56 protein-coding genes and 3 pseudogenes (1 of these 59 cut by a window edge) are annotated in these 55,624 nt (G+C 61.9%); 36 read left to right on the top strand and 23 right to left on the bottom strand.

What is annotated here, in order from left to right; all coding sequences use genetic code 11:
- Positions 1-234 precede the first annotated feature (234 nt).
- The 13 genes from AQUI_RS0116445 to AQUI_RS0116380 all read left to right on the top strand — a co-directional run bounded on the left by AQUI_RS0116445 (position 235) and on the right by AQUI_RS0116380 (position 13,512).
- The gene (locus tag AQUI_RS0116445) at positions 235-1,299 is read left to right on the top strand and encodes a glycosyltransferase family 2 protein (RefSeq protein WP_027258486.1); all 1,065 of its coding nucleotides are present in this window, start codon (positions 235-237) and stop codon (positions 1,297-1,299) included.
- Positions 1,300-1,449: 150 nt separating this feature from the next.
- Positions 1,450-2,406: a hypothetical protein gene (locus AQUI_RS0116440; protein WP_027258485.1), complete on the top strand. Its 957-nt coding sequence runs from the start codon at positions 1,450-1,452 to the stop codon at positions 2,404-2,406.
- 53 nt (positions 2,407-2,459) lie between these two features.
- Positions 2,460-3,500, top strand: a complete 1,041-nt coding sequence (pyrC, locus tag AQUI_RS0116435) for a dihydroorotase (RefSeq protein ID WP_027258484.1) — start codon at positions 2,460-2,462, stop codon at positions 3,498-3,500.
- A gap of 132 nt (positions 3,501-3,632) precedes the next feature.
- Complete coding sequence (locus AQUI_RS29360) at positions 3,633-4,991, top strand: calcium-binding protein (protein ID WP_051371920.1); 1,359 nt, start codon at positions 3,633-3,635, stop codon at positions 4,989-4,991.
- A 490-nt stretch (positions 4,992-5,481) separates the two neighbouring features.
- Positions 5,482-6,474: a calcium-binding protein gene (locus AQUI_RS29355; protein WP_051371919.1), complete on the top strand. Its 993-nt coding sequence runs from the start codon at positions 5,482-5,484 to the stop codon at positions 6,472-6,474.
- Positions 6,475-6,601: 127 nt separating this feature from the next.
- On the top strand, positions 6,602-7,282 hold the full coding sequence (locus AQUI_RS0116415; RefSeq protein ID WP_027258482.1) for an orotate phosphoribosyltransferase: 681 nt from the start codon (positions 6,602-6,604) through the stop codon (positions 7,280-7,282).
- Between the two features lie 255 nt (positions 7,283-7,537).
- Positions 7,538-9,058: a replicative DNA helicase gene (locus AQUI_RS0116410; protein WP_027258481.1), complete on the top strand. Its 1,521-nt coding sequence runs from the start codon at positions 7,538-7,540 to the stop codon at positions 9,056-9,058.
- Positions 9,059-9,252: 194 nt separating this feature from the next.
- Positions 9,253-10,290, top strand: a complete 1,038-nt coding sequence (alr, locus tag AQUI_RS0116405) for an alanine racemase (RefSeq protein ID WP_027258480.1) — start codon at positions 9,253-9,255, stop codon at positions 10,288-10,290.
- Positions 10,287-11,069 (top strand): MlaE family ABC transporter permease, encoded by a 783-nt coding sequence (locus AQUI_RS0116400; RefSeq protein WP_027258479.1) that lies wholly within the window; start codon positions 10,287-10,289, stop codon positions 11,067-11,069. The genes alr and AQUI_RS0116400 overlap by 4 nt, the downstream gene beginning before the upstream one ends.
- Positions 11,066-11,812: an ABC transporter ATP-binding protein gene (locus AQUI_RS0116395; protein WP_027258478.1), complete on the top strand. Its 747-nt coding sequence runs from the start codon at positions 11,066-11,068 to the stop codon at positions 11,810-11,812. The genes AQUI_RS0116400 and AQUI_RS0116395 overlap by 4 nt, the downstream gene beginning before the upstream one ends.
- Positions 11,813-11,814: 2 nt before the next feature.
- Positions 11,815-12,132, top strand: coding sequence for a hypothetical protein (locus AQUI_RS0116390; protein ID WP_027258477.1), 318 nt, complete (start codon positions 11,815-11,817; stop codon positions 12,130-12,132).
- Between the two features lies 1 nt (position 12,133).
- Positions 12,134-12,586 carry a paraquat-inducible protein A gene (locus AQUI_RS0116385; protein WP_027258476.1) on the top strand — a complete coding sequence of 151 codons (453 nt, stop codon included), beginning with the start codon at positions 12,134-12,136 and terminating at the stop codon, positions 12,584-12,586.
- A gap of 143 nt (positions 12,587-12,729) precedes the next feature.
- A complete protein-coding gene (locus AQUI_RS0116380) occupies positions 12,730-13,512 on the top strand; it encodes a hypothetical protein (RefSeq protein ID WP_027258475.1) in 783 nt (260 codons plus the stop codon).
- 238 nt (positions 13,513-13,750) lie between these two features.
- Here the strand turns inward: AQUI_RS0116380 and AQUI_RS30125 are convergent.
- From AQUI_RS30125 to AQUI_RS0116340, 7 genes and pseudogenes are all read right to left on the bottom strand, one after another.
- Positions 13,751-14,513, bottom strand: a pseudogene (locus tag AQUI_RS30125) (IS66 family transposase); the annotation flags it as partial.
- A 92-nt stretch (positions 14,514-14,605) separates the two neighbouring features.
- Entirely contained in the window at positions 14,606-14,893 is a 288-nt protein-coding gene (gene tnpB / locus AQUI_RS0116365; protein WP_156916854.1) for an IS66 family insertion sequence element accessory protein TnpB, read from the bottom strand.
- Between the two features lie 204 nt (positions 14,894-15,097).
- Entirely contained in the window at positions 15,098-15,865 is a 768-nt protein-coding gene (locus tag AQUI_RS28210) for a tyrosine-type recombinase/integrase (RefSeq protein ID WP_245596933.1), read from the bottom strand.
- A gap of 30 nt (positions 15,866-15,895) precedes the next feature.
- On the bottom strand, positions 15,896-16,777 hold the full coding sequence (locus AQUI_RS28205) for a tyrosine-type recombinase/integrase (RefSeq protein WP_035920041.1): 882 nt from the start codon (positions 16,775-16,777) through the stop codon (positions 15,896-15,898).
- Entirely contained in the window at positions 16,771-16,998 is a 228-nt protein-coding gene (locus AQUI_RS32265) for a tyrosine-type recombinase/integrase (RefSeq protein ID WP_211236021.1), read from the bottom strand. Before AQUI_RS32265 ends, AQUI_RS28205 begins: the two co-directional genes overlap by 7 nt.
- Entirely contained in the window at positions 16,983-17,999 is a 1,017-nt protein-coding gene (locus tag AQUI_RS28200; protein WP_211236001.1) for a tyrosine-type recombinase/integrase, read from the bottom strand. Before AQUI_RS28200 ends, AQUI_RS32265 begins: the two co-directional genes overlap by 16 nt.
- 203 nt (positions 18,000-18,202) lie before the next feature.
- Entirely contained in the window at positions 18,203-18,682 is a 480-nt protein-coding gene (locus AQUI_RS0116340) for a transposase (protein WP_156916853.1), read from the bottom strand.
- Between the two features lie 2 nt (positions 18,683-18,684).
- On the opposite strand from AQUI_RS0116340, the pseudogene AQUI_RS28195 reads away from it, so the two are divergent.
- The 13 genes and pseudogenes from AQUI_RS28195 to AQUI_RS0116270 all read left to right on the top strand — a co-directional run bounded on the left by AQUI_RS28195 (position 18,685) and on the right by AQUI_RS0116270 (position 32,248).
- Positions 18,685-19,712: pseudogene (locus AQUI_RS28195) on the top strand (IS110 family RNA-guided transposase).
- Positions 19,713-20,134: 422 nt separating this feature from the next.
- The gene (gene radA, locus AQUI_RS0116330) at positions 20,135-21,496 is read left to right on the top strand and encodes a DNA repair protein RadA (protein ID WP_027258468.1); all 1,362 of its coding nucleotides are present in this window, start codon (positions 20,135-20,137) and stop codon (positions 21,494-21,496) included.
- A 42-nt stretch (positions 21,497-21,538) separates the two neighbouring features.
- Positions 21,539-22,093: a CvpA family protein gene (locus AQUI_RS0116325; RefSeq protein ID WP_027258467.1), complete on the top strand. Its 555-nt coding sequence runs from the start codon at positions 21,539-21,541 to the stop codon at positions 22,091-22,093.
- Positions 22,094-22,478: 385 nt separating this feature from the next.
- Positions 22,479-23,165: a Hint domain-containing protein gene (locus AQUI_RS0116320; RefSeq protein WP_027258466.1), complete on the top strand. Its 687-nt coding sequence runs from the start codon at positions 22,479-22,481 to the stop codon at positions 23,163-23,165.
- A gap of 275 nt (positions 23,166-23,440) precedes the next feature.
- Entirely contained in the window at positions 23,441-24,841 is a 1,401-nt protein-coding gene (locus AQUI_RS0116315; protein ID WP_027258465.1) for a selenium-binding protein SBP56-related protein, read from the top strand.
- Positions 24,842-24,922: 81 nt separating this feature from the next.
- Positions 24,923-25,501: a hypothetical protein gene (locus AQUI_RS0116310; protein ID WP_245596932.1), complete on the top strand. Its 579-nt coding sequence runs from the start codon at positions 24,923-24,925 to the stop codon at positions 25,499-25,501.
- 370 nt (positions 25,502-25,871) lie between these two features.
- Positions 25,872-27,392, top strand: a complete 1,521-nt coding sequence (gene purF / locus AQUI_RS0116300; RefSeq protein WP_027258462.1) for an amidophosphoribosyltransferase — start codon at positions 25,872-25,874, stop codon at positions 27,390-27,392.
- A 157-nt stretch (positions 27,393-27,549) separates the two neighbouring features.
- Positions 27,550-28,092, top strand: coding sequence for a DUF2199 domain-containing protein (locus tag AQUI_RS0116295; protein WP_035920040.1), 543 nt, complete (start codon positions 27,550-27,552; stop codon positions 28,090-28,092).
- Positions 28,093-28,216: 124 nt separating this feature from the next.
- Positions 28,217-28,477, top strand: coding sequence for a hypothetical protein (locus AQUI_RS0116290; protein WP_027258460.1), 261 nt, complete (start codon positions 28,217-28,219; stop codon positions 28,475-28,477).
- A gap of 118 nt (positions 28,478-28,595) precedes the next feature.
- A complete protein-coding gene (locus AQUI_RS0116285; protein WP_027258459.1) occupies positions 28,596-29,243 on the top strand; it encodes an SDR family NAD(P)-dependent oxidoreductase in 648 nt (215 codons plus the stop codon).
- Positions 29,244-29,471: 228 nt separating this feature from the next.
- On the top strand, positions 29,472-30,254 hold the full coding sequence (surE, locus tag AQUI_RS0116280) for a 5'/3'-nucleotidase SurE (RefSeq protein WP_027258458.1): 783 nt from the start codon (positions 29,472-29,474) through the stop codon (positions 30,252-30,254).
- Positions 30,251-30,898, top strand: coding sequence for a protein-L-isoaspartate(D-aspartate) O-methyltransferase (locus tag AQUI_RS0116275; protein ID WP_027258457.1), 648 nt, complete (start codon positions 30,251-30,253; stop codon positions 30,896-30,898). The genes surE and AQUI_RS0116275 overlap by 4 nt, the downstream gene beginning before the upstream one ends.
- 102 nt (positions 30,899-31,000) lie before the next feature.
- Complete coding sequence (locus tag AQUI_RS0116270; protein ID WP_027258456.1) at positions 31,001-32,248, top strand: peptidoglycan DD-metalloendopeptidase family protein; 1,248 nt, start codon at positions 31,001-31,003, stop codon at positions 32,246-32,248.
- An 86-nt stretch (positions 32,249-32,334) separates the two neighbouring features.
- On the opposite strand, the gene AQUI_RS0116265 is transcribed toward AQUI_RS0116270, so the two are convergent.
- The 3 genes from AQUI_RS0116265 to AQUI_RS0116255 all read right to left on the bottom strand — a co-directional run bounded on the left by AQUI_RS0116265 (position 32,335) and on the right by AQUI_RS0116255 (position 34,107).
- Complete coding sequence (locus tag AQUI_RS0116265) at positions 32,335-33,177, bottom strand: ATP-binding protein (RefSeq protein WP_027258455.1); 843 nt, start codon at positions 33,175-33,177, stop codon at positions 32,335-32,337.
- Positions 33,178-33,273: 96 nt separating this feature from the next.
- On the bottom strand, positions 33,274-33,579 hold the full coding sequence (locus AQUI_RS0116260) for a hypothetical protein (protein ID WP_245596931.1): 306 nt from the start codon (positions 33,577-33,579) through the stop codon (positions 33,274-33,276).
- A 159-nt stretch (positions 33,580-33,738) separates the two neighbouring features.
- Positions 33,739-34,107 carry an antibiotic biosynthesis monooxygenase family protein gene (locus tag AQUI_RS0116255; protein ID WP_027258453.1) on the bottom strand — a complete coding sequence of 123 codons (369 nt, stop codon included), beginning with the start codon at positions 34,105-34,107 and terminating at the stop codon, positions 33,739-33,741.
- A gap of 72 nt (positions 34,108-34,179) precedes the next feature.
- Between AQUI_RS0116255 and AQUI_RS0116250 the strand changes: the two genes are divergently transcribed.
- Positions 34,180-34,611 carry a MarR family winged helix-turn-helix transcriptional regulator gene (locus AQUI_RS0116250; RefSeq protein ID WP_027258452.1) on the top strand — a complete coding sequence of 144 codons (432 nt, stop codon included), beginning with the start codon at positions 34,180-34,182 and terminating at the stop codon, positions 34,609-34,611.
- A 121-nt stretch (positions 34,612-34,732) separates the two neighbouring features.
- On the opposite strand, the gene tatC is transcribed toward AQUI_RS0116250, so the two are convergent.
- Genes tatC through AQUI_RS0116235 form a run of 3 tightly spaced genes read right to left on the bottom strand, consistent with a single transcriptional unit; the run spans position 34,733 to position 36,345 of the window.
- On the bottom strand, positions 34,733-35,635 hold the full coding sequence (gene tatC / locus AQUI_RS0116245) for a twin-arginine translocase subunit TatC (RefSeq protein ID WP_027258451.1): 903 nt from the start codon (positions 35,633-35,635) through the stop codon (positions 34,733-34,735).
- Entirely contained in the window at positions 35,632-36,111 is a 480-nt protein-coding gene (gene tatB / locus AQUI_RS0116240; protein WP_027258450.1) for a Sec-independent protein translocase protein TatB, read from the bottom strand. The genes tatC and tatB overlap by 4 nt, the downstream gene beginning before the upstream one ends.
- A 6-nt stretch (positions 36,112-36,117) precedes the next feature.
- Positions 36,118-36,345 carry a twin-arginine translocase TatA/TatE family subunit gene (locus tag AQUI_RS0116235; RefSeq protein ID WP_027258449.1) on the bottom strand — a complete coding sequence of 76 codons (228 nt, stop codon included), beginning with the start codon at positions 36,343-36,345 and terminating at the stop codon, positions 36,118-36,120.
- Between the two features lie 225 nt (positions 36,346-36,570).
- Between AQUI_RS0116235 and AQUI_RS0116230 the strand changes: the two genes are divergently transcribed.
- Positions 36,571-36,879 carry a hypothetical protein gene (locus AQUI_RS0116230; protein ID WP_027258448.1) on the top strand — a complete coding sequence of 103 codons (309 nt, stop codon included), beginning with the start codon at positions 36,571-36,573 and terminating at the stop codon, positions 36,877-36,879.
- 80 nt (positions 36,880-36,959) lie between these two features.
- Positions 36,960-37,634 (top strand): helix-turn-helix transcriptional regulator, encoded by a 675-nt coding sequence (locus tag AQUI_RS0116225; protein WP_027258447.1) that lies wholly within the window; start codon positions 36,960-36,962, stop codon positions 37,632-37,634.
- 67 nt (positions 37,635-37,701) lie between these two features.
- On the opposite strand, the gene AQUI_RS0116220 is transcribed toward AQUI_RS0116225, so the two are convergent.
- From AQUI_RS0116220 to AQUI_RS0116200, 5 genes are all read right to left on the bottom strand, one after another.
- Positions 37,702-38,553 carry a GNAT family N-acetyltransferase gene (locus tag AQUI_RS0116220; RefSeq protein WP_027258446.1) on the bottom strand — a complete coding sequence of 284 codons (852 nt, stop codon included), beginning with the start codon at positions 38,551-38,553 and terminating at the stop codon, positions 37,702-37,704.
- A gap of 42 nt (positions 38,554-38,595) precedes the next feature.
- Complete coding sequence (locus AQUI_RS0116215) at positions 38,596-39,702, bottom strand: ABC transporter ATP-binding protein (protein WP_027258445.1); 1,107 nt, start codon at positions 39,700-39,702, stop codon at positions 38,596-38,598.
- Between the two features lie 78 nt (positions 39,703-39,780).
- Complete coding sequence (locus AQUI_RS0116210; RefSeq protein WP_027258444.1) at positions 39,781-40,830, bottom strand: methyltransferase domain-containing protein; 1,050 nt, start codon at positions 40,828-40,830, stop codon at positions 39,781-39,783.
- Between the two features lie 239 nt (positions 40,831-41,069).
- Entirely contained in the window at positions 41,070-42,191 is a 1,122-nt protein-coding gene (locus AQUI_RS0116205; protein WP_027258443.1) for a hypothetical protein, read from the bottom strand.
- 10 nt (positions 42,192-42,201) lie between these two features.
- The gene (locus AQUI_RS0116200) at positions 42,202-42,981 is read right to left on the bottom strand and encodes an SDR family oxidoreductase (protein WP_027258442.1); all 780 of its coding nucleotides are present in this window, start codon (positions 42,979-42,981) and stop codon (positions 42,202-42,204) included.
- A gap of 216 nt (positions 42,982-43,197) precedes the next feature.
- Here AQUI_RS0116200 and AQUI_RS0116195 point away from each other — a divergent pair, with 216 nt between their 5' ends.
- Both AQUI_RS0116195 and AQUI_RS32525 read left to right on the top strand, forming a co-directional pair.
- Complete coding sequence (locus AQUI_RS0116195) at positions 43,198-44,199, top strand: Hint domain-containing protein (RefSeq protein ID WP_027258441.1); 1,002 nt, start codon at positions 43,198-43,200, stop codon at positions 44,197-44,199.
- Between the two features lie 90 nt (positions 44,200-44,289).
- A pseudogene (locus AQUI_RS32525) lies at positions 44,290-44,685 on the top strand (transposase); the annotation flags it as partial.
- A gap of 260 nt (positions 44,686-44,945) precedes the next feature.
- Here the strand turns inward: AQUI_RS32525 and AQUI_RS0116185 are convergent.
- Positions 44,946-46,553, bottom strand: a complete 1,608-nt coding sequence (locus tag AQUI_RS0116185) for an ATP-binding protein (protein ID WP_027258440.1) — start codon at positions 46,551-46,553, stop codon at positions 44,946-44,948.
- 197 nt (positions 46,554-46,750) lie between these two features.
- Here AQUI_RS0116185 and AQUI_RS0116180 point away from each other — a divergent pair, with 197 nt between their 5' ends.
- The 5 genes from AQUI_RS0116180 to AQUI_RS0116160 all read left to right on the top strand — a co-directional run bounded on the left by AQUI_RS0116180 (position 46,751) and on the right by AQUI_RS0116160 (position 52,048).
- Positions 46,751-48,358 carry a peptide chain release factor 3 gene (locus AQUI_RS0116180; RefSeq protein WP_027258439.1) on the top strand — a complete coding sequence of 536 codons (1,608 nt, stop codon included), beginning with the start codon at positions 46,751-46,753 and terminating at the stop codon, positions 48,356-48,358.
- Positions 48,359-48,400: 42 nt separating this feature from the next.
- Positions 48,401-49,156: a hypothetical protein gene (locus tag AQUI_RS0116175; RefSeq protein WP_027258438.1), complete on the top strand. Its 756-nt coding sequence runs from the start codon at positions 48,401-48,403 to the stop codon at positions 49,154-49,156.
- Positions 49,146-50,090 (top strand): glycosyltransferase family 2 protein, encoded by a 945-nt coding sequence (locus AQUI_RS0116170; RefSeq protein WP_027258437.1) that lies wholly within the window; start codon positions 49,146-49,148, stop codon positions 50,088-50,090. The genes AQUI_RS0116175 and AQUI_RS0116170 overlap by 11 nt, the downstream gene beginning before the upstream one ends.
- Positions 50,091-50,272: 182 nt before the next feature.
- The gene (locus AQUI_RS0116165) at positions 50,273-51,655 is read left to right on the top strand and encodes a DEAD/DEAH box helicase (protein WP_027258436.1); all 1,383 of its coding nucleotides are present in this window, start codon (positions 50,273-50,275) and stop codon (positions 51,653-51,655) included.
- A gap of 213 nt (positions 51,656-51,868) precedes the next feature.
- Positions 51,869-52,048 (top strand): RSP_7527 family protein, encoded by a 180-nt coding sequence (locus AQUI_RS0116160; protein ID WP_027258435.1) that lies wholly within the window; start codon positions 51,869-51,871, stop codon positions 52,046-52,048.
- Positions 52,049-52,249: 201 nt separating this feature from the next.
- On the opposite strand, the gene AQUI_RS0116155 is transcribed toward AQUI_RS0116160, so the two are convergent.
- From AQUI_RS0116155 to nuoN, 4 genes are all read right to left on the bottom strand, one after another.
- Positions 52,250-53,917: a ribonuclease J gene (locus AQUI_RS0116155; RefSeq protein ID WP_027258434.1), complete on the bottom strand. Its 1,668-nt coding sequence runs from the start codon at positions 53,915-53,917 to the stop codon at positions 52,250-52,252.
- Complete coding sequence (locus AQUI_RS0116150; protein ID WP_027258433.1) at positions 53,914-54,696, bottom strand: type III pantothenate kinase; 783 nt, start codon at positions 54,694-54,696, stop codon at positions 53,914-53,916. Before AQUI_RS0116150 ends, AQUI_RS0116155 begins: the two co-directional genes overlap by 4 nt.
- A 12-nt stretch (positions 54,697-54,708) precedes the next feature.
- Positions 54,709-55,455 carry a biotin--[acetyl-CoA-carboxylase] ligase gene (locus AQUI_RS0116145; RefSeq protein ID WP_027258432.1) on the bottom strand — a complete coding sequence of 249 codons (747 nt, stop codon included), beginning with the start codon at positions 55,453-55,455 and terminating at the stop codon, positions 54,709-54,711.
- 68 nt (positions 55,456-55,523) lie between these two features.
- On the bottom strand, positions 55,524-55,624 hold the end of the coding sequence (gene nuoN, locus AQUI_RS0116140; RefSeq protein WP_027258431.1) for an NADH-quinone oxidoreductase subunit NuoN. 1,339 nt of this gene lie beyond the right edge of the window; 101 of the gene's 1,440 nt are visible here — the last part of the coding sequence; its start codon lies beyond the right edge, outside the window; its stop codon occupies positions 55,524-55,526.

Below are 55,624 nucleotides of genomic sequence, written 5' to 3'. Positions count from 1 at the left end.
TCCCGGCCAACAGGCCATGCGGCGCGGCATCGGTCAAGCCGTGTGCTGCTGCGACGCTGCGGCTGACGGGGCGGCTGCGGCTGACGGCAGCGGTTGTATAACCGGACCTGCCGGGTAAAACTGCCGCCAGCAACCCGCAACCTGCGGGGACAGAGAGACAGAGAAGCCAGCCATGCACAGCGCGTCATACACTCAGCCTAAGCTGCGCCATCCTGCCCGGGCGGGCGCATAGGCATGCGGGTTCTGGCAATCCTTTGCGTGCGCAATGAGGGTGCATTTCTGCTTGAGTGGCTGGCCCATCACCGGGCTGCGGGTTTCACCGATTTCCTGGTATTTTCAAACAATTGCCAGGACGGCACCGATCAGATGCTGGACCGCCTGCAGGAGATGGGGCAGCTGACCCACCAGCGCAACGAGGGACCCTATGACAAGGGCGGCATTCAGTTCACCGCGCTGAAGCAAGCCGACAGGCATCCGCTGATGAAACAGGCCGATTGGGTGCTGGTGCTGGATATCGACGAATTTGTCTGCATCAAGACCGGCGATGGCACCGTGGCGGATCTGCTGGCGGCGCTGCCGGAGGCGGATGCGGTGACGCTGACCTGGCGGCTGTTCGGCAATGCCGGCATCGTGCGGTTCGAAGATGCGCCGGTGACCGAACAGTTCACCCGCTGCGCGCCGGAGGTCATTCACTGGCCGTGGCGGGCGGTGATGTTCAAGACGCTGTACCGCAATGACGGCACCTACCGTAAATGCGGTGTTCACCGGCCCCGCGACATCCGCAGCACGGCGCAGCTGGACAGTTTCCGCTGGTATGACTGCGAAGGCCGCGAACTGGGCAAGGCATTCAAGACCAAACGGCTGTTTTCCAATTACGGCCAGCCCAACGGGAGGCTGGCGCAGCTGAATCACTACCCGCTGGGAGCGATGGAGAGCTATGTGCTGAAGGCTGACCGCGGAAGGGTCAACCGGCAGGCGGAGCTGGGTATGGATTACTGGGTTGAACGGAATTACTGCAGCGCCGAGGATACCTCCATTGCCCGGTACGGTACTGCCTGTGCGGGCGTTCGGGCCGGACTGATGGAGGATCCGGACCTGGCCCGGCTGCACAGCGGGGCGGTGGCCTGGCGTCATGCCAGGTTTGCCGGGCTGATGACACAGGAGCCTTGCCGGGCGTTGTTTGCACGGCTGCTGATGACGCCCCCTGCCCGCCCGGTAAGCCCGGCTGCAGCAGAACTGCTGCGCGGCTTTGCCATCCCGGGCCAAGCCGGACAGCAGCCGCTGGAAGACAGCAGCTGAGGCTCCATCGCCCCCTGGCAAAAGGCCGTCGAAAGAGCCGCCCGCCGCCTCATTCAGGCATGGGTTTTTCCAATTTTGGCCTTAATTGTCACCTAAATGTAAATCCGAACAGCAGGCAGGGACCCTTTGGGGGCAAAGAGGACAGCAGGCATGCAGGACGGACTTGATAATCTGGATGAAGACCTTTCCGGGCTGAATCCGGCCCAGTGGAAGGCCCGGATGGCGGCTTTGGCCGAAGAGCATGGCATGTACCAGCCGCTGGGCGACAAGCATTTCGCCACCTTCATTGATCAGGGCAATACGCTTTTGGTGACGTTTGAAACCATGCAGGGCATCCACAACCTGTCCGACCAGGCGCAGCCGCTGGGGTTCGACCTGGTGAAGAACCTGGGCTGGTCGCATATGTGCGTGGTGTCGGACGGCGACACCTGGTTCCGCGAAGGCCGCATCTACGGTTTCTTTGACCAGCTGATCGACGACGGGTTTTTCGACGAGTTCGACAAAGTGATCTTTTACGGCGCGGGCCCCTGCGGCTATGCGGCGGCGGCCTATTCCGTGGCTTCGCCCGGTGCCGTGGTGGTGGCGGTGCAGCCGCAGGCGACGCTGGACCCGCGGATGACCGAATGGGACGACCGCTTTGGCGAAATGCGGCGCCTGTCCTTCACCGACCGGTACGGCTATGCGCCTGACATGCTGGACGCCGCTGATCAGGCCTATGTGATCTATGACCCGCAGGAACGGCTGGACGCCATGCATGCCTCGCTGTTTGCGCGCAAGAACGTGACCCGGCTGCGGGTGCCGCATTTGGGCGATGCGGTGCAGACCCGGCTGATCGAGATGGAGATGCTGTATCACATCCTGTCGCTGGCAGGCAGCCGCAAGCTGACCGGCGGCGCCTTTCACAAGCTGCTGCGCAACCGCCGCAACAACTCGTTCTTCCTGCGCAACCTGCTGAAAAACCTGGAGCGGCAGGACCGCCCGTTTCTGATGGTGCTGTTGTGCCGCAATGTGACCGAGCGGATGCGGGCACCGCGGTTCCGCCGCCGCCTGCAGGAACTGGAAAAGCGCGCTGAGGACGGCGGGTTCACCTTTCCTGCCAAACACTGAGCGGCGCATTCCGCCGCTTCTTTTCCAGGCCGGCATGTGCTAACGCGGGCCTCATGACCGAGACGCTGACCATCCCCCGCCCCGACGACTGGCATCTGCATCTGCGCGACGGCGCGATGCTGAAGGCCGTTCTGCCCGAAACCGCCCGCCATTTCGGCCGCGCAATCATCATGCCGAACCTGGTGCCGCCGGTGGTGACCGGGGATCAGGCCGCCGCCTACCGCGAGCGCATTCTGGCCGCGCTGCCTGAGGGCATGGCGTTCGAGCCGCTGATGACGCTATACCTGACCGAGGACACCGATCCGGCAGATGTCGCCGCCGCCCATGCCTCTGGCCTGGTGAAAGCGGTGAAGCTCTATCCGGCCGGTGCCACCACCAATTCGGCCTCGGGCGTCAGCGATTTCAACAAGGTGCGCGGCGTGCTGGAAAAGATGGCCGAGATCGGCCTGCCGCTGTGCGTGCATGGCGAAGTCACAGATGCGGACATCGACATTTTCGACCGCGAGGCCGTGTTCATCGACCGGGTGCTGGACCCGATCCGCAAATCCACGCCCGGTTTGCGGGTGGTGATGGAGCATATCACCACAAAGAACGGTGTGGACTATGTGAAATCCAACGCCGCCGGTCTGGGGGCTACGATCACCACGCATCATCTGATCATCAACCGCAACCACATCCTGGTGGGCGGCATCAAACCGCATTATTACTGCCTGCCTGTTGCCAAACGCGAAGAGCACCGGCAGGCCTTGCGCGCCGCTGCAACCTCGGGCGATGCGCGGTTCTTCCTGGGCACCGATTCCGCGCCGCATACCGATCCGAACAAGGAAAGCGCCTGCGGCTGCGCCGGCTGTTTCACCGCCACCAACACCATGCCGCTGCTGGCGCATGTGTTCGAAGAAGAAAGCGCGCTGGACAAGCTGGCGGGTTTTGCCTCGGAAAACGGCCCGGCGTTTTACGGCCTGCCGGTCAGTGATGAGACGTTGAGCTTAAGCAAGTCAGATGCGGCTGTGGATTTCCCGGAAAAGATCGAAACCGGAGAGGGTCCGGTGACGGTGTTTGATCCGGGGTTCGATGTTCACTGGCATGCGGAATAGCAACACCCGTTTATTATCCCCTGAGTTCATTTAACCTTGCCCTTGCCGGGAATCAGCGTCCTCATTCAGTTTTCTGGCCATTAGTTTCTGCCAGCGGCTGCAGCTGGCTGTTTTCCGGTGAAGGGCAAGAGTATGACAACATTTACGTTCAGTGGGCTGCGGGTTGATTACGGCAATGGCAATGCTGTCGCCGCCAAAGAGATCGACGCATCGATCATCGTTTCCTCCGCATCTTCGACATTCTCCTATTCGATCACCGGCCATGATGAGGACGGCGTAGCATTCATCAATGTGTCCGACGATATCCAGCAAGTCATCGCGGACGGCCAGAACCTCGACGCTCCGGGGTTCACGGTTGTGTCGGAAGAAACCCAGATCACCCGTGTCACCTGGCCTGGCGGCACCAGCACGGTGCTGATCCTTGCTTTTGAAACCGGCAGCAACAGCGATACCGAATTCTATTTTGTCATCGACGGGCCGCAGATTCCGGATATCAGCAATCTGTCCGATTGGAATGACTTCGACGGCTCGATCACCGGCCTGTCGGACCCCGTCGGCGCCGTCGGGCCGGGCCAGAACATCGCCTGGTCATCAATCGACGGCGCAACCACAAGCCAGGACGATGAATTCTGGGGCACCCCCGGCCGCGACATCTTCAGCGGCGGTGCAGGCGACGACTATTTTTCCAGCTCCGACGGGCGTGATACCTATAATGGCGGCAAGGGCAGCTTTGATCAGGTCGCCTATACCTGGGATCCCAATGGTGTGACCGCGCATCTTGGCACCGGCAAGGCCACCGATGGCTGGGGCAGAACCGATACTTTGAAAAGCATCGAAGTTCTGCGCGGATCGGCTTTTGACGACAGCCTTAGCGGCAGCGGCAAAAACAACACCTTCCGCGGGATCGAAGGCAACGACACCATCAAAGGCGGCAAGGGCCGCGATGAAGTCCGCTATGACCGCGACGAACGTTACGGCGGCGAGGACGGGGCAACCGTCAATCTGTCCAAAGGTTTTGCCATAGACGGGTTCGGCGACCGCGACACGCTGAAAAGCATCGAAAATGCGCGCGGCACCGAAAGCGCGGACAATCTGATTGGCCATGGGGGCGGCAACCGGCTGATGGGGCTGGGCGGCAACGACACCCTGTCCGGCAAAGGCGGAAATGACACGATCTATGGCGGCAGCGGCCGGGACAGAATCAATGGTGACGGCGGCAACGATCTGCTGTCCGGCGAAGGCGGTGCAGACCGGTTCATCTTCAAAGGCACCTTCGGGGACGATACGGTATCTGATTTCTCGACCCGTGGCCGAAAGGAAAAGATCGACCTCTCGGACGTCGGCACCATCAAGCATTTCCGCGATCTGAAGAACAATCACCTGTCGGAAAACAGCGATGGCGACGCGGTGATCAGCGACAACCGCGGCAACACAATCACCCTGGAAGACGTTGCGATCTCCGATCTGTCGGCCAACGATTTCATCTTTTGACAAACCTGCCCCGGGCGCGGTTTCATACCGCGCCCGGGCCATTCTGAATGGCAGGGCCGCCCAAGCCGGTGCATGGCGGCTTTTGCCGCATTACCTGGAACCCAATGCAGCTGCGGCTCCCATGTGCCAGCGCCATGGGCTTAATACGCCGTTTACCCAGCTGATATTTTCCGCGCCTTCCGGTCCTGCCGGCAGTCCGCCCGTGGACCCGGCTGCGCCAAAAGCGTCATGCAAACCATTGATCCCTTCATGCGTGTTGGAGTTTTGGCAAACCGGAAATCTACCCAGCATTGCAAAAGCGTCAAATCGGCCGCGCAGCCGCTCCCGGAAACCTGCCCCCGGCGGCCTGAACCGGAAGTCAACACTCTGATCGTGAGACATTCACAGAAACCGGCGCATTGCCGAATCTTCGAAAAACAATAATGATTTCAGCGCCCTCACGCGGAATGCCGGTAGGGTATCATTAAACTACTCCTGCGAGATAAAGAAGATGACAACTTATACACTCAAGGCGTCGGCGGTCACAATTAACGCTCAAACAGACTACGATGTCGGATTCAAAAAAGACGTTGAAATCACAATCGTGACGGACAGCCCGGCATTCTCCTATTCGATTACCGAAATTTACAACGACGACCTCCCGTTGGTGGATCTGTATGCAAGCTATGACAGCTTTGTGGTCGATGGTGTCGATTTCACCGATTCTGAAATTATCGGCCTCCTTGGGCAGGTGTCCTGGCAGGGCAAACAAACTACCGTCTGGGAATTTACCAGCTTTGACCATATGGATGGCTCCAATTACACGATGTACACCGTGGAGCTGGGTGGCACGCCCTTTCCGGAACTGAACAGCCTCAGTGACTACCACACCTATGTGCATCACTGGACCGGCATCCCGGCGACAGGCGACCTAGCCCAGAACACGCCGATTGCCTGGGCCTCGCTTCCCGGGGTGGAGACCAGCGGCAGCGGCTCCCCTATCGGCAGCAGCGGGGATGATCTGCTTAGCGGCGACGCGGATGCGGATGCGCTGTCCGGCCTTGGCGGCAATGACACGCTGAAGGGTGCGGGCGGCAACGATACGCTGGACGGCGGCAGCGGCCGCGACAAGCTGGTTGGCGGCGGCGGCCATGACGAGCTGACTGGCGGCAGGCAGAATGACCGGCTGATCGGCGGCAGCGGGCGCGATACGCTGGACGGCGGCAGCGGCGACGATCTGCTTAAGGGCGGCGGCGGTGCGGACTGCTTTGTGTACAACAACCGCTTTGGCGATGACACCATCGCCGATTTCCAGACCCGTGGCCGCAAAGAAAAGATCGACCTCTCGGACGTCAGCACCATCAAGCATTTCCGCGATCTGAAGAACAATCACCTGTCGGAAAACAGCGATGGCGACGCGGTGATCAGCGACAACCGCGGCAATACCATTACGCTGGAAGATGTCTCGATGGCCGATCTGTCGGCCAATGATTTCATCTTTTGATTGACCCAAGCACTGCGCGGGCCGGATTGCGGCCCGCGCAGTGCCGCAAGCCACCGCCGGGGCTTCAAACCGGCGGCGTTCCGGTTTATGGACAGCAAAACCGCTGCCGCAAAGGATGCCTGCCGCCATGATCCCCTCGTCCTATCCGTCCCCCGAAGAAATCGCCCGCCTGTCGGCCCGGATGCTGCTGGAAATCGGAGCGGTGAACTTCAACACCGAGACGCCTTATACGCTGGCGTCCGGCCTGCCCTCGCCCAGCTATATCGACTGCCGCAAGCTGATCTCCTTTCCGCGCATCCGCTCGACGCTGATGGATTTCATGACCGTTACCGTGATGCGCAACGCAGGCTTTGAAGCCTTCGACAACATCTCCGGCGGCGAGACCGCGGGTATTCCCTTTGCCGCGCTGGTCGCAGAACGCATGGCGCTGCCGATGACCTATGTGCGCAAGAAACCCAAAGGTTACGGCAAGAACGCCCGCATTGAGGGCGCGATGAACGAAGGCGAACGGGTGCTGCTGGTGGAGGATCTGACCACCGATGGCGGCTCAAAACTGTCGTTTGTGGATGCGATCCGCGAAACCGGCGCCTCCTGCGGCCACACCGCGGTGATTTTCTACTACGACATCTTCCCGGAAACCACTAAGACGCTGGGCGACCACGGGGTTGAGCTGCATTACCTGTGCACCTGGTGGGACGTGCTGGCAGAGGCGCGCGCGCAAGCTGCCTTCAGCACCGAAACACTGGATGAGGTGGAAACCTTCCTGAAGGATCCGCGCGCCTGGCAGGACGCGCATAAATCCGCTTAACGTTAGGGAAAGCGTTACGGGGCGGCCTGTGGACAAGGCCGCCTCGAATCAATTTCCGGCGCCGAACAGCGTGCAGATATAGAAATCATCCCAGATCGAGCCACATCATGTAGTCTGCATAGGGCAGGCTTGCTGGCCTTTCCGGTAAACAGCCCACAGGCCCCGTGCGGATATCCACAAGGGATCCACAGAGATTCCCAGATAGGAGAAACGCCCTTTGCGCCCTATAAGGCGGGCTTAGTGACGAGAGCAGTGATGAACGAGATTACCCCTTTCGACGGCGATATGCCGCCTCCGGCCCCGATGCCGGAACCTGCCGCACCGCAATCTGCGATGCCGGACAATGAGCTGCCGCATTCGGTGGAGGCTGAACAGCAGCTGCTGGGTGCGATCCTGACCAACAACGAGGTCTATGACAAGATCGCGCTGATCATCAACTCGTCGCATTTCTATGATCCGGTGCATGCCCGGATCTATGAGGTGGCCGCGGCGCGGATCTCCAAGAACGCGCTGGCCTCGCCGGTGACGCTGAAGGCGTTCCTGGAGGACCACGAAGGGCTGAAAGAGCTGGGCGGCCCGGCCTATCTGGCCAAGCTTGCCGGCGCGTCGATCTCGGCCTTTGCGGTGCGGGACTATGCGCAGATGATCTACGATCTGGCGATCCGCCGCGAGCTGATCGCCCTGGGCCAGAGCATTGCAGAAAAGGCGCGCCGCGTGGACGTGGCGTCGGAACCAAAAGAGCAGATCGTTGAGGCAGAGCAATCGCTGTATCAGCTGGCCGAGCAGGGCCAGACCGAAAGCGGTTTCAAGTCGTTCCTGAAAGCCGTCACAGAAGCGGTTAATGTGACCAACGAGGCGTATCAGCGGGGTGGCGGCATGGCCGGCATCTCGACGGGCCTGATGGACCTCGACAAGCAACTTGGCGGCCTGCATCCCTCGGACCTTCTTATCCTCGCGGGCCGCCCCTCTATGGGGAAGACGTCACTGGCGACCAACATCGCCTTCAACGTCGCCAAGGCATATAAACGCGGGGTGAAACCGGACGGATCCGAAGGCGCGCTGGACGGCGGCGTCGTGGGCTTTTTCTCGCTCGAGATGAGCGCCGAGCAGCTGGCGGGGCGTATTCTGGCCGAAGCGTCGGAAATCTCCTCGCATAAGATCCGTCAGGGCGACATGACCGAGAGCGAATTCCGCCGCTTTGTGCAGGCGGCCAAGGATCTGGAAAGCTGCCCGCTGTTCATTGATGACACGCCCGCAATTCCGATTTCGCAGCTCGCCGCACGGGCGCGCCGCCTGAAACGGACGCATGGGCTGGACCTTCTGGTGATCGACTATCTGCAGCTCTGCCGCGGCATGGCCGAAAACCGGGTGAACGAGATTGCCGAAATCTCAATGGGGATGAAGGCGATTGCCAAGGAATTGAACATTCCGGTGATCGCGCTGTCGCAGCTGTCGCGCCAAGTGGAAAACCGCGACGACAAACGTCCCCAGCTGTCGGACCTGCGGGAATCAGGCTCGATCGAACAGGACGCCGACGTGGTGATGTTCGTGTTCCGCGAGGAATACTACAAGGAACGGGAAAAACCCGGCGATCATGAGCTGGACAAGATGGAAGAGTGGAAGCAGGCGATGGAACGGCTGCACGCCAAGGCCGAAGTGATCGTCGGCAAGCAGCGCCACGGCCCCATCGGCACTGTGGAGCTGTCGTTCGAGGCGCAGTTCACCCGGTTTGGCAACCTTGCCAAGGCGTGGCAGCAGGGACAGGAGGACTACTGACCCTGGCCATTTGCGGCCAAAGTTCAGGTTACAGTGCCAAGGCCCGGCCGGTCACATGATCGTCAGCGCCCCGGCACCGGCCCGGTTCAGCGCCCCCCGCTGGGCCGGGCTTATTTACTCCATGGCGGCGGAGCACTGCCGGCATTCCGGTTTTTCCCCCTTGACCTGCGGGTTCCCCGTGTCATGAACACCGCATGAGCACGGCAAGATTGACAATCAACCTGGATGCGCTGGTCACCAACTGGCGGAATCTGGATGCGCTGACCACCTGCGAAACCGCAGCCGTGGTCAAGGCGAACGGCTATGGCCTGGATGCAGGCCGCGTCGGCAAGGCGCTGGCCAAGGCAGGTGTGCGCAATTTCTTTGTGGCAGCTGCCGAGGAAGGCGGCGCGCTGCGCCGCGCGCTTGGCCCCGGCCCCGGGATTTCAGTGTTTTCCGGCCATATGGCGGGCGACACCAAACTGTTGAAGGATTTCCACCTGACGCCGATGCTGAATTCGCTGGATCAGATGCTGCGCCATTTCGAGGCTCTGCCGGGCCACCCGTTCGGGGTGCAGCTCGACAGCGGCATGAACCGGCTGGGGATGGAGCATGGCGAATGGGCCGCGGTGGCGGAGATTGCCCTGGGCCAGAACCCGGTGCTGCTGATGTCGCATCTGGCCTGCGCTGATGAGCCGGGCCACGCGATGAATGTGCAGCAGCTGCAAACCTTCCGCGATATGACCGACGGGCTGGAAATCCCCCGCTCGCTGGCCGCGACCGGCGGCATGCTGCTGGGTCCCGATTACCATTTCGATCTCTGCCGCCCCGGTATCGGCCTGTACGGCGGGCTGCCGTTCAAGGACGCGGTGCCGGTGGTGCAGCTGGATCTGCCGGTCATTCAGCTGCGCGATCTGGAGCCGGGTGAAACTGCCGGGTATGGCAACAGCTGGTCCGCCCAGCGCCCCAGCCGCATTGCCACCGTGGCCGCGGGTTATGCCGATGGCTTGCACCGGGCGATGGGCAATGGCGGCATTCGGGTCTTTGCCGGGACAATCCCCTGCCCCGTGGTAGGCCGGGTCTCGATGGATCTTATCACAGTGGATGTAACGGACTTGGCCGAGGTGCCGGATGCGCTGACGATCCTCAATGAACAGCAGACCGTGGACTCCCTGGCCGATGCGGCGGGCACCATTGGTTATGAGATCCTGACGTCCACCGGCCACCGCTATGCACGGACATACCAGGGATGAACCCGATTGCCTTTCTGGCCCGGTTGGGCCGCACCGCTTTGGCCGGGCTGTCTGCTGTGGGCCGCGCCGCATTGTTTGCGCTGCGGGCGTTCAGCCATATGGTCCGCCCGCCCTATTACCCGCGCGAATTCCTGCAAGCCCTGTTGAACATCGGCTGGCTGTCGCTGCCCGTCGTGGGCCTGACCGCAATTTTCACTGGCGGCGCGCTGGCGCTGCAAATCTACGCCGGCGGCGCGCGCTTTAATGCCGAGGCCGTAGTGCCGCAGATCGTCGCCATCGGCATGGTGCGTGAGCTGGGACCGGTACTGGTCGGGCTGATGATCGCGGCCCGCGTAACTTCCTCCATTGCAGCCGAGATCGCCACCATGAAGGTGACCGAGCAGATCGACGCGCTGGTGACACTCTCCACACATCCGATGAAATACCTGGTGGCGCCGCGGGTACTGGCGGCGCTGATTACAGTGCCGGTACTGGTCGGCGTCGGCGACATCATCGGCATCATGGGCGGCTATACGGTTGCGGTGCAGAACCTTGGCTTCAACTCCGCGGCCTACCTCAAGAACACCGTCGACTTCCTGGAGCCGCTCGACATCATTTCCTCGCTGACCAAGGGGGCTGCCTTTGGCACCATCGCGGCGATGATGGGCTGCTATTACGGCATGCAATCGGGCCGCGGCGCCCAGGGTGTAGGCCGCGCCACCAAGGGATCGGTGGAATCCGCCGCGGTGCTGATCCTGGCCGCCAACTTTGTCCTCACAGGGGTGTTCTTCTCGCTATGATCCGCATGGAAAACGTCCGCAAGGCCTTTGACGACAACCACGTGCTGAACGGCATGAACCTGGAGATCGCTAAGGGCACCTCGATGGTGATCATCGGCGGCTCCGGCACCGGGAAGTCAGTGGCCCTGAAAAGCGTGCTGGGGCTGATCCAGCCCGACAGCGGCGAGATCTATGTTGATGGCAGGCCGTCCGGGTCGGGCGACCGCGACAAGTTTCTGGCGCGTTTCGGGATGCTGTTTCAGGGCGGCGCGCTGTTTGACTCGCTGCCGGTCTGGCAGAACGTCGCCTTCCGCCTCTTGCGCGGTGCGCTGAAGCGCCCAGCTGAGGAAGCCCGCGAGATCGCCATTGAAAAGCTGCGCCGCGTGGGGCTGAAGGCCAATGTTGCCGACCGTCTGCCTGCCGAGCTGTCGGGTGGCATGCAGAAACGAGTGGGGCTGGCCCGCGCGATTGCGGCGGAGCCCGAGATCATCTTTTTCGACGAGCCGACCACCGGGCTGGACCCGATCATGTCCGGCGTGATCAACGACCTGATCCGAGAGATTGTGGTGGAGATGGGCGCCACTGCGATGACCATCACCCACGACATGACCTCGGTCCGCGCGATTGCCGACAATGTGGCGATGCTGCATGACGGGGTGATCCAATGGACCGGCCAGGTTGGGGATATGGACCAGTCGGGCGATCCATACATGGAGCAATTCATCCACGGCCGCGCGGAGGGACCGATCGAGGCGGTGAGGTAGAAATGGAAATCTTTTCGAGCGCACTTGGCACTATCGTGCTGGTGTTCTTTCTAAGCGTTTGGCTGGATGTGGCTAGAGGCCCGTATATCGATGCCCCTCTGTTGCGCAGGAGATTTTTCAAAAAAGCTATAGCGCGGCTTTTAGGCGCCATGCTTGCAGTCATCGCAGTTGCCAAGCTCGGCATTGAGGCAATTGATAGCTTGCTGCCAAATAGTGCCTGGGCTGCCGGCACAATCCTATTGTTGTGGGCGGCACTTTCTTGTTTTGTTTTTTCGTTTGTGCGGCGCAGCATCTCCCGTTTAAGAAGCGAGCAAAATTAGGGTGTTCCTCCGCTTCCTCACCCTGTCGCTGCTGATCCTCTACCCCGTCGCCTGGTTTGCGCCGCTGATGCGTGCGGGGTTGCTGCCAATCTTCGGTCTCAGCGAAATCTCAGTGCTCACCGGGCTGCAATCATTATGGGGCAGTGACGCGGTACTGGCGTTGATCGTGACGTTTTTTGCGATCTTTGCCCCCTACCTCAAGACCATCGGCCTTGCGCTGGTGCAGTGGGGCCTGCTGGATACACGGGTACAGCCGGTCCTGCATGTGCTGGGCAAGCTGGCGATGGCCGATGTCTTTCTGATTGCGCTCTACATCACTCTGGCAAAGGGGATCGGCCTGGCGACGATCGAGACCGCCTGGGGCCTGTACCTGTTCACGGCTTGCATCCTGGCCTCGCTGGCGCTGGGAATGCTGACTGAACGCACTGCAAAGATTGGGAAAACACCGGACTGAAAGCTTGATCCGGTGCCAAACCGCTCCATTTCGTAGGGCCGAACACCTGTATCGCAGGGGTCCGGCACGCTGCGCCCGGTTGACGGGTGTCCCCCGCAGCCCGCCACCCCCGCATCTGTTGCATTGCTGCTGGAGGGGGACCTATGTCCGGCGTTCAATCAATCCTGTTCACTGCCCAGACCGCATTCATGCGGCTGACGTTCCTGCTGATCTGCTTTGGCGCGCTGGCGGCGCTGGCGGCCACCGGGCTGTCGGCCGCGGGCATCTGGCCCTGGCTCAGCCTGCAAGCCGGGGTTGGCGCTGATATCTACCCGCAGGCCGGGATGGCAGCGCAAATCACCCTGACGGCGCTGGCGGTGATGCTCGCCTTTTTCCTGCCTGCCAACGGGCGCATCCTGGCGCTGGAAACCTCGCACCGGCGGTTTTCCATGCAGATGGAGGATGTGCTGCAAGCCTATCAGCTTGCCCATGCTGCCGACCGCGGCGGGGTCTTTACGCTGGCGTCCGAGTTTGACGCGGTGAAGGAGCGGCTCGCCTTTCTGCGTGCCCACCCCGATTTGGCCGGGCTGGAACCGCAGGTGCTGGAAGTGGCGTCGCAGATGAGCCAGGTCAGCCACGAGCTGGCAGAGACCTATTCCGACGCCAGGGTGGCCCGCGCCCGGCTGTTCCTGCAGCAGCGGCAGGAGGAGCTGGAGACATTCAAGGCGCGGCTGGAGGATGCCCAGATCGTCATGCATGAGCTGCGCCAATGGACCCGCGATGTGGACATAGAGGAAAGCATTGCCAAGTCGCATCTGGGCCGGCTGCGCGGCGAGCTGTTCGAATTGCTGCCGGAACTGTCGGCGCAATTGCAAAGCCCGCCGGATGGGTCGGATCCGCAGCCCGGCAGCGTCGTGCCAATCCAGCCGCCCCGCCGCGCCGACTGAGGGGGCCCGTCGTCCGGACGCGCGAGGGCAAACACATTGCAGGGGGCTCTGCCCCCGGCCCTTCGGGTCTCGCCCGGAGTATTTTCGACCAGAAAGAAGACTGGATCCATCATTCTTCTGGCCAAAATTCTTCTGGCCCAAAATATCCCGGAGCGCGAGGCAGAGCTTCGCATTTTCTACGGCAATCTGCGCCAATGGCGCGCTCCCGATGTAAGCGGTGTTTGCACGTCACCCTGAATCAGCTTGACGGCTGTAAGTTCCAGGGGAGTAGCTCGTCGACCCGGCTGGCTGGCTGACCGGCAGCGATGGCTTCGAGGGTTGCCTTGAGGGAGGCGAAGGGCCCGACGCCGTTGATCTTCACCGCGCGATGAGCGACGCGACGCGGCCCCAGGCGCGGCCGCCTTCGCCGTGGCCGGCAAAAAGCGCATTTCTCCTCGTCAATGCGATAGGGCGGATCAGGTTCTCGCACCACTGCCCGGCAGGCGATTGCGAAGCAATCTGCCGGGAGGGGGCATTGGAGCCGGTCTCGACGCGACCGTCGCGGAGGGAGGTCTGCAGGCCATTCCATTGGCGGTGGATGCAGGCCAACTTCTCGCCCAGGAGTGGCTTCGACGAGATCCGGCCGCGCTGGAGCTGCAGCCATTGTCCGAACCCGGTCACCAGTGGCACGGTGCGGGCGTGCCGGGCAGAAAGGCGCTGACCAGGACCCATGCTGCGGATCTAACCATCGATGCGGTAGAACTCTGCGATTCGGCGCAAGCCCTCGGCGGCGATCCCCGAGCCGCCGCGGTCGAAGACCTCCTTGAGCTTCCTGCGGGCATGCGCCCAGCAATGCGCGACCGTGATCGGCGCGCCGCCTGTCCGCGAGGGGCGCGTCAGCCGGTTGCAGCCGGTATAGCCGTCTGCCACCCGGCAGGCGTATCCGCAGGATGCTGCCGGGAGGGCAGCTGCAGGATGCCGCCGAAGCCTTGCAGGATTTGTTCCGCGTTCTGCCCGGCACGCCCCCGGGCCTAAGTCAATTGGCGGGGCGCTGGACATGGCCGGATCATACTCTGCTCCGGTCTGCGGCGGGCTGTCTTTCCGTCCCCCCGAGTCACTCTGCCACAGCTGGGCGGCGTGCCTCCAGGGATCGTACCCTCCGCCAGTCCAGCCCGGCTAACAGCGCCTCGGATCGGGCGCGGTTCAAGGTCACCGCCCCGTCGCTGATGGCAGGCCAGGTGAAGCTACTCTCCTCCAGCCGCTTGCAGGCCATGACCAAGCCACTGCCGTCCCAGAACAGGATCTTCATCCTGTCTGCCCGCTTGGCGCGGAACACTAAGACCGCTCCGGTGAACGGATCCTCGGCCAGCGCTGACCGCACAAGCGCGGCAAGCCCGTCCATACCCTTGCGGTTATGCAGTCCTCTGCATAACCGCAACTATGTGGCGACGATTATTATGCGGAGCCGAAGAAGCAGACCGGCACTTTTTCGGACGGTTCCGCCTACATTGACTCCGCATAACTATTCTACCGCGCGGAAAGCATCGCGAGCAGTTTGTCCGGTGGCCGGAACTTGCCCGGCTTGATGCCGAGCGGCTCCAGAGCGTCAAGCATCTCGAGTTTTTCGGTTGGGTCGGCGCGCAAGTAGATCTCGGTGCTCTGGAGCGTGGCGTGACCAAGCCACAGTGCGACCTTGCGAATGTCCCGGGTCGCCTGAAGCATGGTGCATTGCGCAGCTGTGCCGCAGAACATGGGGCGTTATCGATTTGGCCGCCAGGGTGGGCGCGATGCGGGCAGCCGTATTGGCATGTTTCTCGAGAATGTATTCGAAACCGGCACGCGTCATCATTCGACCGGCATTGTTCAGGAAGAGCGCGGTGTCGCCGACTTCGGGTCTGATCGCGATCCAGGCGCGAATTGCGGCAGCGGTTTCCTGCCAGAGCGGCAGCACGCGCTCCCTTCGTCCTTTGCCAATGATATGGATGCTGGCAGGGGACCGCCCGTCAAACTGGTTGAGCCCGGCGCTGATGAGTTCGGAAACGCGCAGCCCTCCGGCAAAAGCCAGATGCAGCATGGCAGGTACTCGGTGCTCGAGATAGCGAAAGAAGGACTTTACGGCTGCCAGCCTTGCGTTGCGCGTACGGGCCTTGTTGCCTCGCGTCTGTTCGATGTGCTCGAGAAAGGCAAGGATCGTGGGCACGTCGATGTCTTCGATCTGCAGCAGGCACGGCCGCTTTCTCAATCGCCCGGCGGCGAATGTCACCAGCAGTTGGAAGCTGTAGGCATAGGCATCGCAGGTATGAACGCTTGCGCGTCTTTCATTGGGAAGATGGTTGCGCAGGAAGGCGGCGAGGTGCTGGGCAAGCTGGGCCATGCCGTCACCCCGCAATGCAGCCTCTCGCCGTCAGCTGCCATGTGTGTCATCAGCTCGGGTGTTACCTCGAGGATACCAGTATGTATCGGTGACATGGGCATGCCCCAAATAGGTACTGAGGGCCGTGATATGCCGCGCCACGGCTTTGGAATCGTGCGCACAGGCCTCAAGGGAGCGAACAGCAAATGTGTGGCGCAGATCATGAATCCTGGGGCCCGGTGTTCCTGCCGCACCGCGCAAGCCGATTGACCGCGTGATCTGGAGGAATACCGTTGCGACTGTCGAATAGGCGAGCGGCGTGCCCTGATGCGAAAGGAAAAGTGTGCCGCTCGGGCTGGCCGCCTTCAGACGCATCGTAAGATACCCGTCAAGAGCGCGTCGAGTCGTTGGATGCAGTGGCAACAGCCGGCTCTTCTTAAACTTGGTCTGGGCAATGATCAGGCCGTCATCGGTCACGTCCGGCAATCGAATGGCGATGGCCTCTGAAACGCGCATGCCTGTTGCCGCAATCAACCCGAACATCGTGGCGTAGGTGAGCGGCCGGATCGAGCCAGCGGGGCCAAGCCTCTGGGCGGCGTCGATCAGCCGTTGGATATCACTGGGACTGTAGATGTAAGGCGTGCGCCGCTTGCGGCTGGCACGGCCGAAGAGATCGGCGGAGGGAACTTCATGGCTCGGATCTTCGGCATTAAGCGCGCGCGCGAAGCGACGTACTGTCAAAAGCCGGTTGCGACGTTGTTCTGGAGAAGATGCCTGTAGTGCCCATTCTTGCACGGTGGCTGTTGTTACGACATGCTCACTGCGGCTCTCGGCAAAGGCAACGAAGTTGCGTAGAAGACTGCCTTGGGTACGGAATTTCAACCCCAGCGCCTGGTGCAGCGCGACATGATCGGCGAGGAGTTGACTCAGCATGTCAATTCTCCCGGCCAGGGTTGAGCGATCTGTTCCAGCATCGCGATACCGACCTTGGCGTAATGCGCAGTCATATCAAGCGAGCGGTGGCGCAGAACCGTGCCGACAGCTTCCAATGTGGCCCCCGACCGCAGCATCGAAGTTGCCGCGGAGTGGCGCAGCAAGCTCGCTCCGCTCGATGGCGGATCGGAAATGCCGGCGCGCTTTAATGCCAGCGCCACAATGGCCGAGACGTGGCATGATTGCTCAAATGAGCGGTAGGGGCGACCATCATGAGAAAGACCGCGTCCTGAGGCATGCGCGGGCGTTCCTGTTCGATATACGCGAGAAGCGCATCGCCTACATCTTGCGGCAACGGCAGCCGAACCTGGCGACGCGCCTTGCCACTCAACTTCAGGATACCGGCGTTCCAGTCGATATCGCCCAGTCTGAGACCAGCGACATCCCCGGCCCGCACCCCCAGGCGCGCCAGAAGGAGCAGGATCGCCCGGTCCCGCAGGCGCCCCCGGGCAAGCTGATCGCAGGATGCAATGACACGTTCCACATCTGCGGCTGCCAGATACCGCGGCAACGACGAAAGACGCCATTGTATGACCGGCGGAATGGCGTGATCGAGGTTGGGACGGCACAAGCCCGCGCCGGCGAGAAAGCGAAGATAGCTTCGCAAGGCGCTTGTTATGGTTCTCAGGCCGGCCGGACCGGTTTGCCCCCGCCATTTGCGGACAACAAAACGTATCCGGGCAGCATCATAATCGTGGGTCGCTGTACCGAGTTCCGGCAACAGCTTATTGAGGATGCGGAGATGACGGGAAACTGTCCGTTCCGCCAAACCCCGATGCAAACGCAGCCAGTGCTGATAGTCGTCAAGCAAGGGAAATTCTGGCGCGGCCTTCAACGGCGGAGGTGCGACGCCCGCACCTTGTAGGAAAACAACAAACCTTCTGGCACGTCGCGCATACTTTGGTGAGACATGCTGCCATCGCCGCCCGCCGGGACATTGGCACTGGTGTTCGGCGAAGCGACGAACAACTCCATCATCGACGCTGACCATCGGTATGCCGGTGCTTTCCAGCCAAACCGCGAAATGGCGTGCCGATGCCCTGTAGCCTTCAATGGTCAGCGGCGAATACCTCTGAGCGCCAAGCTCGTCCGCGAACTGATCGATCCACAACGAAACCGGCCCCGGATCCAGGAACCAGCGATTACGGTATTGGTCAGTCATCTTCTCTCTCCTCAAGGTGTGAAACCATCGCGGGAGAGCATAGTTATGCGGGGCGCATGTGCCTGTTTGTTCTGCCTAACCGGCTGTAAAAAAGCCACAATCCAAGAGGCGATGTACACGGCTCCGCATAGTAATCGTCGCCACATAGTTGCGGAAATCCACCGGCTTCGCCGCCACCAGTATCCGGACGCCCTGCGAGGGCATCAGCATGGCGTGGCCCCGGGCGCATGGACGATCTCGGCGATCCGGGCTGCGGGCGTGCCGGGCGCCAGCTCAATCCTGACTAGGCCCGAGAGGATCCGGATCTCCTCTTCGGATGCGGCAATGTCCGGTACCGCCGGCGTCTCCGGCACATCGAAGACCACCAGCGGGGCGAAAACCGTGCCGTCAGCCTCCGCCGCTGGCAAAACCAGTTTTCCCTGCTTCACCAACCGGCGCCAAGCCGGCAGCTGGTTCGGAAGAACTCCATACCGCGCCGACATGGCATTCACTGTCGCGCCTGGCTCAAGCGTATCCGCAACGGCCTGCGCCTTCACCGCATCCGGCCAACGCCGGTGACCCGATGCGTAGATCCCGACCCCCAACGATTTGAGAAGATGGGGTGGATGCCGCTCTCCCCCGTCGGCACCGCGATATGCCAAGCTTGTGGTGTTGTTAGCCAAAGGCAAGAGAGGAGAAGGCATCCATGGAAAACGTTTCTATAGTGGGCATAGATCTCGCAAAAACGTGTTTCAGTTGCACGGAGCTGCGGCTGACGGGGCGGTCGTGTTTCGTAAAAAGTTCACGCGCTCGCAGTTCCTGCGGTATATGGAGGCACACCGTGGCTGCACGCTGGCTATGGAGGCCTGTCCTGGAGCGCATTACTGGGCGCGGGAGTTAGAAAAGGCTGGCCATGTCGTGAAGCTGATCTCACCGCAATATGTCACGCCGTATGTCAAGCGGCAGAAGAACGATGCTGCCGACGCAGACGCGATTGCCGAGGCTGCGACCCGGCCGCAAATGCGCTTTGTCGAACCGAAGACCGCGCAACAACAAGCGCGTGCCGTGGTGTTCCGCATCCGCCAGAAGGCAGTCGCGCAGAGAATAGAGTTGGTCAATTCGCTGCGTTCGCATCTTTACGAATTCGGTTACATCGCTCCGGTTGGATTGCAGCATCTTCCGAAATTGATCCAAGTCCTTGAGGACGAGAGCAATGGCTTGCCTGTCGCCGCAAGGATCGCTTGTTGCAGCCGAATGCAGCAGATCAAGAGCCTTGGCGCTCAGATCAGCGCGCTCGACGAACAGATCTCTGAAGTGTCGAAGAAAGGCCATCGCGCCAAACGCCTGCAAACCATGCCGGGAGTCGGCCCAATCACCGCCATGGCAATTGAGGCTTTCGCACCCCCGGTGGAAACGTTCCGGCGTGGGCGCGACGTTGCCGCATGGCTCGGACTTGTTCCCCAACAGAATTCTTCGGGCGGCCGGGCGCGCTTAGGCAGGGTGTCCAAGGCCGGACAGCACGATATCCGGCGATTGCTGGTGATTGGAGCAATGACCGCCATAGTCGGGGCTTCCCGCGGGGGCATTTCTGAGGAAACGTGGCTCGGGAAATTGATGTCACACAAACCGCGTATACTGGTCGCCACAGCGCTTGCGAACAAGATGGCTCGACAGATCTGGGCGATGCTGACGAAAGATGAAAACTACCGGGCTCCGGCTCTGGCTGAAGCATAAAGGCTGACGCCAGACTCTGGACGTCGGGGATGTGAGGAAGGCATGAGCTGAATGGACAACCGATCGACCGGATCGGGGCAGGGAAAACCATCGTAATTCACAGGGCTTTCAGCCCGCTGAGAAGTGTTGGACCCGGCCCGCGAACCACCATCCCGGCCCGCGGCGCATGTGAAGAGCCGCAATCGGAGGCCTGACACAAGCGCGCACTCGATCACAGGTTCAGAAAGCCTCACGCGGGCCTTGCATTCTGAGCGGCATCCACACAAACGAATTTGCAGCGCACATTGCGAAACGCACTCCCCACCATGAGATAGCTAAGATCTCGCAGGCGAGCTCCGCACCCACAATGTGGGGCCGAGAAACCGTTTACTCCCCGTTTGCAACCCCTTGAACAAAACGGAAACGTCTGCCACTGATCCAGCATGGCAAAAACATCTTTCTCCTGCTCGGCCTGCGGCGCGAGCTTCTCCAAATGGTCGGGCCGCTGCGAAGGCTGCGGCGAATGGAACACAATTTCCGAAGACAAGGGACTGAGTTCTGGCCCCTCGAAAAAGTCGCTGGGCGTCAAGCGCGGCCGCACCATCCCGCTGAGCGATCTCGCAACCCGGGAAATCCCGCCGCCGCGCGCCTGCTGCGGTGTGGGGGAACTGGACCGGGTTCTGGGCGGCGGGCTGGTGGCGGCCTCGGCCATTCTGGTCGGTGGTGATCCGGGGATCGGCAAATCCACCCTCTTGCTGCAAGCGGCGGCGCGGTTTGCCAAGGCGGGTGTCAAAACCATCTATGTCAGCGGCGAGGAAGCATCGGCCCAGGTGCGGATGCGGGCGCAGCGGCTGGGGCTGGCGGATGCGCCGGTGCAGCTTGCGGCTGAGACCAACCTGCGCGATATCCTGACCACGCTGGAGGCCGAGAAGCCGCAGCTGGCCATCATTGATTCCATCCAGACCATGTGGTCCGACCACGTGGACAGCGCGCCGGGGTCGGTCAGCCAGGTGCGGGCTGCGGCGCATGAGCTGACCACCTTTGCCAAACGCAACGGGGTGTCGATCATCATGGTCGGCCATGTCACAAAGGACGGCCAGATCGCCGGCCCCCGCGTGGTCGAGCATATGGTCGACACGGTGCTCTATTTCGAAGGGGAACGCGGCCACCAGTTCCGCATCCTGCGGGCGGTCAAGAACCGCTTTGGCCCGGCGGACGAGATCGGCGTGTTTGAGATGACCGGCGGCGGACTGGCTGAGGTCATCAACCCCTCAGCCCTGTTTCTGTCCGAACGCGGCGAACCCTCGCCCGGCTCGGTGGTGTTTGCCGGCATCGAGGGCACAAGGCCCGTTTTGGTCGAGATGCAGGCGCTGATTGCCCCTTCGCCCCATTCGCAGCCGCGCCGCGCTGTTGTGGGCTGGGATTCATCGCGGCTGGCGATGATATTGGCAGTCTTGGAAGCGCGCTGCGGCATCCCTTTTGCAGGTCTGGACGTCTATCTGAACGTGGCGGGCGGCATGAAAATCTCGGAGCCGGCTGCCGACCTTGCGGTAGCCGCAGCATTGCTGAGTGCGCGGGAAGACGTGGCTTTGCCCGCCGATACGGTGGTTTTCGGAGAAATTTCGCTATCCGGGGCGCTGCGGCCTGCCCCGCAGACCGAAAACCGGTTGAAAGAGGCGCAAAAACTTGGTTTCACGGCGGCAATTGCCCCTGGCGGCAATAAAACTGTGTCCGTGAACGGCCTGAACTTGAGAAAGTCCAGCGATCTGGCCGGTTTTGTTGGCGAATTCTTCGGGGCCGGCTAAGGTCGCAAAAATTTCGAAATCGCAGGCAAACGGGCGAGGGACATGGAAGGTTTCACAATCATCGACGGGGTCGTGGCCCTGGTCATCGTCGTATCGGCGCTGCTGGCCTATTCACGTGGCTTCGTACGCGAGGCGATGGCCATCGCAGGCTGGATCGCCGCGGGCGTGCTCGCCTTTATCTTTGCGCCGCAGGTGGAGCCCCTGATGGCGGAAATTCCGGTGATCGGCGAATTCATCGCTGACAGCTGCGAATTGTCAATCATCGCGGCCTTTGCCGCGGTGTTTGCCTTGGCGCTGATCGTGGTCTCCTTCTTCACGCCGCTGTTTTCCACCCTGGTGCAGCGCTCGGCGCTTGGCGGGCTGGATCAGGGCGCGGGTTTCTTCTTCGGAGTGCTGCGCGGCATCCTTTTGGTGGCGATTGCCTTTTTCCTCTACAATGTGGTGATGACCGGGCAGAGTTTTACAATGGTTGACGAAAGCCGCTCGGCCGAGGTGTTCGAACGCCTGATCGGCAAGATCGAAGACCGCAACCCGGAGCAGGCCTTGGGCTGGGTCACCGAACAGTATGAAGCGCTGATCGGGTCCTGCGGCCAGTAATACGTAGGAATTGCCACCTTAAGCTGAAAACACGGGCGCCTCTTGGGCGCCCGTTTTGCTTTGAATTCAAAGCGTTCACACAGTTATCCACAAGCAGCCGTCCCAAGTGGTTAACGAGGTAAATTCTAGTTAACGCCCTGTTAACCAAATAGAATCACGTTCTGAGCGACGAAAATCCCGACCATCAAACTTGCGGCAAATCTTAACAAATCCTCAGCCTGCCCCGTCAAAGGGTTAACAATCCGCCTGCAAACAAGGCTTTGTCCCAAAAAAATCGCGCCATCCCGAAATGGGACGCAAGCCCGCCCCAATTTGGTCCCAATTCGGGGGCCTGATGGCTTCAACGGCAAAACGCCGGGCTAAGACGCTCAGAAGGGACATGAACATGCAGCTGGATCACACCACGGATTTTGCCGACTACCAGCCGGTTGATGTGCTGCTGCTGACCAATCCCCTGCCGCAGAGCCTGAAGCCGGCCCCGGCTGCGAAACGCCCCCGTGTCCGCAGCGGCGGCTTTCTGCCTGCGACCCTGGTAGAGACCGAAGAAGGCTTTAAGCAGGCCCGCGACGTGAAGCCCGGCGACATGGTGTTCACCTTTGACGGCGGCGCCCAGGAAGTGAAGGCGGTGCGCCATGCGGTGCCGCGCCTGACCACATGCCTGCATGTCCCGGCCGGTGCTTTGGGCAACGACACCGACCTGATGCTGCCTTCAGACCAGAAAGTGGCGCTGGAGATGGACACCGCCGAACGCCTGTTCGGCCTGCCGGTTGTTGTCGCCAAGCTGATTGCGCTGACCGGCTACAAGGGCATTTCCGCCGCCGCGCCGGAACGTCTGGGCCGCATACATTTCGAATTTGAAGAAGAAGAACTGGTTTGGGCTGAAAGCGGCATGCTGATGCCCGCAGGCGATGTTGCTGAAGGCTCGGCCTTTCACCAGCTGTCACTGACCGAAACCCGCCAGGTTCTGGCCAGCGATGAAGGCCGCGCCCTGTCAGCAACCGGCATGGGCGACGTCGACGCCCGCCTGCCCTGCCCGCTGGACAACTTGCTGGACCGCATTCTGGCGGCCTGATCCCCGGCGCCGGAAGCCAAGCCATTCCTCCCCCCCTCGGGCCCGCCAATGCGCGGGCCTTTTCTTTTGCGGACTGGCTATTGGCAAATAGGAGGCCGTTCCCTGGAGCTTGAAAAAAGGATCCGAAGTTTCTCCATCGATTTCAGAACGCGCGTTCCGGACGCAAGGGAGTTTGGAGAAAAAGTTGCCCGGAAAATCGATGTATGCCAGCATCGTACACAGGCGCAGAATGCATGACAGAACACTTGGCGCCCGTTTCCAGGGAGGATTTAACGATGAACTTGCGGCCCGACCCCACATTTCATGCCACCCCCAGGCTTGCCATGGAAGCCCCGGCCGAGACGCTGGCGTTTACCCTGATGCTCAGCCCTGACGGTTCGCAGCCTGATGGGCTGGCGGTTGTAGATGTTGACCCCAAATCTGACAGCTACGGCGACATCGTGCATCAGCTGATCATGCCCAACAAGGGCGACGAATTTCATCATTTCGGCTGGAACGCCTGTTCCTCAGCGCTGTCGCCGCTGACCGGCCATGCATTTCTGGAACGGCGCTATCTGATCATTCCCGGCATCCGCTCCAGCCGCATTTACGTGATCGACGTGAAGGAGCCGCGGAAGGCGAAGATCCACAAGATCATCGAACCCGAGGAAGTGTTCGAAAAGACCGGCTATTCCCGCCCCCACACCATCCATTGCGGGCCTGAAGGCATCTATGTCTCGACCCTGGGCGGCGGCGGCAAGGATGGCACCGACGGGCCGCCGGGTATCTTCATCATGGATTGCGAGACCTTCGACATTCTGGGCCGCTATGAAATGGACCGGGGCGCGCAGGACAAGCATTATGATTTCTGGTGGAACCTGCCGCGCGACTACATGGTGAGTTCGGAATGGGGCCTGCCGCCGCAGTTTGAAAACGGCATCGTGGCGGAGGATCTGCTGAGCAACAAATACGGCCATTCGATCCATTTCTGGAACCTGCGCGAGCGTAAGAACGTGCAGACCATCGACCTGGGCGAAAACCACCAGATGGCGCTGGAAATCCGGCCCGCGCATGATCCCTCCAAAGACTACGGATTCTGCGGTGTGGTGGTGGATACCACCAACCTGCAGGGCGCGATTTTCACCTGGTGGCAAAAGGATGACGGCACGTTTGAGGCCAAGAAGACCATCACCATCGACCCGCGCCCCGAAAAGGCTGAAAACCTGCCGCCGCTGCTGCAGGGGTTCGCAGCGGTGCCGCCGCTGGTCACCGATATCGATCTGAGCCTGGACGACAAATACCTGTATGTGGCCTGCTGGGGCCAGGGCGAGATGCATCAGTATGATGTCTCTGACCCGATGAATCCGAAGCTGACTGGCAAGGTTGAACTGGGCGGTATTGCCCGCGGCGCCAAGCACCCGAACGGCAAGGATTTTGCCTATGGCCCGCAGATGGTCGAGATCAGCCGCGACGGCAAGCGGGTCTATTGGACCAACTCGCTCTATTCCACCTGGGACGACCAGTTCTATCCCGATGGCCAAGGCGGCCAGATGGTGATGGCCAACGTCGGGGCAGACGGCGGGCTGGAGCTGGACAAGGACTTCTATGTCGAATTCCCCAAAGGCTACCGCAGCCACCAGATCCGGCTGGAAGGGGGCGACTGCTCTACCGACAGTTTCTGCTATCCTTCCGTCTGACGCGTGGCGGAAATCTCAACAACGGCGGCCCTGTGGTGGGCCGTCGTTGCGTCGGGACTCTATCACGGGGTGAACCCGGGGATGGGATGGCCGCTGGCGGTCTCTTCGGCATTGATGGAACGCCGCAGATCCAGCTTGTTCAAAGCGCTGCTGGCGCTGGCTTTTGGCCATCTGCTGGCGATGACTGCGATCCTGCTGCCGTTTTCGGCGCTGCTGTGGCTGACGGAATGGCATGTGGAAATCCGCATCGGCGCGGCCTCTCTGGTGATTGCGCTGGGGGGGTATTTGCTGATCAACCGCCGCCATCCCCGCTTTCTGGCGCGGGTGCCGCCATCTCGGCTGGCGCTGTGGTCGTTTCTGGCGGCGATGGCGCATGGCGCGGGGCTGATGCTGGTGCCGGTCTATTTGGGCCTTTGCGGCCCGGACGAAGGTGCCGGCCACGCCGCAGCCTATACGCTGATGGGCCGCAATGCCACCATCGCCGTCACCGTGGCGCTGGCCCATACCCTTGCCATGACCGCGGCGGGCGGCGCGCTGGCGCTTGGCGTCTACCACTGGCTGGGGCTGAAATTCCTGTCCAAGGGCTGGTTCAACCTGGATCTGATCTGGGCGCTGAGCCTTGTTCTGGTGGGGGCTATTTCATTGCTGACGCTGCATTGATGCGCCCGCCCGGTACCGCCCTCCCCGGTCAGGTTGCCGCGGTGCGGCATCGGATTTGTGATCCTTTGATGACAGGCGCAGAGAAAGGCACTATGTGAGGGCCGGAACAGGAAACGGATTCGGAGCCACACCGCCTTGCCGCTGCTGCAGACGCTGCCCGCCTGCCCTTGTGGACCTGACCTGACGCGCATGGCGCCAGGCGTCAGCGACGCATCCGGCACTTTGGCTCCGGCCGGTTTGCCGGGATGGCCCCTTGGCGCGGCGCAGGCCGCCCGATTGGCGCGCAAGATGCAAAATGCGCTAGACTGCCATCCGAGCCGCTTCCATCAGCAACCGAACAGCAAAGCCTAAGTGGGATTGGAGCCAGCCAATGTGCGGGATTTTGGGGATCGCAAGCCGGGACACGGATGTCTTTGCGGAGATATATGACGGGCTCTTGATGCTGCAGCACCGCGGCCAGGACGCCTCGGGGATTGTGACCTACACCGGCGAGTTTTTCCGCGAGCGCAAGGAAAACGGCCTGGTCAAGGATGTGTTCGGCCCGCAGGATGCCGACACTCTGACCGGAAAGACTGGCATCGGCCATGTCCGCTATCCCACTGCGGGCTCGCTGAGTGCGGCCGAAGCGCAGCCGTTCTTTGTGAACGCGCCTTATGGCATCTATCTGGTTCACAACGGCAATATCACCAACACCGCCGAGCAGCGCGAAAAGGTGACCGGCAAATACAGCCGCCATCTGCGCACCACATCCGATTCCGAAATCATGCTGAACGTTCTGGCCGACAAGGTGGCAGACGCGATCAAGGTCAACGGCAATGCCGAGCCGGTCCGCAATATCTTTGCCGGCGTCAAGATGACCATGGAGCGGATCCAGGGCGCCTATTCGGTGCTGTGCATGATTGCCGGTGTCGGCATGCTGGCCTTCCGCGACCCCAACGGCATCCGCCCGCTGTCCGTGGGCAAACGCCCGGCAGCAAGCGGTGGCGAGGATTTCAGCTTTGCGTCTGAAGATGTGGCGTTCGGCATCAACGGATTTGAGAAGATCCGCGATGTAAAGCCGGGCGAGGCCATTCTGGTTGACCTGGACGGCAACATGCACACCTTCCAGGCGGTCGAGGGCAAGCTGACCCCCTGCATTTTTGAATATGTCTACCTGGCGCGGCCCGACTCGATGATGGACGGCGTGTCGGTTTACAAGACCCAGCTGCGCATGGGTCAGGCGCTGGCCAAGCAGATCCAAGACGCAGGGCTGGAAATCGACAGCATCATCCCGGTGCCTGATTCGGCGCGCCCCGTGGCGCTGGAAGTGGCCAATTCCACCGGCATCCGGTACCGTGAAGGCCTGGTGAAAAACCGCTATGTGGGCCGGACCTTCATCATGCCGGGCCAGGCAGAACGTCAGAAATCGGTGCGCCGCAAGCTCAACGCCATCCCGCTGGAGTTCAAGGGCCGCAATGTGCTGCTGATCGACGATTCAATTGTGCGCGGCAACACGATTAAAAAGATCGTGCAGATGTGCCGCGATGCCGGCGCCAAGAAGGTCTATATCGCCTCGGCCTCGCCGCCAGTGAAGTACCCCAACGTCTATGGCATCGACATGCCGACCAAGCACGAGCTGATCGCAAACGGCCTCAGCATCGAGGAAATCCGCGACGAACTGGGCGCCGACGCGCTGTTCTATCAGAAGCTCGAGGACTTGATCTGGGCGGCGCAGGAAGGCAACCCGGACATCCAGGGCTTTGACTGCTCCTGCTTTGACGGCAACTACATCACCGGGGTGACCACCGAGTATCTGGACGCGCTGGAGGGCAGCAGCCGTGTCAGCGCCAAGATCCAGGATATGCCGGCACCCGGTGCCTCGTGGAACGCCTCGAAACTGGCCACCGGCTGAGGCGCCGCCCCTCGCAGTTCATGGGGGTTTGAACTTCCGGCGGCATCCGCGTATGAGAGCTGCCAACAGTGCATGGGGAGGCGCTGGCCATGACGGCCCGCGCCTTTTCCTATGCTTCCAGATGAAAGGCCGCCTTTTGGACGCGCATCTTGCCCGTATGCTGACCTCTCCGCGCCAGTGCCGCTGCTGCGGCGCCACCTTTGCGCAATTGCTGAGCCTCAGCTGCGACCGGCCCGATATCTGTTCCGAGGATATGGAGGTGGAGGACAACTCTGCCGTCCTGGCCACCCGCGGCGACATCCTGACGGATGATTTCTGCCGCCTGGGCGAGCTGCGTTTCATCCGCGCGGTGCTGGCGGTGCCGCTGGCAAACAGCCGCGGCGAGGAGTTCATCCTGGGCACCTGGGCCAGCCTCAGCCGCGATGATTTCGACGCCTATCTCGACCTCTTCGAGATGCGCGAGACCGAAAAGCTGGGCGACCGCCCTGCCTGGCTGGCCAATGCGATCCCGCCGGACATGCCGGTGCCTGCGGGCTGCATGCTGGAGATGCACCCCGACGGCCAGTATCCTGAGCTGAAGGTCACCGAGCAGAACCACCCGCTTTACCCGCTGCAAAAGGACGGCGCCGATCTAGAAGAGCTGCTGGAGCTGCTCTATGCCTATGGGCACGACCTGCCGTCTCTGGTGTATGACGCCTGACACAAGCGGCCATCGGCGCACATCTTCTTACTTTCCTGCGGCTTTCCGCCGATACGGTTTGCGGTGCCTTGCAGCTTGCCCTGCCCGGCCCCAGATACCTGCCGACAATCGAAGGACGGACAAGATGGCGAACGAACAGACATCTGCGAAGGTGGCAGGGCTTGCGACCCAGACCAATGCAATGAACCGCGGCAACCTGAGCTTGCTGGGGCTGTTCGGACCCGAGGACAGTATGACTGCGCTGATCCGGCTGCCGTCAGGCCGCACCCGCAAGGTGTCGCGTGGCAGCCGCCTGTCATCGGGCCAGGTGGTGGCAATTGACGCCAAGGGGCTGATCCTGAATTCCAAGGGCGAAAGCAAACGCCTTTCCATGCCTGGCGGCTGAACCGGCCCGGTTCTGCGGCACAAATTTCTTCCAAGAAATTTACCAAGAATTTTCCAAAATTCTTGGTCGGGGCCGCCGCCCCTTGACCTGCCTGCGCGCGCGGCCCACAAGACGTGCCATGACAGATAAAATCGCTCTCATCACCGGCGCATCGCGCGGCCTTGGCAACGCCTTGGCCGAGGCGCTTGCGCCCACCCATCACATTGTAGCGGTGGCCCGCACCACCGGCGCGCTGGAAGAGCTGGATGACCGCATCAAGGCCGCAGGCGGCTCCGCGACTTTGGCGCCGATGGACATCACGGTGCCCGAGGCGATGGCAACGCTCTGCCGCGGCATCCACGATCGCTGGGGCCAGCTGGACCTGTGGCTGCACACCGCGATCCATGCAACCGCGCTCTGCCCGGCGCCTTCTGTGGCCGCCAAGGACTGGAGCAAGGCCGTGGCCATCAACGCTACTGCGACCTCGGTGCTGATCCCCTATGTGGCGCCGCTCTTGGGCCAATCAGGCCGCGCGGTATTCTTTGACGACGTACGCGCGGGCGAGAAGTTCTATGGCACCTATGGCGCCACCAAGGCGGCGCAGATGGCGCTGGCCCGCAGCTGGCAGGCAGAGACCGAACGCACCGGCCCGCAGGTGTGCATCCTGGAACCGCAACCGATGGCCACCGCCCTGCGCGCCCGTTTCCATCCCGGCGAGGACCGCGCGGCTCTGGCCACCATCCAGGAAGAGGCCGCGCGCCTGCTGCCGCGGATTCTGGCAGACTGAACGGCGTTGGCGGCCTGCGCCGCGCGCCAGCGCGGCGCTATGCCCAACACCCGGGACGGCATCTGAGATGCAGGCTCGGGGGGCGGGAGCCTGCCCCGGCCGCTTCGCCTGTTGCCTCCCTGCCCCGCTTTGCGGCTGATCCCGCTTCCATCCGCGAAAACCTTGCCCCGTTCCGGCACAGGTCCTATTCAATCGAAAACCCGGTTGAACACGGCAGGCGGACACCCCATGCGCATTCTGATCACCAATGACGACGGCATCAGCGCCGAAGGGCTGGCCATTCTGGACGCTATCGCCCGCGAGGTCGCAGGCCCGGACGGCGAGGTCTGGACCGTGGCGCCCGCGTTTGAGCAATCCGGCGTCGGCCATTGCATCAGCTACACCCGCCCCACCATGCTGAGCCAATTGGGCGACCACCGCTTTGCCGCCGAAGGCTCCCCTGCCGACTGCGTGCTGGCGGGCATTCATGTGGTGATGCAGGGCGCAAAACCCGATCTGGTTTTGTCCGGTGTAAACCGCGGCAACAATTCGGCTGAGAACGCGCTGTACTCCGGCACGCTGGGCGGCGCGATGGAGGCCGCGTTGCAGGGCATCCCGGCAATGGCGCTGTCACAGTATTACGGCCCTGCCAACCGCGAGACCGCAAACCCGTTCGAGGCCGCCGCCGTGCACGGCGCTGCCCTGGTGAAAAGGATTCTGGCCGCCCAGCCGCTGGACCAGCAGGACTACCGGCTGTTTTACAACATCAACTTTCCGCCGGTCCCGGCAACAGGCGTCAAGGGCACCCGCGTGGCCACGCAAGGATTCCGCCGCGGCAGCCATTTTTCCGCGGAAGAACAACTCTCGCCCACCGGCCGCCGCTACCTGTGGATCCGGGGCGGCAACCAGCAGGTTGAGACCACCGCCGGTTCAGACGCCGCGGTCAATCTCGGCGGCTATATCTCTGTCACCCCGATGCGTGCCGACCTGACCGCGCGCGATGCACTGGGCGCGCTGAAGGCAATTGAATGAGCGGACCGGATCCCGAAACCAAAATGCAATTCCTCTACTCTGTGCGCTCGCGCGGGGTGACGCACAGCCAAGTGCTGGAAGCGATCGAGCAGATCGACCGCGGCATGTTCGTGCGCGGCATCTTTGCCGAACGCGCCTATGAAGACGTGCCGCTGCCGATTGCCTGCGGCCAGACTATCTCGCAGCCGTCCGTGGTCGGCATGATGACCCAGGCGCTGCAGATCTCCCCGCGCGACACGGTGCTGGAGGTCGGCACCGGCTCGGGCTATCAGGCGGCAATCCTGTCGAAACTGGCACGCCGGGTCTATACAATCGACCGCCACGCAAGGCTGGTGCGCGAGGCGCGGGCTGTGTTTGAGCAGCTGCAGCTCTCCAATGTGACCTCGCTGGTCGGCGACGGCAGCCACGGCCTGAGCGAACAGGCGCCGTTTGACCGCATCATCGTGACCGCCGCCGCCGAAGATCCGCCAAGCCCCCTGCTAGCGCAGCTCAAGACCGGCGGCATCATGGTGCTGCCGGTGGGGCAGTCCGACCATGTCCAGACCCTGATCCGGGTGCGCAAAACCGAAGACGGGCTGGACTATGACGAGCTGCGCCCGGTGCGGTTTGTTCCGCTGCTTGAGGGATTGGGCAAGGACACGTAAACTACCGGCGGATTTCAGCCGCCCCCCGGACGGCATGGGCTATAGTGATTGACGCGAGCGAACCCCCGCGAAAAAGGGGAAGCGTGTTTTGAGGAGAGCAAAATGACCCGGACCACCCCCACCCGGACCGCATTCCGCGGCCTGCCCCGTGCAAGGCTGCTGGCCGTATTGCCCCTGGCCGGGATGCTGACCGGGGTGCTGGCTGCCTGCCAGGGCCCGCTGGACTACGATCTGCGCGGCCAGCTGGGCGCCTTCAACACGGCAGGCGCGGCGCAGACTGCTACCGCGAACCGGCCCTCGCCGGATTCCCGCGGCCTGATCTCCTACCCCTCGTATCAGGTGGCTGTCGCCCAGCGCGGCGATACGGTTTCGGACGTTGCTGCCCGCATCGGCCTGCCGCCCTCCGAGGTGGCCCGGTTCAACGGCATGGAAACCAGCGACAAGATGCGCCAGGGCGAAGTGCTGGCGCTGCCGCGCCGCGCGCCGGACAGCCTGCCCGCAGGGGCCGGCTCCACACCGGGCTCGGTTGATATTGCAACACTGGCCGGCCAGGCCATTGACACTGCTCCTCTGACCTCACCTAATCCGGGGTCGGTGACTCCCACCGCGATCCAGCCGGTGCCCAAGCCGCAGCCGCCCAAGGTGCAGGCAGGCCCCGAACCAGTGCGCCACAAGGTGAAACGCGGCGAAACCGCCTACACCATCTCAAGGCTTTACCAGGTTCCAGTGAAATCGCTGGCGGAATGGAACGGGCTGGGCAGCGATTTTGCGGTGCGTGAAGGCCAGTTTCTGCTGATCCCCTTGAAAGAAGAGCCCGCACCCCGGCTGGCCCCGGCCGCCACCGCCGTGACCGTCACCGAACCGGGGGCCGGTTCTGAAACGCCGGTGCCGCCAAGTGCCAGCCAGCCGCTGCCGGAAGAAAAGGTCGAACCCGCCGCTGTCAAGCCTGCGGCGGAAACGCTGCCCAAGCCGGAGCTGCCCAAACCCACCCGCGCCAGCAGCGCGGCAATGGCCTATCCGGTGCAGGGCAAGATCGTCAAAACCTACTCCAAGGGGCGCAATGACGGTATCGACATTGCTGCCGCTGCCGGTGCGCCGGTCAATGCTGCCGAAGCGGGCACTGTGGCTGCGATCACCAAGGATTCCAACAATGTGCCGATCGTGGTGATCCGCCACAGCCAGAAGCTGCTGACGGTTTACCAGAACGTCGGCAATATCACCGTGAAGAAGGGCGAAAGCGTGGTCCGTGGCCAGCGCATCGCCTCGCTGCGCGGCGGTGACGATGCCTATGTGCATTTCGAAGTGCGCGACGGGTTCGAGAGCATCGACCCGCTGAGCTACCTGAACTGACGACCGTAACAGCCTGTTCACCATGAAAAGCCCGGCGAAATCGCCGGGCTTTTCCGATTTCGAGCCATTGTGGGGGCCGTTGCGGCTTATCGCAGCGCAACCCCGTGCCGACCGGCCAGGTCGGTAAAGAACTGCCAGGCCACCCGGCCCGACCGCGCGCCGCGGGTCGCCTGCCATTCAATCGCCCCGGCCCTCAGTCCCTCCGCATCCACCTGGACGCCGTAAGCTGCGCAATAGCCCGCAATCATCGCCAGGTATTCGTCCTGATCGCAAGGGTGGAACCCCAGCCACAACCCGAAGCGGTCGGACAGCGAGACTTTCTCCTCCACCGCCTCTGACGGGTTGATGGCGCTGGAGCGCTCGTTCTCGATCATGTCCCGCGGCATCAGGTGGCGGCGGTTCGAGGTGGCGTAGAACACCACATTCTCCGGCCGCCCCTCGATGCCGCCGTCCAGCACCGCCTTGAGGCTCTTGTAGTGCTGGTCGTCATGGCTGAACGACAGGTCGTCGCAGAACAGGATGAACCGGTGCTCCGAGCCGCGCAGATGGTTCAGCAGCCGCGCCACCGAGGGCAGATCCTCGCGCTGCAGCTCCACCAGTTTCAGCTGCGGGTGATCCCCCGCCAGCGCGCCATGCACGGCCTTCACCAGGCTCGACTTCCCCATCCCCCGCGCGCCCCACAACAGCGCGTTATTGGCGGCAAAGCCTTGCGCAAAGCGGCGGGTGTTATCCAAGAGCGTATCGCGCGAGCGGTTGATGCCTACCAGCAGGTCCAGATCGACCCGGTTCACAGCGGGAACAGGCTCCAGCCGTTCCGGCCCCACATGCCAGACAAAGGCACTGGCGGCGTTGAAATCAGGGGTTTCCAAAGGGGCGGGCGACATCCGCTCCAGCGCCTCGGCAATGCGGGTCAATGCGATCTGGTCCATGGGGTGCCTCCGTCGGTTAGCTGACGGATTTCAAAGCATGTTCGGAAGGAAGCGGCAAGGGGGCAAGCACCGCGCCTGCCCCCAACGACTGCAGTTCTACGCCTGGCTTTTACGGCGCGCAGCCATTCTGCTGCCATCCCGGATGTTCAAGCCCATCATGGTGAGGTTCAACACCCCAGCCAGCAATTCAATGCCCTGCACAATGATAAACACACCATCAAAGTTTCCATCACTTGCCCTTGCCTCCAGAAAAAAGGCTGCCGGCAGGAGGACCATCAATCCGTTTGCGGCAATCAAGGGCATACGCTTTTTCTTCGCAACGGCTGGCGCATCCTTGCGCCGGCGCCCGATCGCCATGCCGGAGCCTCCCGCAATGGCCATCGCCGGTATCAGGACAAACATCCCCATCAGGATCCTGGATTTGACCAGGGCTATGGTTTCCGGTGTCCCAAGAGCTTCGCTCAGCACTGTTGAGGTCCAAAACGTCAGGATGATCAGAAAGGCGGTTACACCTGCGGCTGCGTGGATTTTCTGTTTCATGGCAATCTGATCCGGGTCCCTTCAAGCGACGCAATGGTTGGCGACAGCCAGTTTTTTGAACAAATGCGGCCGGGCGGCTGCACTTTCAGGATACTTGGCAATCCGTCTATGAAATTCAGGATGCATGAAGGCCGCACGAAAGCTTTGCACGTCCTGCCAGACAGCATAGTTCACATAGGTCGAGCTGCCGGCGATCCCTTTGTGCATCTGTGTCGAAATGTACCCGGGCTGCCCCTTCATGAAATCAGCGTCATGTGCCCAAGCATCCAACAGGGCCTGCTCATCAGATGGGTCTATTGTGAACAGGTTCATCAGGACAACCGGGCCTTCTTCGGCGTCCATCTGGTCGGAAAGTGTGACGGCGCCGTCGAGTTCTTCAAGTCCAGCCATGTTGGCTCCCTCCATCAATATAGCATGCTATGTATCGTTGCATAGCATGCTATTCAAGTGCAGAATCGAACAATGAAATTCGAAAAAGAAAACTCCGCCGGCTATCTGGTGAATCACACCGCCCGCCTGTTTGCCTCCGGCTTGCAGGACCGTATCACCCCGCTTGGCATCACCATTGGGCAATTCCCCATTCTGCTGGAACTGTGGGTCAAGGACGGGGTGACCCAGCGCGAGCTGCTCGAAAAGCTGGCGCTGGAACAGGCAACCCTTGCCAACACACTGAACCGAATGGAAAGAGACGGGCTGATCGTCAGGAAGAAACACCCGTCAGACGCGCGATCACAGCAAATTTGGCTGACTGCAGAAGGACAGGCCCCACGGGAGCGCGCTTATCAGGCTGCCAACGACCAGAACGAGCAATCCCTAGCCCCCCTATCAATCAATGAGAGGGAACAGTTCATGGGCTTGATGCGCCGGATAATCAGCGCTGCGAACAGCGGTTGACTGCATACGCAGCGGGCGCCAAAGCCAGAGGCCCGGCCCCACAACTATCGATCAAAGGTATGCAGCAAAGAAAAAGGCGCGCCCTCACGGACGCGCCTTTCTGTTTCAAACCGCTTTTGGCTTACTTGTCCTTGCCGTCCTCAACCTCGAACTCGGCCATCATCGGATCGTCGGGATGGGCGTCCATTTCGTCCTCATCGTCATAATACCCCTCGGCGCGCAGCTTGGCTTCACGCTTGGCCTCGACCCGGCGAACCAGGAAGATCGAAATCTCGTAGAGACCATAGACCACCACAAACAGGATCACTTGGGTGATCACATCCGGCGGTGTCACCAGCGCGGCCAGCACCAGAATCGCCACCACCGCGTATTTGCGGACGGCCCCCAGCCCTTCGGCACTGACCAGCCCGGCCTTGCCCATCAGCGTCAGCAGCACCGGCAGCTGAAAGCACAGGCCAAAGGCCACGATGAACTTGATGGTCAGGTTCAGATACTCCTGCGCCGAGCCCTGGAACACCACGCTCAGCCCCTGGTTCACCTCTTCGCCGGTGACAGCCTCGCCGCCGGTTCCAAACTGCTGGAACCCAAGGAAGAAATCATAGGCCAGCGGTGTCACCACATAAAAGGCAAAGCTGGCGCCCAGAATGAACATGAAGGGCGAGGCGATCATAAAGGGCAGGAACGCGCCCTTTTCATTCTTGTACAGCCCCGGCGCCACAAACCGCCACATCTGGAACCCGATATAGGGAAACGCCAGGATAAAGCCGCCCAGGAAGGAGATCTTGATCGCGACAAAGAAGCCCTCCTGCGGGCTGATGAAGATTAGCGCACAGTCCTGCCCGCCCTCGGCTAGCACTTGGCACAGGGGCGCGGTCAGGAAATTGAAAACGGGCGTTGCCACGGTGAAACAGATCACCATGCCTACGACAAACGCCGCAACCGAATGGATCAGCCGGTTGCGCAATTCGGCCAGATGCTCGATCAGCGGCGCGGTTGAGTCGTCGATCTCATCCGTCTTGCTCATGACTTGGCCTCTTCTTCCGTTTTCGGCGCCGCAGGTTTCAGCGCCGCCTCGGCCTCTTCCGCCTTGGCCAGCGCCGCCTCTGCCTCACGCGCCTTGCGCTCGGCTGCCGCGCGCGCAGTGGACGCCTGGATCTTTTTGGCGTCCTCAGCGCGTTCAGCGGCCAGCTTTCCGGTTTCGCTTTCGGGGTCGTATTTGGTCGGGTCGATCGACTTGGCCATGTCCTGCGCTGCCTGTTTCACCCCGTCCATGGCGGTCCCCATCGGGTTCGACGCAGCCTTCAGCCCCTTGGCCATATCATTGACCCCGGCCTCATCCGCCGCGTCATGCATCGCCCGGCTGAATTCGCGCGCCATCCCCTTGGCCTTGCCCACGAACCGTCCCACATTGCGGAACAGCACCGGCAGGTCCTTGGGGCCGACCACGATCAGCGCGACCACGCCGATGACCAGCAGTTCGGTCCACCCAAGATCGAACATCCGCGCTTAGGCCTTGTCTTTTTCGGCCGCAGATTCGGCATCGGGTGTGACATCCTTGGCCACGTCCGCCGCGTCTTCTTCCAGCTCCTTGCTGCCTTCGTTGATGCCCTTCTTGAACGAGGTAATACCTTTGCCAACTTCGCCCATCAGCGAGGAAATCTTGCCGCGGCCAAACAGGACCAGAACCACAACAGCGATAAGCAGAATGCCGGGAAGGCCGATATTGTTGAGCATGAGAATGTCTCCTTACGTGATCCGGCGCGGATTGCAGGCGCCGGTGGAATTGTTCGCTACGGGTTTAGCGCGCAGACAGCATTGAGCGAAAGCAACCCGCACTGCACAAACACCCCGGGACGCGCAGATTCTGCAGTTTTTGCAGCTGCTGCGCATCCAACTGACAGGTATATGTCAGTTGCAGCCCGGTAAATCCAGCCCATCACAGCACATAGGAGAAACGTGATGCGCAAACATGTGGCCGAAATCGTGACCTTCAAACTGGCCGCGGGCGTGAGTCCCGCCGAATTTGTCACTCTCAGCCAGGCCAGCGAGGCTTTTGTGCGGTCCCAACCCGGCTTTCTGCACCGGCAGCTGAGTCTCGGCGAAGACGGGCACTGGACCGATTATGTCATTTGGAAGGATATGGAAACGGCGCAGAAGGTGGCCGCCGAATTCCACAGGCAGGACTTCTGCACGGATCTGATGCAGGCCATCGCGCCGGACAGCGCAAAAATGCGCCATGAAGAGGTGCTGTGGGACATGGCGTCCTGACTTGAACCTGGCCGCGCCCGGCACCTGCGCCGGGCGCGGCCCTTGACCTTTGCCCCTACTCCGCGCCAAGGGTGGTTCCCATGCGCCGCACCGACCGCCTTTTCGAAATCATCCAGATCCTGCGCGACGGCAAGCTGCATCGCGCCCAGGACATTGCCGAACGGCTGGAGGTCTCGACCCGCACCATCTACCGTGACATGGACACGCTGGCAGCCTCCGGCGTGCCGGTCGAGGGCGAGCGCGGCGTCGGCTACATGGTGCGCGAGCAGATCAGCCTGCCGCCGCTGACCCTGACGCCGGAGGAGCTGGAAGCGCTGAACCTCGGCATGGCCATCGTGGCCGAGGCCGCCGACCCCGACCTCAAATCCGCCGCTTTGTCGCTGGCGGCCAAGGTGGACGCGGTGCTGCCGGAACAGACCATCGCCGAAGCCGACGCCTGGAAATTCGCGGTCTACCCGTTTTCGGACGCAGCGCGCGGCTTTGCCCATATGCCAGCGCTCCGGGCTGCCATCAAAGCGCGCCAGAAACTGCAGCTCAGCTACCGCCGCATCGACGGCACCCTGACAGACCGCAAGATCCGCCCCTTGCACATGGAGTACTGGGGCCGGGTCTGGACCCTCACCGCCTGGTGCGAGACCCGTGACGCTTTCAGGGTGTTCCGGGTCGACCTGATCGAAGAGGCCAGCGCCCTACCCGAGCTGTTCGTCGACGAACCCGGCAAGCGCCTGCAGGACTACGACCCATACGGGTCCTGAGCCCCCTATTTCACCTTTGCGCAAATACTCCGGGGGAGGCCCTCAGGGCCGGGGGCAGCGCCCCCCCCTACCCAAGTTCGAAACTGGCAACACCGAAAATCAACCCCGTCTCCAGGCGCGGCGCAGTTCCGCGATACATCCGGGCGGTTTCAAACACCGGCGCCACCCCCATAGAACACGCCAGATCCACCGCTTCAGCATGGGGTTCCGGCACATCCAGAAACACCTCCTGCCCTTCCGGCAGTTCTTGCAGCAGCCGGGCCAGAACCGCCTCTGCCGCCGGACGTGACGTGGCAACAAGCGGCCCGATCTTGCAGCCTCTGCCGCAGGGGCGCAGGGTGCCGAAGCCTGCAAGACCGCCATGCTGATACGCGGCACTGGAAACATGCCCCTCAGCCCCCAGCCAATGCTGCCAGAACACCCGGCGCGGCGCTGGGAAGACGCGGGCATCCAGCGCCTCCAAACCTGCCCCCGTTTCTGTCAGCGGTGCCACTTCATAATCCTGCGAAACTGCCGGCCCTCCAGACGGCACCCCGCCAAAGCGGATATTGCGGTACGCGAGTTCAAATCCGGAGCGGCGGTAATTTCCTTGCTGGTCCACCACGCCATCGAGGCCGACACTCCGGCTCCCAGCGTGCTCCAGCGCCTTTTGCCACAGGGCATAGCCATAACCCTGTCCGCGGCAGTCCGGCACGACGATGTAGAATCCAAGGAAAGCAAAGGCATCACTGTAGTTCACCACCGAAATGCAGGCGATCATCCGGCCGTCCAGAAACCCGCCCCAAAAGCCTTGCGGGTCGACAGCGCCAAAGCAAGCCGCATCCCAAGGGCCGGGGTTCCAGCCCTCTAGCGCAGCCCAGTGCACGGCGGTCTGGATTTCCGCGCTGGCCAAGGGTCTGATTTGATAGCTGCCTTGCATCTGCACCTCCTGTTTCATCAGGTGCAGAATGGTCTCTAAACGTCAGTCAGGAAAGACAAAACAGCGGTTACGGCGCACAGTCAGCCACATCACACGGCCCGGCTCCGGCAGGAACACATTGGGCACCGTCGCCCTCAGAACTGAGCCGTCGAACTCCATCCGGAACTCGACCAGGCTTTCGCTGCCCAAGAACCGCGCGCGCTCCACCACCGCGCGGGCCGGCACGCCGTCGCTGGAGGTAGGCAGCGGCCCTTGGCCGCCGCGGTCGAAATCGATGCGCAGATGCTGCGGGCGGAACACGATCTCCACCGCGGTGCCGTCCGCCACACCCGGCGCCAGGAACTCGCCAAAGGCGGTGCGCGCCAAGGCTCCGTTCACCTCGGCCTTCAGCACGTTCACGTCACTGAAGAAGGAAACTGCAGCCTTGTCCGCCGGGTGGGTATAAACGTTGTAGGGCGCGCCCTGCTGGACGATTTTGCCACCGCGCATCAGCGCGATTTCATCCGCCATGCGCATCGCCTCTTCCGGCTCATGCGTCACCAGCAGCACCGCGGTGTCTTGTTCCTTCAGCAGGCTCAGCGTCTCGTCCCGGATGCCGTCGCGCAGACGGTTGTCGAGGCCCGAAAACGGTTCATCCATCAGCATGATACGCGGTCTGGGTGCAATCGCACGCGCCAAAGCCACCCGCTGCTGCTCGCCGCCCGACAGCTGGTGCGGGTAGCCGTCGATGAAGCGTTTCAGCGCCACCCGGTTCAGCAGCTCCTCGACCCGGGCGCGTTTCTCGTCCTTGCTGCCCTTCAGGCCGAAACCGACGTTGTCGGCAACGCTCAGGTGCGGGAACAGGGCGAAATCCTGGAACATCAGCCCGATTTCGCGCCGCTCCGGCGGCACCCGGAACACGGTGTCGCAGATCAGCTTGCCGTCGACAAAAATCTCGCCGCTGTCCTGCATCTCCACCCCGGCAATCATCCGCAGCGTGGTGGATTTGCCGCAGCCCGACGGCCCCAGCAGGCAGGTCACCTGCCCCGCCTGGATCTGCAACGAGACATCGTCCACCACCGCACGCCCCTCAAAGAAGCGCTTGATGTTGCGGATCTCCAGACGCGGCGGCGTTTGCGTGCTGATCAGGTCGGCGGGGGCAGTGTTCATGGGGCCTCGGGGCTGTTTCCGCGCGATACGCTGGGGTCACGCCGGGATAGCAACCCTGCCGCAGGGCCGCAAGCCGCTCTAGCAGCAGTCCGGTGCGGCACCGTCCTGTTCCAGCCCGTTGAAGGGTGAATTGCCGCCGCAGCCCGCAAATATCCCGTAGTGGGTATCAAACGAGCCGATAAACTCGAAATGCTCTGCAAGGCGGCTGTCCTGCAGCATCATCCAGGTGTTGCCGCAGACCGGGGCCACCTTGCCCGCCTCGATCACATGATGATCATCCAGCGCAAACACATGCGGCGCGTGTTCGATGGTGCCCTTGTAGATCACCGCCTGACCGTAATCTTCGCAGGCAGGCTCCAATGCTGCCAGTTTGAACAGCCGGTAGGTGGCCGACAGGAACTTCAGCGGTTGCACCCGTTTCTCCAGCACCGGGTTCTCGATCGTCAGCATCCGCGCGGTCACCATCCGCGGATCCCTGAAACCCGATGCCTTGGCGATCGACAGAAAGTCGTTCCAATAAAGCGCCCCGGACAGGCATTCCCCGTACAGCACCTCGTCCTCGGCCAGTGCCTGCGGCACCCGGCGGTCGGCGTAGACATCCGAGAAATACATCTCGCCGCCCTCTTTCAGCAGATGATGCGCACCGCGCAGCACCGCGCCCTTGTCGGTGGCCAGGTTGATCACACAGTTGGAGACGATGATGTCAAACGAGCCCGGCTCCAGGCCCAGCTCCTCCAGCTGTTCGATGTAACCGTGATGAAATTCGACGTTGGACTTGGCATAGCCAAAGGCCTCGGCGTGGTAATCCTGATGGCGCCGCGCCACCTCCAGCTGCGCCGCGGTCATGTCGACGCCCACCACCTTGCCGGTCTCGCCCACCAGTGCGGACAAGGCATAGACATCGCGGCCCGCGCCGCAGCCGAGGTCAAGGATCCTTGCGCCCTCCAGCGCCTCTGGCGCGATCAGACCGCAGCCGTAATAGCGGGTCAGCACTTCGTCGTGGATCTTCGACAGCACCGCCTTCACATGGTCCGGCATGGCATCCGGCGTGCAGCAGGCGTTGGTCTGCAAGTCCTCGCTGCCCTGCAGCACCTCGCCATAATAATTCTGCACGTTTTCATGTTTCATGGGAGCGCCTTTTCTGATGGTTCCACACCATTGGGATAGCGGCCCCTAGGCACCCGGGCAATCGGGCCGGCGGGAGGTCTGACGCAACTGTGAAGGAGCGTGCGATACTGAGTTCTGAGGGCGGTGCCCGTCCGCGGGCGCAAGCGAAGCCCCCGCCCGTCGTGCTGAAAGCACGCCTCCGGCATGACGGGGGCGGAAGAGCGTTGCCCGGCGGTGCCGCCGGGCGGATTGAGAACTATCTACCCTTCCGGCAGCAGCTCAAACGCCGCCTTGGCCCTCACCTTGCCATTCACCATCAGCTCGATCCGGTGCGGCCCGGGCACCAGCTTGAAGGTTGTCGCATCACCCTTCAGCTTGTGCTTCTTGCCCAGCTTCAGCGTGCCGCCGGTGATCCTCGCCTGCTTCAGCTTGAACACCTTGGCCGAGGCCTTGCCGCCAGGGCGCTGGAAATGCAGGATATAGTCAACCAGCACCGGCGCGCCCGCCGCACCTTCCAGCCGGCAGGAGAAATCCAAGGCCTCACCGATGCGCACCGTCTCCGGCGCCTGGATCAACGCCTTCAATGACAGATCCGGATCAAATCCTAGCATCGCCATCGCCCGCGGATGGCCAGCCTTGACCAACCCGCGCAAGGCATGGGAGGTCATCCAGTCCAGTTCCTTGCGGTCCTGCACCCCAGCTTTGTGCCAGCCCTCTAAGCGGTCCATCACCAGATCCGGGTCCTTTTTGGCGATGTCGTTCAAATGATTGGCTACCGAGCGGGTGACATAGCGGGTGCCGTCCCGGTGCAGCTGGTCCAAGAGCGGCAGCGGCTCCGCCAATTGCAGCCCGACCGCCTCGCCCCAGGGCAGCCGCGGCCGGCTGCCTTCGCTGACCAGCCGCCGCACGTGGTAGCTGGAGTGCCCGGCCCAGTCCTGCATCCGCGCCAGCACTTCGGCGGGCCAGCGGTTCAGAAAGGGGCGGACCGCCCATTCCATCGAAAACCGTTGGGTGATCTCCTCCAGCAGGTCCAGCGACAGGCCGCAGTGCGCCTCCACACCTCGCGTAGCGACATACTCCCCCAAGGGGGCAAAGATGAAATCACCGAAATCATCATCCGTCTTGTCCGGGTCCAAGGGCGGCGGCAGCGCCCTGAGCAGGACCGGCGCGGCCTTTGGCAAAGCCTCCGGCAGGTGATCCGCCAGCACATCGGCAATCAGCGTGATCCGCTGCTTCAGCTCCAGCGCCGGCAGCTCCGCCATGACCTGCGCTTCGAATGCATCGGCGTCAAACCCAGGCTCAGCCGCGGCAAAAAGGCCCGCCAGGTAGCGGACCTTGTCGCGGTTGAACAGCTGGTCCTTCAGGGAAAACCCGCTGGCCATGCTGCGCTCCTTACATCGTGGTATTGGTGGCGCCGCCGTCCAGCAGGATGTTCTGCCCGACCATGAAGCCCGCGTGCTGCGAGCACATGAAGGCACAGGTGGCGCCGAACTCAGCCCGCGTGCCATAGCGGCCCGCCGGAATGGTGGCACAGCGCTGCGCCTTGGCTTCCTCGGGCGTGATCCCCTGCGCCTTGGCGGCACCGCCATCCAGCGACACCGCACGGTCGGTGGCATGAATGCCCGGTTGCAGATTGTTGATGATGACCCCCTCGCCGGCCACCTGACGCGCGGTGCCCGCGACATAACCGGTCAGGCCCGCGCGCGCTGCGTTCGACAGCCCCAGCACCGGGATCGGCGATTTGACCGACACCGAAGTGATATTGACAACCCGGCCCCAGCCGCGGTCGATCATGCCCGGCACCAGCGCCTTGATCAGCGCGATCGGGGTCAGCATGTTGGCGTCCAGCGCGCTGATGAAATCCTCGCGGTCCCAGTCTGTCCACATGCCCGGCGGCGGGCCGCCCGCATTGGTGACCAGAATGTCCACGCCGGCAGCCGCATCCAGCACCTTCTTCTGGCCCTCCGGAGCAGTCACATCCGCTGCCACCGTCACCACATCCACACCGTATGCGTCGCGGATCGCCTGCGCCGAAGCCTCCAGCGCCTCCGCCCCGCGGGCGTTCATCACCAGGTTCACACCTGCCTCCGCCAGCGCCTCGGCGCAGCCCAGCCCCAGCCCTTTACTGCTGGCACAGACCAGCGCGCGTTTGCCCGAAATACCCAGATCCATCGTCACCCTCCTTCGGGAATCCTGTTCTTTGCGCAGAGCTTGCACCGGGCGGGCAGTGATGGCCAGTCCTGCAGTCCGTGTATTCAGCGTGAAGCTGCCGGAAAATCTGCCCCTTCCCACCCCCTTTCCGCCACATTCTCACGGCAAATCTACTGGACGCCTCCCCAAGCGAGGCCAAATATGGATTCGGACACCCCCAGTTTTAAGGGACAAACCTTGACCGCCAGCCTTTCCTCCGTCCAGGCCTACCCGGCCGAACGTTTCCGCGCCGAATACGGCGCCAACGCGGGCGATCCCATGGGTGTGCTCGAGGATCTGGTGCTGGATGACATTTACCTGCTGAACAGCCCGGCCCCGCCGCAGCGGCTGAGCATTGCCGCTCATCACGATGGCAGCTTCTGCATTGCGGATGACACAGCGCTTGGTGCCCCCGGTGCTGCGCTGCATCTGGACAGCCTGATAACCCTGATGCCCGACCGCGGCCCCAACACCGGGATCCTGGTGATGGTCGAAGCCGACGCCGAGGGCTACATCGCCGCCATCTACTTGGTGCCGCTGGCGCCATTGCAGCCGCAGATGCCCTATACCCTGGTCAAGGCCGAACGAGAACCGGCCCGGCGCAAGCTGGCGCAGTCGGCCTGCGTCTCCTTTACCCGCGGCACCCGCATCACCCTGGCGACCGGGGCCCAGCGCCTAATTGAGGACATGCGCGCAGGCGACCGCGTCCTGACCCGCGACGACGGCATCCAAGAGGTGCGCTGGGTCGGCCAGTCAACCCTGCGCGCGGTCGGCGACCTGGCCCCGATCCTGATCCGCAAGGGTGCCTTGAACAACGCAGGCGACCTGATCGTCAGCCCCGGTCACCGGCTGATGGTCTACCAGCGCAGCGACGAAATCGGCGCCGGCGCGCCGGAAATCCTGGTCCGTGCCCGGGATCTGGTGAACGGCGACACGGTGGTGGTGCTGGACGGCGGCTTTGCCGACTATTTTCAGATCCTGTTCGACCGCCACCACATTATCTATGCCGAAGGGATAGCAGCTGAGAGCACCTTCCTTGATCCTGTTACACGCCCGGCTCTGCCGGAAGAATTCTGGTCCCTGCGCCCCGGCACCCTGCCCGCGCAACACATGCGCGGCGCCCATGGCCTGGATGTAAGCCGGTCACTGCTGGACAGACCCGACGCGGTAGGTCTGCTGAAACGGGCCTCGCTGCGGTAGCAGCCCGCTGCATCGCGATTGCCGACGCGCGCCACCCCCAACTGCGACTCTTGTTAGAAAACAGCATGTTGCCTGACGAGAGGAAACGAAATGGGAGCTGTTTACAGCCAGCTGAGTATAACGGAACGACGCAAGATTGAACGCTGGAGGCATGCGAAGGCCCCTGTGAACGAGATGGCGCGTGCCCTCGGGCGCTGCAGATCGACGGTATTCCGGGAGTTGAAGCGGAACCATTTCTCGGATCCCTGCCTGCCGAAATGTGATGGCTGTTATGGCGCCGCAGCCCAGCTGATGGCGGCCGGCCGGCGCGCGAGGCAACGCAAGCTGATCCGTCATCCGGAGTTGTGCCGCCGTGTCGTCGAGCGGCTGAAGAATGGCCGGATGCCAGAACAGATCGGCAGCCGGATGATCCATGAAGGCGCCAGGCTGCGGGTCTGCCAGGAAACCATCTACCGCTACATCCATTCCAAAGAAGGTATTGGGCGCGTTGCAGGATTTGTGGGATATCTGCACACCTCCAATCTGCTGCAGTGCCTAGTCCGGACGCACCGGACCTTCGGCAGGGCAGCTGAATGTCTTTGGCCACGGGCGCCCGGCCTCATGGCGTGTCCTTCCAAGAATCTGGATGCAGGCACACAGAGCCGCCGCCCCGCAGATACGCCGGACTGCGTGGAAGCAGCCGCTGCGGCCGGCAAGTCCCGGCCCAAGAAAAAGCTAGCCGGCTCTTTTGCGGTACTGCTGCCCGCCTAACGCAGGATCCGCGCCAAAAGCTCGGCCTTGCGAAAGGGTTTGGACAGGAAATCGTTCATCCCCGCGGCCATGCAAGCCTCTACGTCGCTCGGCTGTGCATTGGCTGTCAGCGCAATGATCGGGCATTCCGGCAGCGCGGCGCCCTGCTCGTACTGGCGGATTTTCCGGGTGGCCTCGAGCCCGCCCAGGATGGGCATCGACAGATCCATCAGAATAAGGTCGCAGCCAGCAGATATGTATGCCTCAAAAGCGAGCTGCCCATTGGCCGCAAATTGCAGGTCAGCGCCAGTGGGTTTCAGCATCTTCTTGACGACCAGCTGGTTGGTCTTGTTGTCATCGGCAACAAGGATCCTCATCCCCTTCAAGGCCTCTGCCGGCAGATCCAACGGAGTGCTTGCGGCCTGTGTGTTCAACGCCATTCTTTGATCCTGGACGCGCGTGACGCCATCTTCCTGGCTGGCGGCGCCGTCCTCTGCATCCACCTGTTGCAAATCCAGATGGACCGTAAAGATCGCCCCCTGACCGGGGGCCGATGCCACGTCGATCCTGCCGCCCATCCGCTCAACCAGCGCCCGGGTGATCGCCAATCCCAGGCCGGTGCCTTCTACCACCCTTGTGGTCTGGCGGTTGACCTGTTCGAACGCAGAAAAAATCTGTTCGATCTGCGACTGATCGATCCCTGGGCCGGTGTCGCTGACCGAGATGCGCAGCGGCAGTTTCGCAGCGCCGGTGTCGTAGGAAACACTGGCGGTGACTTGCCCGGTGCCGGTGAATTTGATCGCATTACCCAGCAGGTTCATCAGGATTTGCCGGATCTTGCTGGCGTCCCCGACAAACTCCCACGGGGCGTCCGCGGGGTAATCAGTGCGAAGATCGAGCCCCTTGTAAGCCGCCTTTGCCCACAGCAGGGTTCCCACATCCTGGACAAGGTCCAACAGGGAAAAGGGTGCATCCCGTAATGAAATTTTGTCCGCCTGAATTTTGGAAAAATCCAAAACATCGTTGATCACGCTCAGCAAGGCTGTGGCCGAATTGAAAATCGTGTCCGCGAACAAAGCCTGCTGGTCATCAAGTTCGGTTTCTTTCAGCAATTCACACATCCCGAGTATGCCGTTCATCGGGGTTCTGATTTCGTGGCTCATGTTGGCCAGAAACCGCTCTTTTGCCTGACTTGCTTCCTCAGCCTTGTCCAAGGCCAGCCGGGTGAGTTCCAAAGCCTCGTCCCGCTCGCGCTCAGACGTAATATCAGTGGAGGAGCCAACGAGGTAGACCAGTTTGCCGTCATCATTGAAGACGGGCCGCAGCGTAGTACTGAGGTATTTTGTTTTCTGAACAGCTGGAAGGACGATGTCGTAGGTGGCTTCCCTGCCTGCGGCTATGACGTCAAGGTGCTGGTTCAAGGCGCGGCGGCCAGTCGCCCCGCCATAAAGTTCAAGCGCGGTTTTGCCGGCGAAATCGTCAAACCCGAGCTTGGTGAATTCCCGCGACTTTGTATTCATCGCCACATAGCGCGGAAGGCCGTCGCCCCCCACTTTCAGGACGATCACTGCAATTTCAACCGAGTCCAGAACTTCAAAATGATCAGAAAATTCATCTTTTTGCACGTGTTGTTCCTGCAGTGGCAAAGCTCTCAAATCCGGTTGCCCGTATTCATTCAAATAGACTTACAAGATATTCGTTAGCGAAACATAGGCAAACCGGAATTTGGATTTTCTCGTTGACCCTCTGTTGACCAGTGGCTTGTCCGGCGGCGGCCCTGTTTTCCTTGCCACGCTTGCGGATTGTGGATACAGCCACCCCCATGTTGGACACCACTTCGAACCACCCCGAACTGCCGCCCGAAATTGCCCGGCGCCGGACCTTTGCGATCATTTCGCACCCGGACGCCGGCAAGACCACGCTGACTGAAAAGTTCCTGCTGTATGGCGGTGCGATTCAGATGGCCGGACAGGTGCGCGCCAAGGGTGAGGCGCGGCGCACGCGGTCGGACTTCATGCAGATGGAAAAAGACCGCGGGATCTCGGTTTCGGCTTCAGCAATGTCGTTTGATTTCAGCGGCTTCCGGTTCAACCTGGTGGACACGCCCGGCCACAGCGATTTCTCCGAGGACACCTACCGCACCCTGACCGCGGTGGATGCAGCGGTGATGGTGATCGACGGCGCCAAAGGCGTGGAAAGCCAGACCCAGAAGCTGTTCGAGGTCTGCCGTCTGCGTGACCTGCCGATCCTGACCTTCTGTAACAAGATGGACCGCGAAAGCCGGGACACCTTTGAGATCATTGACGAGATCCAGCAGAACCTGGCCATTGACGTGACACCAGCCAGCTGGCCGATCGGCGTGGGCCGTGAATTCATCGGCTGTTATGACATGCTGCGCGACCGGCTGGAACTGATGGACCGCGCCGATCGCAACAAGGTTGCGGAAAGCATTAAGATCAACGGCTTGGATGACCCCAAACTGGCTGAACATGTGCCGGAACACCTGCTGGAACAGCTGTTGGAAGAGGTCGAGATGGCCCGCGAGCTGCTGCCGGCCTTGGATCCGCAATCAGTGCTCGAAGGCCACATGACCCCGATCTGGTTCGGTTCGGCGATCAACTCGTTCGGTGTGAAGGAACTGATGGACGGTATCGGCGCCTATGGCCCCGAACCGCAGCCGCAATCCGCCCAGCCCCGCCAGGTGGCGCCGGAAGAAAAAAAGGTCGCGGGTTTCGTTTTCAAGGTCCAGGCCAATATGGACCCCAAGCACCGCGACCGGGTGGCCTTTGTCCGCATGGCGTCGGGGCACTTCAAACGCGGCATGAAACTGACCCATGTGCGCACCAAGAAGCCGATGGCGATTTCCAACCCGGTGCTGTTCCTGGCCTCTGACCGCGAACTGGCGGAAGAAGCCTGGGCCGGCGATATCATCGGCATTCCGAACCACGGCCAGCTGCGTATTGGCGATACGCTGACCGAGGGCGAGGCGATCCGGGTGACCGGAATTCCGTCGTTTGCTCCGGAATTGCTGCAAGGTGTGCGGGCGGGCGATCCGATGAAGGCCAAGCATCTGGAAAAGGCGCTGATGCAGTTTGCCGAAGAAGGGGCTGCCAAGGTGTTCAAGCCTTCGATCGGCTCCGGCTTCATCGTCGGCGTTGTCGGCCAGTTGCAGTTCGAGGTTCTGGCCTCACGGATTGAGATGGAATATGGCCTGCCAGTGCGGTTTGAGGCCAGCCAGTTCACCTCGGCCCGCTGGGTCAGCGGTGACCGGGCGGCGGTGGACAAGTTCACAAACGCCAACAAGCAGCATATCGCCCATGATCACGACGGCGATGTTGTGTACCTGACGCGGCTGCAATGGGACATCGACCGGGTGGTGCGCGACTATCCGGACTTGAAACTGACCGCGACCAAGGAAATGATGGTCTGACAGAAACGCCGCATTTTTGAAAACAGCGCATTGAAGCTCGCCATGGATCTGGATCAAGAGAACTACCCTGGCGGTTTTTTTGCGCTGATGCGGCGGCTGGAGACGCGCGAAACGCCTTTTGACGATCCGCTGTCGGTGCTCCCGCCCCCGGACGTTGATCTGAATGCACTTAAGGCAGCAATGGTTTCCTGCGCACCTGACATGAACGGCGTGCCGGAAAACCGCAGGAATGCGTCGCGCAAACAGGCAGTTATACGCGCTGAGTTTCTCGGCCAGTCTGAACTTTGGGCGCTTCATGCAGTTTGCATTGCCATTCTGCGCAGGCGCGCCGCCCCGCCGCAAGCGCGGCAGTTGTTTCTGCGGATCTGGTCGGAACAGGGCGACGCGCTGGCCCGCGAACTGCCAGTGCGCTGGATGATATCGGCAGCGGCCACATTTGCCGATCATGGGGAAACCCTGGACCAGCGCTTGGGCGGACAGGGGCTTATGCTTTTGTTCGACCTGATCAAGCTGCACGACAGTGAGCGCCGTCAGAGCGGATGGAAAAACAGCGTTGGCTTTCCCCGGACCCGCGGCGGTTCAAAGCCGGATGATTTGGGTTTTGGTTTGGAACCCTATTCGCTGCCAAACGGGGATTTGGACAGGAACATGCTGGCCCGGCTGTGGCGCTATGCCGAGAATGACGCGGTTCTTCGGCCTTTGGGAACACGCATGCTGCAGATGGTCATGGCCGACCCGCGCAGCATCTTCGCCCGCATTCAACGCTACAAGGTCAGGCCCGCTTCTGATGAGCAGTGAGCAGATCAAATGGGGCATCGTCAGCACCATCAAAGCAGACGCAAGCGATATCCTGACCTTTGCGGCCCATTACCTTGAGGCCGGGGCGCACAGGCTGTTTCTGTATCTGGACGCTCCCTGCCCGGACGCTTTCCCGCATTTGAAAGCACACCCGAAGATCCGGATCACCGAATGTAACGAGACTTACTGGCGGCGGATGGGCAGACGGCCGGTCAAGCACCAGGTGCGGCAATCGGCAAACGCTAGCCGCGCCTATCATCGTCAGGCCGGGGATGTGGACTGGCTGTTGCATTGTGACGTCGACGAATTTCTGTGGTCTGCTGAATCCGTTGCCACCCGGCTGGCTGCGCTGCCGTCTGACGTCTGCTGTGCCCGGGCGCGCCCGGTTGAAGTTCTGGCGGGCGGCGACGGCACGGCTTTCAAAGGATGCCTCCCGGTCGTTGGCCAGGACGCCCGCGCGGCGCGGCTGTACCCGCAGTTCGGCAAGCATCTCAAGGGCGGCTTTCTGAGCCATGTCCAAGGCAAGCTGTTCACCCGTACCGGCATCGACGGCCTGGAGATTCGGATTCACAATGTTTTGCTGGACGGCGGCACGAACCCTGGCGAGGCCAAACTGGACGGCATGGATTTGTGCCATTTCCATGCCGCAGACTGGCACAACTGGATCAGCCACTACCGGTACCGGCTGCAAAAAGGCTCTTATCGGGCAGGGCTTGCCCCCTTCCGGCCCCGTGGCACTGAAGGAATCACTGTGCATGAGCTGCTAAGCGCCATTGAAGCGGATCAGGGCGAAGCCGGTCTGCGCACCTTTTTTGACGAAGTTTGCACCGACAGCCCAGACCTGCGGGACCGCCTGCGGGCTGAGGGGGTGCTAAAGATCCGAAAACTGGATTTGGCCTCAAAACGGCGGAAACACTTTCCGGAATTCGTCTGAATTGTCTCTCTGTTGCCAAAAGCCGGGACAAAAACACTGCGAAATCCGGCATTAATTGACGATCGCACAGGATTTTGCTATGCCGCCCCACGAGCCGGCAGCTGCCATCCCGCATGACCCTTGCGGAGCCGGCTGCAAAACACACGCGCGGGCCAGGTCAGTGTCCGCAATGACGGATGCATATGACAAAATTCACCGATCTGAACCTTAATCCCAAGGTCCTCAAGGCTATTGAGGAAGCTGGATACGAAACCCCCACCCCGATTCAGGCGGGTGCAATTCCGCCTGCGCTGGAGGGCCGCGATGTTCTGGGAATCGCCCAGACCGGCACCGGCAAGACGGCGTCTTTCACGCTGCCGATGATCACAATGCTGGCGCGCGGCCGCGCCCGGGCCCGGATGCCGCGCAGCCTGGTGCTGTGCCCCACACGCGAACTGGCGGCCCAGGTGGCGGAAAACTTCGACACCTATGCCAAGCATGTGAAGCTGACGAAGGCGCTGCTCATTGGCGGGGTTTCTTTCAAGGAACAGGACGCGCTGATCGACAAGGGCGTCGATGTGCTGATTGCAACCCCCGGACGCCTGCTGGACCATTTTGAGCGCGGCAAGCTGCTGCTCACTGGTGTGCAGGTGATGGTGGTGGACGAGGCCGACCGGATGCTCGATATGGGGTTCATCCCGGATATCGAGCGCATCTTCTCGCTGACGCCGTTCACCCGCCAGACGCTGTTCTTCTCGGCCACCATGGCGCCGGAGATCGAACGGATCACCAACACTTTCCTGTCCGGCCCCGCCAGGATCGAGGTGGCCCGCCAGGCCACTGCGTCGGAAACCATCGAACAGGCCGTGGTGCAGTTCAAGGCATCGCGCCGTGACCGCGAGGGCAGTGAAAAACGTAAAGTGCTGCGCGCGCTGATCGACAATGAGGGCGACAAGCTCACCAATGGCATCATCTTCTGCAACCGCAAGTCGGACGTGGATATCGTTGCCAAGTCGCTCAAGAAATACGGCTATGACGCATCGCCGATCCATGGCGACCTGGATCAAAGCCAGCGGACCAAAACTTTGGACGGTTTCCGTGAAGGGTCCTTGAGGATCCTGGTAGCCTCGGATGTGGCCGCGCGGGGCCTGGATGTGCCCAGCGTCAGCCATGTATTCAACTTCGATGTGCCCGGCCATGCCGAGGATTACGTCCACCGGATCGGCCGCACCGGACGTGCAGGCCGCGAGGGCAAGGCGATCACCATCTGCATTCCCCGCGATGACAAGGCGCTGGATGCGGTGGAGAAGCTGATCCAGAAAGAGATCCCGCGACTGGACAACCCGGTGAAGCCGGAACCTAAGGCGGAAAAACCTGCCCGCGCAGCCAAGCCGGAACCGGAAGCCCGCGAGCCCCGCAAGGAGGCAGCCCGCAGCCCCCGCAAGGACGAAAAGCCTGCGCAAAAACCCGAACGCGCTTCGGGCCGCGGGAAATACGGCAAACGCGACGACAAGTCCGTGGTCGGCATGGGCGACCACCTGCCCAGCTTCATCGCCCTCAGCTTCGCGGAACGCCGGGCCAGCTGACCAGCACCGCCGCCAGACGCTTTACAGGCCGTTCCATTCTGGAGCGGCCTTTCTTTGTTGCAGCTGCAAAAGGGCGGATCACCATGCAGCTGCCGCATGGCGACCTTTGCACTTGCAGCATAACGGGTCTTCGATCTTGGGTGGCGTCAACCTGTGCAAACAGGCGTATTGCATCCGCAACACCGTAACGCGCCATTGAAATTGGGCCTCGCCATGAACACCACCGAAACCAACACCCTGACCATTGCACAATTCCAGGCCATCGAAGCCCGCGCCCATGAGCTGCGCGCCGAGGCTTTTGCCAACGTGATGCGCCGCCTGTTCCGCGCCCTGTTCAGCGCCCCGCGCAAAGTGGTCTCCTGCCCCAGCTGCGCCCGCCCGCTGCACGGCTGAACCTGCTGTCGGCTCCACCGGGCCAGCCCCCGAATTGACAACGCCGCGTGCCCTAAGGGCCGCGGTGTTTTTGTTTCGTTGGCTGCTGTTCTGCGGCAGCGCCGCGAACCCGTAGAGTGCGCGGCGCCTAGGCCCAACGGGGCCTGCTGCATCTTTGATGCGGCTTGGGCCGGGCGGGAGCACCGCCCAGCCCTCGCTGGGTCAGCGCATGCGGCTGACCACCACCGTCACCTCGGGCTTCTTGCCGATCTCGCTGTGCGCGCTCTGGCGGGCGATCCGGCGCAGCTCCTGTTCCAGCTTGTCGTCATCGCGCAGGGTCTTGGCGCCCGCACGCATCAGGAACTGGTTCAGATCCTCTTCCATCACCTCGATCAGGGCGGCGTTGGAACTGCCGGTCTCGGGCAGGCCCTTGACGTCGCACCAGGGTTCGCCCAGCGGCTCGTCTTCCTCGTCCAGCAGCACCGTCACCACCACATGGCCGTTCAGCGCCATACGGATGCGGTCGCGCACGATGCCGTCCATTGCGCCGTATTTGACCGATCCGTCCAGATAGGTGCGGCCAGTGTCGACATAGCCGGCACCCTTGGGCGCATCGCCGGTCAGGTCCATCATCATTCCGTTGACCACAACCGCGCTGGCAATGCCTTTTGCCTCACCCAGACGGGCGTGCTGGCGCAAATGGCGGTGCTCGCCGTGCATCGGCACCAGCATCCTGGGCTTCAGCAGATTGTGCATGGCTTCCAGATCCGGCCCATTGGCGTGCCCCGACACATGGTAAAGGCCGGAACTGTCATCAACCACATCCACACCCATTTCAGAGAACTGGTTGATAATGCGGATCACGCCCTTTTCATTGCCCGGGATGGTTTTGGAGGAGAACAGGAAGGTGTCGCCCTCCTTCAGCTCCAGCCCGCGGTACTTGCCGCGCGCCAGCTGCGCGGACGCCGCGCGGCGTTCACCCTGGCTGCCGGTTGTGATCAGCATCAGATTGTCGCGCGGCACATTGTTGGCATCTTCGGGGCTGATCACCTTGGGGAAATCCACCAGCACGCCGGTTTCCGTCGCAGCCTCGATCATCCGGCGCATGGCACGGCCCAGCAGTACGATTGACCGCCCGGCCCGCACCCCGGCTTCGGCCAGGGTTTTCACCCGTGCAACGTTGGAGGCAAAGGTGGTGGCGGCGACCAGGCCCTTGGCTTCGGAAATCAGCCGGGTGATCTCATCCGGCAGTTCGGATTCCGAGCGCCCTGGATGGGTTGAGAACACATTGGTCGAATCGCAGACCAGCGCCTGGATGCCGTCCTTGGCGATCTCTGCCCACATCTCCGGGTCAAACGGCTCGCCGACCAGCGGATTGGAATCCAGCTTGAAGTCGCCGGTGTGCACCACTCGCCCTGCCGGGCTATCGATCACCAGTCCGCCGCTTTCGGGGATGGAATGGCTCATCGGGGCGACGCCGATGGTGAAGGGGCCAAGTTTGGTCACTTCGGGCCAGGCCTGCACGGTTTGCACATTTGCCGGATCGTGGCCCGCCTCCTCCATCTTGCGCCGAGCCAGGTTGGCGGTAAAGGCGCGGGCGTAGACCGGCACATTCAGGCTGGAATACATATGGGCGATGGCGCCGATGTGGTCCTCGTGCCCGTGAGTGACGAAAATCCCCTCCAGCCGGTCCACCCGCTCTTTCAGCCAGGTCATGTCCGGCATGATCAGGTCAACGCCGGGGGTGGTGTCCATGTCGGGGAAGGTCACGCCCAGGTCGACCAGTATCAGGCGTTCTTTGTTCTTTGGCCCGTAGCCGTAAACATAGGCATTCATGCCAATTTCACCCGCCCCGCCGAGGGGCAGATAGATCAATCTTTCACTGCTCATGCGTCAGTACCGTTATCCTTGTTGTATTTATGAATGATCTGCAGCCCATGCATCGTGAGGTCATCCTCGAATGCGTCAAACAGATCAGCGGATTGCTGGAACAAAGGCGCCAGCCCGCCTGTCGAGATTACTTTCATCGCCACGCCGCGTTCCGCCTTGATTTGGGTGCAAATCTCGCGGACGAGGCCGACATAGCCCCAGAACACGCCGGACTGCATACAGGCGACGGTGTTGGTGCCGATGACATTTTCAGGTTTGGTGATGTCCACATGCGGCAGTGCGGCGGCAGCTTGGTGCAGCGCCTCCAGGCTCAGGTTCACGCCGGGGGCTATCACCCCGCCGACATAAGCGCCATCCTCGGCCACCACGTCAAATGTTGTCGCGGTGCCGAAATCCACCACGATCAGATTGCCGCCATAAAGGTCAAAACCGGACACCGTGTTGACCAGCCGGTCGGGGCCAACTGCAGTGCCTTCGTCTACCCGCACCGCGACGGGCAGCAGGCAGCCGGGTTTGCCCACCACCAGGGGGCGCGTACTGAAATAGCGGTCCGCCAAAACCCGCAGGTTGAACACCACCCGCGGCACGGTGGAGGAGATGATCATGTCGGTGATATCCGCCTCGATCCCTTGCAGCCGCATCAGCGTGTTCAGCCAGACATAATACTGGTCGGCAGTGCGCTGCCAGTCGGTGGCGGTGCGCCACATGCCGATGAACTTCTCGCCGTCATAGATCGAAAAGACCGTATTGGTGTTGCCGCAATCAACTGCCAGAAGCATTGCTGCCCCTTCCTAGAAATAGATGTCGGCCGCGGGAATGCTGACGCGGCCCTTGGCGGTGTTTAGGACAAGGTTGCCGCTGCCGTCCACCGTTTCAAAGGTGCCTTCGGTCTCGGAATTTGCGGTGCGGGCAGTGATCACCTCGCCCAGCTTGGCCGCGCGCTCCAGCCAGGCGGTGCGGATCGGCTCAAAACCATAGGTGCTGAACTGCAGCTCATAGCGGGCAAAAGCATCTGCAAGCGCCGCCAGAAACTCCTTTGGCGAAACCTGCACACCGGTTTCCGACAGCAGGGACACCGGCCAGACGGCGCCGGGCTCCAGCCATTCCTTCATCGGGGTTTCCACCAGGTTGACACCGATGCCGACCAACAGGTGGTTGACTCCCTGCCCGTTTCCGGCGCTTTCCAGCAGGATGCCGGCCAACTTGCCGCCCTTCAGCAGCACGTCGTTGGGCCACTTCAGCGAAAGGCCTTCGCTGCGCCCAGTCACCGCGATGCAGGCGTCATAGACGGCAAGGGCAGCGACAAAGCTGCGCAGTGCCGCCTGATCCGGGGCACCTTCGGGGCGCATTACCAGGGTGGCGGCAAAATTGCCCTTGGGGTCCTTCCAGTCCCGGCCGCGGCGGCCGCGCCCCTGGGTCTGGCGCAGGGCTAGGATCCATTCAGGTCCTGCCAGCTCACCCGCGATGCGGGACGCCTCGTTCAGGGTGCTGTCCACCTCGTCGAGCACCCGTTTTCCATATCCTGCTGGCCAGCTCATGTGCGCTCCTTAGATGCGGAAAGGCCCGGTCGCAAGACCGGGCCTTTTCAGCCTGCCTGAAAAGCAGATCAATTTACAAGGGTTGCTGCTGCGGCAGCCGCGGCGCCGTCGATGCCGAACTGGTAAACCACACCAATCAGCATCAGCGCGGCAGAGGCCATCAGCGCCA

Source organism: Leisingera aquimarina DSM 24565 (assembly GCF_000473165.1).
GTDB classification, from domain to species: domain Bacteria; phylum Pseudomonadota; class Alphaproteobacteria; order Rhodobacterales; family Rhodobacteraceae; genus Leisingera; species Leisingera aquimarina.
The sequence above is the reverse complement of the archived record's forward strand: the minus strand, read 5'-3'. Positions and strand labels throughout refer to the sequence as shown.

Excerpts from the sequence above, each read along its gene's own strand:
- AQUI_RS0116315 (WP_027258465.1), top strand. The coding sequence starts at position 23,441 with ATGAACTTGCGGCCCGACCCCACATTTCATGCCACCCCCAGGCTTGCC.
- AQUI_RS0116400 (WP_027258479.1), top strand. The coding sequence starts at position 10,287 with ATGAACCCGATTGCCTTTCTGGCCCGGTTGGGCCGCACCGCTTTGGCC.
- AQUI_RS0116310 (WP_245596932.1), top strand. The coding sequence starts at position 24,923 with ATGGGATGGCCGCTGGCGGTCTCTTCGGCATTGATGGAACGCCGCAGA.
- AQUI_RS0116145 (WP_027258432.1), bottom strand. The coding sequence starts at position 55,455 with ATGAGCTGGCCAGCAGGATATGGAAAACGGGTGCTCGACGAGGTGGAC.
- tatB (WP_027258450.1), bottom strand. The coding sequence starts at position 36,111 with ATGTTCGATCTTGGGTGGACCGAACTGCTGGTCATCGGCGTGGTCGCG.
- AQUI_RS29355 (WP_051371919.1), top strand. The coding sequence starts at position 5,482 with ATGACAACTTATACACTCAAGGCGTCGGCGGTCACAATTAACGCTCAA.
- AQUI_RS0116150 (WP_027258433.1), bottom strand. The coding sequence starts at position 54,696 with ATGCTTCTGGCAGTTGATTGCGGCAACACCAATACGGTCTTTTCGATC.
- AQUI_RS0116285 (WP_027258459.1), top strand. The coding sequence starts at position 28,596 with ATGACAGATAAAATCGCTCTCATCACCGGCGCATCGCGCGGCCTTGGC.
- pyrC (WP_027258484.1), top strand. The coding sequence starts at position 2,460 with ATGACCGAGACGCTGACCATCCCCCGCCCCGACGACTGGCATCTGCAT.
- AQUI_RS0116215 (WP_027258445.1), bottom strand. The coding sequence starts at position 39,702 with ATGAACACTGCCCCCGCCGACCTGATCAGCACGCAAACGCCGCCGCGT.
- AQUI_RS28200 (WP_211236001.1), bottom strand. The coding sequence starts at position 17,999 with ATGACTGACCAATACCGTAATCGCTGGTTCCTGGATCCGGGGCCGGTT.
- AQUI_RS29360 (WP_051371920.1), top strand. The coding sequence starts at position 3,633 with ATGACAACATTTACGTTCAGTGGGCTGCGGGTTGATTACGGCAATGGC.
- AQUI_RS0116220 (WP_027258446.1), bottom strand. The coding sequence starts at position 38,553 with ATGCAAGGCAGCTATCAAATCAGACCCTTGGCCAGCGCGGAAATCCAG.
- tatC (WP_027258451.1), bottom strand. The coding sequence starts at position 35,635 with ATGAGCAAGACGGATGAGATCGACGACTCAACCGCGCCGCTGATCGAG.
- AQUI_RS0116170 (WP_027258437.1), top strand. The coding sequence starts at position 49,146 with ATGAGCAGTGAGCAGATCAAATGGGGCATCGTCAGCACCATCAAAGCA.
- AQUI_RS0116175 (WP_027258438.1), top strand. The coding sequence starts at position 48,401 with ATGGATCTGGATCAAGAGAACTACCCTGGCGGTTTTTTTGCGCTGATG.
- AQUI_RS0116210 (WP_027258444.1), bottom strand. The coding sequence starts at position 40,830 with ATGAAACATGAAAACGTGCAGAATTATTATGGCGAGGTGCTGCAGGGC.
- AQUI_RS0116340 (WP_156916853.1), bottom strand. The coding sequence starts at position 18,682 with ATGCCTTCTCCTCTCTTGCCTTTGGCTAACAACACCACAAGCTTGGCA.
- AQUI_RS0116165 (WP_027258436.1), top strand. The coding sequence starts at position 50,273 with ATGACAAAATTCACCGATCTGAACCTTAATCCCAAGGTCCTCAAGGCT.
- AQUI_RS0116415 (WP_027258482.1), top strand. The coding sequence starts at position 6,602 with ATGATCCCCTCGTCCTATCCGTCCCCCGAAGAAATCGCCCGCCTGTCG.
- AQUI_RS0116200 (WP_027258442.1), bottom strand. The coding sequence starts at position 42,981 with ATGGATCTGGGTATTTCGGGCAAACGCGCGCTGGTCTGTGCCAGCAGT.
- AQUI_RS0116275 (WP_027258457.1), top strand. The coding sequence starts at position 30,251 with ATGAGCGGACCGGATCCCGAAACCAAAATGCAATTCCTCTACTCTGTG.
- alr (WP_027258480.1), top strand. The coding sequence starts at position 9,253 with ATGAGCACGGCAAGATTGACAATCAACCTGGATGCGCTGGTCACCAAC.
- AQUI_RS0116325 (WP_027258467.1), top strand. The coding sequence starts at position 21,539 with ATGGAAGGTTTCACAATCATCGACGGGGTCGTGGCCCTGGTCATCGTC.
- AQUI_RS0116380 (WP_027258475.1), top strand. The coding sequence starts at position 12,730 with ATGTCCGGCGTTCAATCAATCCTGTTCACTGCCCAGACCGCATTCATG.
- AQUI_RS0116255 (WP_027258453.1), bottom strand. The coding sequence starts at position 34,107 with ATGGCTGGACTTGAAGAACTCGACGGCGCCGTCACACTTTCCGACCAG.
- AQUI_RS0116390 (WP_027258477.1), top strand. The coding sequence starts at position 11,815 with ATGGAAATCTTTTCGAGCGCACTTGGCACTATCGTGCTGGTGTTCTTT.
- AQUI_RS0116235 (WP_027258449.1), bottom strand. The coding sequence starts at position 36,345 with ATGCTCAACAATATCGGCCTTCCCGGCATTCTGCTTATCGCTGTTGTG.
- radA (WP_027258468.1), top strand. The coding sequence starts at position 20,135 with ATGGCAAAAACATCTTTCTCCTGCTCGGCCTGCGGCGCGAGCTTCTCC.
- AQUI_RS0116180 (WP_027258439.1), top strand. The coding sequence starts at position 46,751 with ATGTTGGACACCACTTCGAACCACCCCGAACTGCCGCCCGAAATTGCC.
- AQUI_RS0116395 (WP_027258478.1), top strand. The coding sequence starts at position 11,066 with ATGATCCGCATGGAAAACGTCCGCAAGGCCTTTGACGACAACCACGTG.
- AQUI_RS0116440 (WP_027258485.1), top strand. The coding sequence starts at position 1,450 with ATGCAGGACGGACTTGATAATCTGGATGAAGACCTTTCCGGGCTGAAT.
- purF (WP_027258462.1), top strand. The coding sequence starts at position 25,872 with ATGTGCGGGATTTTGGGGATCGCAAGCCGGGACACGGATGTCTTTGCG.
- AQUI_RS0116410 (WP_027258481.1), top strand. The coding sequence starts at position 7,538 with ATGAACGAGATTACCCCTTTCGACGGCGATATGCCGCCTCCGGCCCCG.
- AQUI_RS0116320 (WP_027258466.1), top strand. The coding sequence starts at position 22,479 with ATGCAGCTGGATCACACCACGGATTTTGCCGACTACCAGCCGGTTGAT.
- AQUI_RS0116250 (WP_027258452.1), top strand. The coding sequence starts at position 34,180 with ATGAAATTCGAAAAAGAAAACTCCGCCGGCTATCTGGTGAATCACACC.
- AQUI_RS0116225 (WP_027258447.1), top strand. The coding sequence starts at position 36,960 with ATGCGCCGCACCGACCGCCTTTTCGAAATCATCCAGATCCTGCGCGAC.
- tnpB (WP_156916854.1), bottom strand. The coding sequence starts at position 14,893 with ATGGACGGGCTTGCCGCGCTTGTGCGGTCAGCGCTGGCCGAGGATCCG.
- surE (WP_027258458.1), top strand. The coding sequence starts at position 29,472 with ATGCGCATTCTGATCACCAATGACGACGGCATCAGCGCCGAAGGGCTG.
- AQUI_RS28210 (WP_245596933.1), bottom strand. The coding sequence starts at position 15,865 with ATGGCCCAGCTTGCCCAGCACCTCGCCGCCTTCCTGCGCAACCATCTT.
- AQUI_RS0116205 (WP_027258443.1), bottom strand. The coding sequence starts at position 42,191 with ATGGCCAGCGGGTTTTCCCTGAAGGACCAGCTGTTCAACCGCGACAAG.
- AQUI_RS0116230 (WP_027258448.1), top strand. The coding sequence starts at position 36,571 with ATGCGCAAACATGTGGCCGAAATCGTGACCTTCAAACTGGCCGCGGGC.
- AQUI_RS0116290 (WP_027258460.1), top strand. The coding sequence starts at position 28,217 with ATGGCGAACGAACAGACATCTGCGAAGGTGGCAGGGCTTGCGACCCAG.
- AQUI_RS0116155 (WP_027258434.1), bottom strand. The coding sequence starts at position 53,917 with ATGAGCAGTGAAAGATTGATCTATCTGCCCCTCGGCGGGGCGGGTGAA.
- AQUI_RS0116265 (WP_027258455.1), bottom strand. The coding sequence starts at position 33,177 with ATGGACCAGATCGCATTGACCCGCATTGCCGAGGCGCTGGAGCGGATG.
- AQUI_RS0116295 (WP_035920040.1), top strand. The coding sequence starts at position 27,550 with ATGCTGACCTCTCCGCGCCAGTGCCGCTGCTGCGGCGCCACCTTTGCG.
- AQUI_RS0116260 (WP_245596931.1), bottom strand. The coding sequence starts at position 33,579 with ATGTTTGTCCTGATACCGGCGATGGCCATTGCGGGAGGCTCCGGCATG.
- AQUI_RS28205 (WP_035920041.1), bottom strand. The coding sequence starts at position 16,777 with ATGCTGAGTCAACTCCTCGCCGATCATGTCGCGCTGCACCAGGCGCTG.
- AQUI_RS0116270 (WP_027258456.1), top strand. The coding sequence starts at position 31,001 with ATGACCCGGACCACCCCCACCCGGACCGCATTCCGCGGCCTGCCCCGT.
- AQUI_RS0116160 (WP_027258435.1), top strand. The coding sequence starts at position 51,869 with ATGAACACCACCGAAACCAACACCCTGACCATTGCACAATTCCAGGCC.
- AQUI_RS0116445 (WP_027258486.1), top strand. The coding sequence starts at position 235 with ATGCGGGTTCTGGCAATCCTTTGCGTGCGCAATGAGGGTGCATTTCTG.